Raw genomic sequence first — 56,493 nt, 5'->3', positions numbered from 1 at the left:
TCGTCGCGGTCCTGCTCAATCTGTTCTTCCATCATCTCGGCACCCACAGCCGTAACGCTGTGGCACTCAAATCCTCCTAGGGTCCTGCCGTGCCCACATCGCCAGAGACAGAAGAGGGAAGCACCATGGCAGCTTCGGCGGATCCAAGGACCACCCGGCGCATCGTCATCGAGAACTGCTCGATCGCGACCGTCGACGCCCACGACACCGAGTACGCCTCGGGGTACATCGTCGTGGCGGACAACCGCATCGAGTCCGTCGGTGCGGGCACGGCCCCGGAGGGCCTCACCGGTGTCGTACGCCGTGTCGACGGCACCGGGCACCTCGCCACCCCTGGTCTCGTCAACACCCACCACCACTTCTACCAGTGGATCACCCGGGGGCTCGCGACCGACCACAACCTCTTCGACTGGCTGGTCGCCCTGTACCCGACGTGGGCGCGCATCGACGAGCCGATGGCCCGCGCCGCGGCCCAGGGTTCGCTCGCGATGATGGCCCGCGGCGGGGTCACCACCGCCATGGACCACCACTACGTCTACCCCCGGGGCTCCGGCGACCTGTCCGGCGCGATCATCGGCGCGGCCCGTGAGACGGGCGTACGGTTCACCCTCGCCCGCGGTTCGATGGACCGCAGCGAGAAGGACGGCGGACTGCCGCCGGACTTCGCCGTGGAAACCCTCGACGGAGCGCTCGCCGCCACCGAGGCGACCATCGACGAACACCACGACGCCTCGTTCGACGCGATGACGCAGATCGCGGTCGCCCCCTGTTCACCCTTCTCCGTATCCACCGAACTGCTGCGTCAGGGGGCGGAGTTGGCCCGTCGACGTGGCGTACGGCTGCACACCCATGGTTCGGAGACGGTCGAGGAGGAACAGTTCTGCAAGGAGCTGTTCGGGATGGGTCCGACGGACTACTTCGAGTCGACCGGCTGGCTCGGTGACGACGTGTGGATGGCGCACTGCGTCCACATGAACGACTCCGACATCGCCGCCTTCGCCCGCACCGGCACCGGCGTCGCGCACTGCCCCTCCTCCAACGCCCGACTCGCCGCCGGCATCGCCCGCGTGCCCGACATGCTCGCGGCCGGAGTCCCCGTCGGGCTCGGGGTCGACGGCACCGCGTCCAACGAGTCGGGTGAACTCCACACCGAGCTGCGCAACGCGCTCCTCGTCAACCGCCTCGGCGCCCACCGTGAGAAGGCCCTGAACGCCCGTCAGGCCCTGCGCCTGGGCACGCACGGCGGCGCCAGGGTTCTCGGCCGGGCCGACGAGATCGGCTCCCTGGAACCGGGGAAGCTCGCCGACCTCGTGCTCTGGAAGCTGGACACCCTCGCCCACGCCTCCATCGCAGACCCGGTGACCGCCCTGGTGTTCGGCGCCGCGGCCCCCGTGACCCTCTCCCTCGTCAACGGCAGAACCGTCGTCGAGGACAACCACCTCACCACGGTGGACGAGGACGCCATCGCCCGCGCGACCCGCGACGAGGCCAGGCGACTGGCGCAGATCGCCGCCGGAGCCTGATGCTCCGCACCCCCTGACAGGCCGGCCGAGGGGGACGGCCCTCGGCCGGCCGCTGCGGACCCACCAGGGTCCACGGCAGCCTGTGCGGGAGCGCGCGACCTCTGTCGCGCGCCCCCGCACAGGTGAGCTCCAAGCTGCCCGCACCAGCTGCACGACCTGCACCAACGCACCACTCAGCAACACCTCCCTGATACCCACGTCGCCCGACGTGTACCCGACCGGAGGAAGCCGTGGCAGCTACGCCCAGGTTTCGCAAGAACGCAGTCGACGGAAGCACAGAAGAAGCAAGCACAGCAGAAGGGAACGCGGCGGAAGGACCGGTGGGCAAGCACCCGGTCGACGAGAAGCTCCCACCCCTCAGGATGTTCACCAGCGGCCTCCAGCACGTGGCCGCGATGTACGCGGGAGTGGTGGCCCCGCCCATGATCGTCGGGCCCGCGGTCGGCCTCAGCGCCAAGGAGACCGCCTTCCTCATGGGGGCGAGCCTCTTCACGGCGGGGATAGCCACCCTGCTCCAGACCCTCGGCTTCTGGCGAATAGGCGCCCGGCTGCCGTTCGTCAACGGAGTCTCGTTCGCCGGGGTGACCCCGATGATCGCGATAGGCAAGGACCGCGGTCACGACGGCATCGCCGTCATCTTCGGCGCGATAATCGTCGCCGGGCTTCTCGGCTTCGTCCTCGCACCGTACTTCTGCAAACTGGTGCGGTTCTTCCCGCCCGTCGTCACCGGCACCGTCATCACCCTGATCGGCGTCTCGCTCCTGCCGGTCGCGTTCAACTGGTCCCAGGGCGGCAACGCCACCGCCGACGACTACGGTTCGACGACGAACATCACGATGGCGGCCGTCACCCTCGTGATCGTGCTGGCCCTGCGCAAACTGCTGCGCGGATTCCTCCAGCAGATCGCCATCCTGCTCGGCCTGGTCGTCGGCACCCTGATCGCGGTCCCCGCCGGAATCACCGACTTCGGGGCACTGGGCGACGCCGACGTGGTCGGTTTCCCGACGCCGTTCCACTTCGGCGCACCGCAGTTCGAGATCGCCGCCATCATCTCCATGTGCATCGTGATGCTGGTCTGTATGACCGAGTCCACCGCCGACATGCTGGCCCTCGGTAAGATCGTCGGCCGTCCCGCGGACGAGCGGACCATCGAGGGCGGGCTGCGCGCCGACACGCTGGGCAGCGCCATCAGCCCGCTCTTCAACGGCTTCATGTGCAGCGCGTTCGCCCAGAACATCGGGCTGGTCGCCATGACCAAGGTCCGCAGCCGCTTCGTGGTCGCCGCGGGCGGCGTCATCCTCGTCCTGCTCGGTCTCGTCCCGGTGGCCGCGTCCGTGATCGCCCTCGTGCCGCTCCCGGTACTCGGCGGCGCCGGCATCGTCCTCTTCGGGTCGGTCGCCGCGAGCGGCATCCAGACCCTGGCCACGGCCGCCCTGGAGAAGGGCGAGAACGCCCTGATCGTCGCGGCGGCCGTCGGCGTCGGCCTCATCCCGATCGCCGCGCCCGGTTTCTACCACGCCTTCCCCGAGGACCTGCTCGTCGTCCTGGACTCGGGCATCTCCACCGGCTGCGTGGTGGCGATCGTGCTGAACCTGGCCTTCAACCACTGGGGCCGCACGCCGGACGTGCCGTCGGAGGCGGAGACCGAGGCCGCCGGAGGCGAGCAGCCCAAGGACCCGATGGCCCTGCCCGTCGCCCACTGAAACCGCCGGTGCGCGTACGGGCACCCCGGAAGGGGCCCGTACGCGCACCTCGGGGCGGCCGGCGTCAGCCGATGTGGAAGCTGTCGCCGTAGACCTTCCAGTCGAGCGGCGGATCGAGGTCCAGATTGCCGTTCCGCAGGAACACCCGCTGGGCCGTGTCGACCCGGCTGGTGTCCGAGTGGGCCTCCTCCTGCTTCATCGCCCAGACCCGCGCGTCCAGGAAGGCGTCGAGGTAGGCGGTCTCGTCCCCGCCCTGCGAGGGCGGTGACGCCACGGCCAGGGCACGCTGGCGGATCGAGCCGAAGCTCGTGGCGTCGGTGCCGCCGCCGTGCATCACGATGGCGTCGTAGTACGCGAACTGGCCGAGCGTGCCGAGGCCGTCGGTCCTGCCCTGACGCACGGCCGGGTCGAAGTACACCCGGTCGCGCTCGTCGTTCTGGGCCTGCTCGAACGCGGGGTCCGACGACGCCTGGGCCCAGGCGTCGGTGAATCCGGGGTCGAGTCCTTCGTGCGAGTCGGTCCCGTCGACCTCCCGCAGTGCGGGCAGGTACGACGCCAGGGGATTGCCCGGCTCGCGCTCGGTGTACAGCTCCACCAGGTCGAGCATGTCCCCGGTGCCGGAGCAGAATCCGATGATCCCGGCGGTGTAGCCGCGGCCGTCGCCGATGTCCTCGATGTAGCCGTACTGGGCCTTCCAGTCGAGTGTGGAGTTCTCCGCGCTCGACACCAGCTGCATCGCGATGTCCTTCTTCGCGGGGTCGTCGAGACCGGTCGCGGCTGCCTCCAGGTGTACGGCCGACGACGTGGGGACGCCGGGATGGGCGGTGGCCGGGATCGCCGTGAAGGCCAGCCCGAGGGCCAGTACGGCGAGTCCGGCGGTGCGGGTGAGTCGGGTGGTGCGACGCGAGGTGCTGGCGTGGGGGTGATGCACCGGTCCTCCAGAAGGAGTTCGTCGTTCCGATGTTCTGTTAGGAAACTTTCCTACCAGAGCTCGGGGCGCGCGGTAACCCCCCGTGCACGGACCGGCCCGGTTCCTCCCGGATCGTGGCGCGAAGGGTGTCAGCTCCCGTCGATGCGGTAGCTCTCGCCGTAGACCTTCCACACCAGCGGCGTTTCGAGCTGGAGCCTGCCCTCACGCACGAAGACGCGCTGGGCACTCTCCACGCGGCTGGTGTCGCTGTGCGCGGGCTCCTCGCGCATCGCGGCCACCCGGGCGTCCAGGAACGCGTCGAGGTACTCCTCCTCGTCACCACCGCCGGACGGCGGTTCGGCCTCCGCCACGGCCTGGGCGCGGATCGTCCGGAAGCCGACCGTGCCCACGGCGTCGGCGTACCCGTGCATCACGTAGGCGTCGTAGTAGATGAACTGCCCGAGCGCGCTGAGCCCGTCGGCCTCGGCACGCTCGACCGCCGGGTCGAAGTACGAGTCGTCGCGCTCCGCGTCCTGGGCCGACCTGAACGCGGGATCCGCCGCCGCCTTCGCCCAGGCGGCGGTGAAAGCGTCCTCCAGCCCCTCGTGCGAGTCGCTGCCGTCCACCGCGCGCAGGGCCGGAAGGAAACGTTCGAGCGCGTTCCCCGGACGCTCCGCCGTGTAGCGCTCGACGACCTTCAGCATGTCCCCGGTGCCGGAGCAGAATCCGATGATTCCGGCGGTCCAGCCGCGGCCGTCGCCGATGTCCTCGATGTAGCCGTACTGGGCCTTCCAGTCGAGTGTGGAGTTCTCCGCGCTCGACACCAGCTGCATCGCGATGTCCTTGTTCGCGGGGTCGTCGAGCCCTTTCTCGGGGGAACCCGAAGCGGCTCCGGAACAGCCGGTCAGTACGAGGGCCGCGGCCGCGGCGAGGGCGAGACGTCTGTGCTTCACGCGCCAAGCCTGCCAGGCCGGGGGCCGGGGGCCGGAGCCGGCCGGGGTGCGGCGCCTGTAGCGTTCGGTACATGGAAGATCAGTCTGTTGTGGATGTCGGCGACGTGCGGCTGGCGTACCGGACCTGGGGGGACCCCTTCGGCTCGCCCGTCGTCCTCCTGCACGGCCTCGGGGGCTCGTCCCTGAGCTGGGAGGCGGTGGCCACCCTGCTCGGTGAGGAGTGGCGGGTGTACGCCATCGACCTGCGCGGGCACGGCGAGAGCGACTGGCCCGACGAGTACGGCTTCGAGCAGATGCGGGACGACGTCCTGGAGTTCCTCGACGCCTGCGAGCTCGACAGGGTCGGTGTCGTCGGCCACTCGATGGGCGGAGTGGTCGCCTATCTGCTCGCCGAGGAGCACGCGGACCGTGTCGAGCGACTGGTGCTGATCGAGACCCCGCCGCCCTTCCCCGGACAACTCGTCGCCGGCAGCCGTCCCGCGGGCCCGGTCGACTACGACGAGAACGCCCTGGAGGAGATCCGGGCGCAGATCGCCGGGCCGGACCCCCGCTGGCGGGAGGAGCTGGGGCAGATCGTCGCCCCGACGATGATGATCGCAGGGGGCCCGGAGAGCGACATGCCGCAGGAAAGGCTGTCCGACATGGCCTCGCTCATCCCGGACTGCCGGCTGATCACCCTGGGCGGAGGCCACCAGGTCCACAAGAGGCACCCGGACCAGGTGGCCCAGCAGATCAGCGAGTTCTTCACCAGCTGACGAACCCGGGCCCGGCGAGGCACTGTCAGCGGCGGGTGCCATGATCCACGGCATGGATCCCATCCGCTTCTGTGCCGAAGTCGACGCCCATCCGTGGGCCGACCTCACGCACGCCTACGGCAGCGCCGCCGACGTCCCCGACTGCCTGCGGGCGCTGGCGGGGGACGACGACGAGAAGGCCGCCGAGGCTCTTTCCGAGCTCTACGGCAGCATCCTGCACCAGGGTTCGGTGTACGAGGCCACGGCCCACGCCGTGCCGTTCCTCGCGCGGACAGCCGCCGCCGGGATCCGGGCGGCGGACGTGCTGGCCCTCCTCGGCGGCATGGCGGAGAGCGGCGCCGACGACGGAGACGGCGACGAGGCCGCCGTCCGTCGCGCCGTGACCGCCGAACTGCCACTGCTGCTGGCGTCGGTGGAGGCCGAGGACAGCGGCGTACGCCAGGCGGCGGCCTGGGCCGCGGCCATGACCGGCGCGACGGACACGGCGTACGGCGTGCTCCGTGACCGCTTCGCGGTGGAGACCGATCCGCAGGTCCGGGCCGAACTGCTGGGCGGCCTTGTCCACCTGGACCCCGCGGGCACGGTCACCCTCGCGACCCGGGCCGCAGGGCCCGACGAGCCGGCCGAGGTCCGTATCGCAGCCCTGATGGGATGCGTGGACGCCGGGGCGGACTGGGGGCCCGGGCACCACGACGCCATGCTCGCGCTGCTGCCCGCCGACCACCTCGTCGCCGGCCGTATCGACCTCGACCGCAGCGAACCCCTCCAGTACGTCGTCTCGTCACTGCTGCTGCGGAACACCCCCTCGGACCGGGACGGCGCGTACGCGCTGCTGGCCGCCGCGCTGCGCACCGGGCGGCCGGAGGTGCTCGCCGAGGCCGCCTGGGCGTCCGAGTCCGCCGTGCAGATCTCGCGCAGTGCGCGGGAGCGGCTCGCGGGCCCACTGTGCGACGCGATTCTCCTGGACCCGGAGATCACGGAGGCGGTGCTGCCGCTGCTCCGGCTGCTCGGCGGACACGCGGCGCAGGCCGGCCCCGTGCTGGCGCGGTTGGCCGCGCGGGACGACGGCCGGGCGGACCAGGCGCTCGCGGCGCTGGTCGACGTCGATCCGGGGCGGGCGGTGCCGCTCCTGGCCCGGGACCTGGCCCGGCGGCCCCGGGCTCTCGACGCGGCCTGCGGAGGGCTGTTCGGCTCACCCCGCGTTCCCTGTGACGCCGCGTTGCTCGCGGCAGTGCGCGCCCGGCTGGCCGAGCCCGACGCGCTCGGCGGTCAGGAGCCCTACCGCTATGCGGCTCTGCTGGAGTCCTGGGGGAGCAGGGCGTCGTCGGCCCTGCCCGAAGTGCTGGCCGCACTCGGGAAGTTCCCCCAGCAGATGGCGAGGGCGCTCGCCGCGGTCTGTGCCCCCGAGGACCGGGCAGCGGCCGGCGGGGCCCTGCGCCGGGAAGCCCGCTCGGGGCAACGGGAGGGAGGACTCGGCGCGGCCAGGGCCCTGCACGAGCTCACCGGCGACACCGAGCCCCTGCTGACCGTGCTGGCCGGGCGACTGGAGGACGGTGACGCGCACGGGACGAGTGAGGCCGCGTCGCTCGCCGCCGGCCTGGGACCGCGCGCGGCTGTCCTGCTGCCCGCGCTGTCCGCCGCCGTGAGTGACCCCGCCGCGGACCGCACCACCCCGGAACTCGACGCCGACATCGCCGTCGCCGACGCGCTGTGGCGGATCGCGGGCCGCGCCGAGGAGGCCGTGCGGCTGCTGCGGGGCCCGCTGTCCGGGACCGGGCCGAGCTGGATGCGGTGGACGGTCTCCAGGGCGGCCCGAGTCGCCGCACTGCTGGGTGACGAGGGCCGGCCCCTCACCGAGGAGCTGCGGCGGTTGCTGCCCGATCCGCTTCAGACGCCGGTGACCGTGCTCGCCCTGTGCGCCGTGGCTCCGGAGACTCTGGACGTTCCTCGGACGGCGGGTCTGCTGCTGGACTCGATGGAACAGGACGCCGACCCGTTCACGGCACTGGACGCGCTGCTGGGACTCGGCCCGGAGGCGCTGGCCGGCGACAACCGCGGCCGTCTGACGGAACTGGCCGAGCGGGATCCGCGCGTGACGGCCTCGCGTGTGGAGGGGGCTACCGCATCCGCCGACGAGCGGTTCCAGGAGCGAGCGCGAGAGGTGCTCCGGGCGCTCCGGGAACCGGGCGAAGGGGCCTGAGCCGGGTAGGCCGAGCCGGGAGTCCTGAGCCCGGGGGACCGAGCCCCGGGCTCGGCCCCCGGGGGCTCGGCGGCCGAGCCCCGAGAAAGCTGAGCCGGGAGTCCTGAGCCCGCGGACCGCGCGAGGGCGGCCGGGGGCCGTCAGCCGCCCGGCAGCCAGTCCGGCCGGCGGCCGCTCAGCGCGATCACCCGGTCGACCAGCGGCGCGTCGGCCGCGACGGGGACCGGCGGACCGAAGATCGCGTCGGGGCCGGACCTGTCGTCGTCCCCGGGCGCCAGCAACGCCTCCGAGGAGCGCAGGCTCGCCTCGTCCGCCCGGAAGTCCTGCCCCGTGGATCTGGCCAGGTCCCAGCCGTGCACGACCAGCTCGTTGCGCGCCACCATGCCGGCGACCTGACCGGGCAGATCCACGCCGCCGGCCCGGGTCATGCCCTCCAGCGCGTCCGGGGAGCGCCAGGCCGTGACCAGCTCGTCCAGCAGGGGCGGCAGTGCCGTGCGCCAGTCGTCGGGCAGTACCGGCAGCGCCGCTGTCGGAGGGGTGCCGGTCGTCGGGCCGGACTTCTTGCGCGCCGCGTCGCGGAAGGCGACGGTCAGCCCCAGGAGGTGCCCGAGCAGCTCCCGTACCGAGTAGTCCGGGCAAGGGGTCGGGCCGGCCAGCTGCCGGTCGTCGACGGCGCCGATCAGTTCGCGGATCTGCCGCGCGGCCGGCTCCAGGTCGAGACCGGGCGCGGTTCCGTCAGGAGTGTCCATACCCTTCAGACCCTTCCCGGGCCCGGAACTCATCGCCGCCGGGCTCGGGAACACGCGCTTCCGTGCGCTTCTGTGCCACGGAACGCATCGCGGACATTGCGGAACGTTCCCGTCCACCCCTTGCCGGGGAGCCCGCCCGCGTGGCATATAGGTCTGGACCATTGCTGTCGGATGGAAGGCATCACCGTGCAACGCCCCCACGCACGCACCGCGTTGGCCTGCTCCGCCGCGCTGCTCCTCGCCACGCTGACCGCGTGCGGCGCATCAGCGAAAACGGACACCGAGAAACCGGCAGCCCCCGGGGGAGTGACGGCTCAGGCCGGCAGCGCCACCTCCGTACACGTCATGTGGGAGCGGTCCACGGACGACGAGGGCGTCACCGGTTACGACGTCTACCGCGAGGGCGAGAAGGCCGCCTCGGTGGACGCGCCGAAGCTGATGACCGACATCGGAGGGCTCACCGCCTCGACGGCGTACACCTTCACCGTCAGGGCCCGGGACGCCGCCGGGAACCGGTCCGCACCGAGCGCCGCCGTCCCCGTCACCACACCCGCTGCCGCGCCCGCCGACAAGGAACCGCCGACCGGGCCGACGGTGCTGCGGGGCAGGGCCGACAGCGGCCGGACGGTCTCACTGTCCTGGGGCGGCTCCACGGACGACGTGGGAGTCACCTCCTACGACATCTACCAGGAGGACTCCAGGATCCACAGCGTCTCCGGCACGCAGACCACGGCCCGCCTCACCGGGCTGCGGCCCGGCACCGTCTACACCTTCACCGTCCGCGCCCGCGACGCGGCCGACCGTTCCTCGCCGGACAGCAACGCCCTCGACCTCACCACCCCGTCCGCGCCGGGCGCCCCCGCGAGCACGGCGCCCACCGGGCTGCGGACGGCGACGACGGTGCAGGGCGAGGAGTCCCTGGTCGACCTCTCCTGGGACCAGCCGGACACCGGCGGCACGATTCCCGCGTACCAGCTGTTCCTGAACGGCAGGCTGACCACCACCATCGTCTGGGGCGGTACGCCGCCCGAGGGCCGGGCGACGTACCGGCTCACCCTGACCGACCCGCCCGGCACCCGCTACTCGCTCAAGATCCGGCCCAAGCTCCCCGACGGGAAGTGGGGCGACTTCTCGGCCCAGCGCACCGTGGTCCTGCCTGGCTGACCACCCCCTCGTCCCCGCGGTGCGCCCGCGCTAAGGTACCGGCCCCGGCGGCGTCGCCGGGGCCGTGGAGGAGGCGGTCGGCATGGGGGACGCGCGGGCTTCCCGACGTGTGGTCACCCGGGGCCACGCGGTGCACCGTGCCCGGCGGATGTTCCTGCGGCACGGCACGGTGGACATGGACGCGCTCGCCCGGGACCTGTCGGTCAGCCGGGCGACGCTCTACCGTGTGGTCGGCAGCCGCGACGCGCTCCTGACGGACGTGCTGTGGGAGCTGGCCGACCACCTGCTGGACCGGGCGCGGCAACTGCGTACCCGTGAGGGTGTGGACGGAGTCCTGGAGATCACCCGCTACTTCGTCGGCGCTCTGCGCGGCTCCGCCCCGTTCGCGGACTTCCTGCGCGCCGAACCCGAGACGGCACGACGCCTCCTGACCGGGGGACGCGTGCACCGTCGTGCCGTCCTGGCCCAGCGGGGCATTCTCCTGGAAGCGGGCGAGAGGGGGTGCCTCTGGCCCAGTTCCGGCATCGACGATCTGGCCTACCTCTATGTGAGGGTCGTCGAATCCGCCCTGTACGCCGAACTGCTGAGCAGCCGCCGGCCGGACCTCGCCCTGGCCGAACGCACTGCCCGCGCCGTGCTCCAGCAAACCCGCCGAGGGGCACCGGACCTGATCTGAGACCGCCGTCTCACCCTCGGGCCGGGCTCTGGTGGCCCTCCCGGAGGAGGCCGTACGTTCCCACTCCGACGACGGCGACTCGGAGGAAACGATGCCCAGTTCCCAGCCGGCCCGGACCGGGCGGACGACTCTGCTCGCGGTGTTCCTGGCGCTCGTCGGGACCTTCACCGTCCTGACGGCGCCGACCCGGGCCGCCGCCGCGCCCCGCGCCACGGTCAACCCCGTGATCTTCGTGCACGGCCAGGAGGGCTCCGCCCAGCAGTGGCAGTCCCAGGCCAAGCGGTTCTCCGGCAACGGCTACCGGGACGACCTGCTGTACGTCCACGAGTACGACACCTCCGTGGCCACCGACGACCACGCGATCGCCGGACTGGAGGAGCTGGTCGACGCGGTCCTGGCACGCACGGGTGCCCGGCAGGTCGACCTCCTCGCACACTCGCGCGGCACACGAGTGGCGCAGGCCTACCTCTCCGCGCCGGAGCGCGCGGCGGAGGTCGCCAAGTACGTGAACCTCGACGGCCGCACGGCGGCCTCGCCGCCCGGAGGCGTGCCCACCCTGGCCATCTGGAGCAGCCTCCAGCCCAACGGTTCGATCGGCGGGGCACTCAACGTCCACGAGCCTCAGGCCGGGCACACCGAGAGCGCCACATCCGCCGAGAGCTTCGCCCACGTCTACACCTTCCTCCGGGGCAGACCGCCGCTCACCACCCGGGTGCTGCCCGAGGCCGCCGCCTCGGTGGAGATCGCCGGCCGTGCCGTGCACTTCCCGCAGAACAAGGGGCTCGCCGGACGCCTGGAGGTGTGGCGGCTCGACCCCGCCACCGGCGCCCGCGCCGGGCTGCTCCCGGAGCGCGTCGTCCGGACCGGCGAGGACGGGGCCTTCGGCCCGCTCGGAGTCGGCCGACGCGGACACTACGAACTGGCGTTCGTCCGGCCCGGCGAGCGCACCGGCCACTTCTACTTCGAACCGTTCGAGCGCGGCGACCGCTTCGTACGTCTGCTCGTCTCGCCCCCGGGAGGTGTCGCGGACTCCATCGACGTCTGCCCCGGGCAGACCGCGCTCACCGTCGTCCGCGCACGCGAGTGGCGGGCCGGAACGGCGGACGACGACCGCCTCCGTATCGCCGGGGCCGACGTCCTCAACCCGGCCGTGTCACCGCAACTGAGGCAGATCCTGGGCCTGTTCGCGTTCGACAAGGGGTGTGACGGAGTCAGTCACCTCGATGCGGCGCTGCCGCCCTTCGACCGGGTCCCGTTCCTGACGGCCACGGACCTGTCCCTGCCGGCCGACGAGCGGGCCCGGGGGACGATCCCGGTCACGCAGACGATGCGCGGGGCGGGAAGGGTGGACGAGACCCTCGCGGTGCCGAACTGGCCCTCCGACCGCCACACCGTCTCCCTGCTCTTCAAGGACTACGTGGACATCCCGTCCGGCGGGTGAGCGGGCGGACCTGCGGCGACGCGCCGTCCCGGGCCCGGAACACCGGGCCCGGGACGGCGGTCGGGACCGTGCTCGGGCCGAACGCTCCTCATGCGGCGAGCGCGGCGGGCTCTCCGAGCCGCGTGGCGGCCGTCCGCCAGGCGGCCGTCACCGCTGTGCGGGCCCGCTCGGTCCGGTCGGCGCCGTCCGCCGAGAGATCGAGTGGTGCGCCGATGTGCACATGCATGCCGGGGCGGCGCAGTGGCGCCGTGAACAGGCCCGCGAGCTGCTTGGGCACGCTTCCCGAGGTCACCCGGCGTGCGCCGGCCTGACCGACCGGCACCACCGGGGCCCCGCTCCGCAGGGCGAGCCGGGACAGGCCGCTGCGGAAGGCCTCGGGCGCCGCTTCCGCGGCGTCCGTGCGGAGCGGGAGGCCGCCTTCGGCGTAGATGAGGACCATGCGTCCGCGGCCGAGCGCCTCCGCGGCTTCGTCCAGGGCGTTCGCCGCGCGCCGGTCGCCACGGTGGACGGGGATGTGTCCCTCCCGGGCGAGCGCACGGCCGAGTACCGGTACGCGCCACAGTCCGGCGGCCGCCATGACGACCGGACGGGCCCCGAGGCGGTGCAGCGCGGCGAGCACGACGGCGGGGTCGGCGAGCGAGGTGTGGTTCGCGGCGATGATGCTGCCGGGGGCCAGCACGGCGCCCGCGTCGGCCGTGATCGTGAGGCGGCCGACGGCGGGTACCAGGACGTCGGCGAGGCGGCTGAGCATGTCCGGACTCCTGAGCTCGATCTGATGGCGGTCTCCATCCTCGGCCGGGGAACCGCCCGGAGCCTGAGTAGCCGCACTCATCCTCTGCGGTCCGGTACCCGGGCCGGACGTGAGGTGAGGGACCGGTTCACGGGGGACCGTTCTACGTGACGCGTACCGTCTCGACCCACGCGGGAGGGGCCGGAGCGGACGGTCCGACGAGGGCGGCGACGAGCCGGCAGGAGGGGGTCTCGTCGGGCCACGGGGTGAGTCCGTCCGTCAGCACGATGACGATGCCCGGGCGTTCCGGCCCCGCCAGCGCCGCGGTGATCCCGACCCGCATGTCCGTGCCGCCGCCCCCGCCCAGCGTGATCTGCCCGGTGGACGTCACCCGGGAGACCGCCTGGACATCGGCGTCGCAGGCCAGGACCGTCACCCGGTTGCCCCGGACACCGACCTCGCGCAGCACGCCCGTCACCTCGCCCAGCGCGGAGGCGATCTCGGCCTCGCCCATCGAGCCCGAGGTGTCGATGACGACCGCCACCCTGGGAAGCGGGCGGCGCAGGCTCGGCAGCACGATCCCGCGCATCGCCGCGCTCCGGCGGGACGGCCGGCGGTAGGTGTAGTCGATCGCCCCCGAGGCCCAGGCGGCTGCCTCGCGTACGGCGCCCGCGAGCGCCTGCCGCCAGTCGACGGTGGGTTCGAGGACCTCGTCCGCCCAGCGCTTCCAGCCTCCGGGGAGGCTGCCCCGGGCGCGTGCGTGGGCGCGCATCGCCTCCGCGGTGTGGCGGCGCAGGGCCTCCGCCTCCACCGCGCCGACCCCCGCCGGCCCCGCGCGGTCGCCCGACTCCCACGGGGACGGCTGCCCGTGGGCGCCCGACCCGCAGTCGTGGGTGACGGGGGAGCGCGGCAGTTCGGGCAGGTACGCCTCGAAGAGACGGCCCTCCGGCAGGCCGAAGAGGCGCGGCTCCATCCGCCCCGCGGGCAGGGGGAGCCCGTCGGCGATCAGGTCGTCGTTGATCTCGCAGTCCTGTGCGACGTTCACCCGGTGCCGGTCGCGCTGGTCGGCCGCGGGCAGCCGTTCCGCCCGCCCGTGGTGGTCGCGCAGCAGATGTGCGACCTCGTGCACCCACACCGCCGCCAGTTCCGCCACCGGCGTGCCGTCGACGAAGCGGGGCGAGACGTAGCAGCGCCAGTACCGGTCCACGCCCATGGTCGGCACCTCGTCGCTCGGCACCACGGTCAGGGCGTACAGGGCCGAGGCCAGGTACGGGCGGTCGGCTGCCGCCCGGTACCGCGCCGCGAGCAGCTTCGTGGTGTCCAGTTCAGCCGCCCTGAGGAAGGGCGCCGGACTGCCGCAGCAGGTCCAGGAAGCCGTCGATGCCCGGCGGCACCGGCCAGTCGAGGTCCCGCATCCCGGCGAGGTCCACCGCGGCCCTGGCTGCCACGTCCGGCACACCGGCGTCGACGGCCTTGGCGAGCACGGCCCACCCCGCCTCCCAGCGCTCCCTGGTCAGGTCGCCCTGCACGGCGGCGACGACCGCGATCAGGAAGGCGAGCTGCCGGTCACCGCGTCCCGGCAGCGCGAACGCGTCGGGGTCCGCGAGCACCCGGTCGGGGTCGGGCAGATCGAGGTGTTCCAGGTAGGACAGCAGCTCGATGCCCGCCCCGTCCCCGACCGCCCCGGTGAGCACGGACGCGACGGCCTCCCGCCCGGCGCCGGCCGCGTAACCGGTGGCCAGCAGCCGCAGCGCCATGTCCCAGGTCCTCGGGGACGGCCATGCCCGGCCCCGGCTCTCCGCGTCGGCCGGCATGTGGTGGACCAGGCCGGGACGCGCCGTCAGGAACCCGGAGACCGACCCCCTGGCCCGCGCCGCCGCACCCGGAACCCTGGCCGGGTCGACGACCGGTACACCCAGCGCGGGCCAGGTCCCCGCCATACCGCGGGCGACGGTGCGCGGGTCGTGCGTCCATCGGAGGTGGACGAAGCGGTTGGCGAGCGGCGGGCTGAGGTGCCACCCGTCGGCCGCGCTCGACGGGGGGTTGGCGGCCGCCACGATGCGTACCGCCTCCGGCAACCGCAGGCTGCCCACCCGCCGTTCGAGGACGACCCGCAGGAGGGCCGCCTGCACGGCGGGCGGCGCCGAGGACAGCTCGTCGAAGAAGAGGAGCCCGCGGCCCGCACGGGCGAGCCGGACCGCCCAGTCCGGCGGGGCCATCGGCACACCGGTCACCGCCGGGTCGTCCCCCACGACCGGCAGCCCGGCGAAGTCCGACGGCTCGTGGACGCTCGCGATGACCGTCTCCAGTTCGAGGCCGAGCCCGGCGGCGAGCTGCTCCATGCCCGCGGACTTGCCGATCCCGGGCTCGCCCCACAGCAGAACTGGCTGATTGGCCGTCACCGCCAGTGCGAGGGCCTCAAGTTGAGGACTCCGGGCAGGCTCGGTACGGGTGGTGCGCAGCCGCCGGTTGAGCTCGTCGGCGGCTTCCAGCGGTCCCGGCGTGACGGAGGCGGGCCGGATGGTGGTGCTCACTGTTCCTCGTCCTCCGCGTCTTCCTGGAACCACTTGTCGTACCAGGCGGACCCGATACCCGGGTGCTCGGCCTCCACGCGCTCTCTGAGGAAGGCGAGGTCCGTGCGCTTGTACCGCCGGATCGTCTGGGACAGCGACAGCTCGGTCGCGTCGGTCACGTCCGTCCGGGCCCCGGCGTCGAGCAGGGCGCGCACCAGTGCGGCGGAGCCCCTCTCGCCGACCGCGACGCCCAGCGGGGTCCGCTCCATGTGGTCCCTGGCCTCCAGGTCGAGTCCCGCCTCCAGGAGCCGGGGCAGCAGGGCCTCGTGGTCGAGCAGCGGCAGGACGTGCAGCAGACCCCGCTGCCGTGCGTCCTTCACCCGGAGGTCCACACCGGCGTCCAGCATCGCCAGCACCGCGGTGGTGTCCCCGTGCTGGGCGTGCAGGAACAGCTCCCGCACCTGTGCCCGCAGTGCCTTCGGAAGCCGTCCGGTGCCCGACGTGCAGGAGTGCTCCACGGCGAAGCAGCCGGCGACGGCCCCGCCGAAGGCCCGCAGGGCACTCTCCCGCTGCCGTTCCTCATCGGTGTGCGGGGAGCGGAGCGCGCCGTCCCGGAACACGACCTCGTGCCACTCGCCCCTGCACCTCACCCGCACGGGGCGTGGCGCCGGAGGCCCAGGGGGGCCGAACGGCCCCTCGACGGCGGGGAACAGCGCCCGGGCGACCAGCGGGTGGAGCCACTGCGGCGGCATGGCACCGCTCCGCAGCAGGTCGAGGTCGGGAAGGCGGCGCCAGGCCGCCTCGGGAAGCCGGGCCGCCGATGCCGCGCCCGGGGTCTCCCTCTCGACGACACGGGCCCGGAGACGCCCGCCCGTACTGTGCTCCGTGATGTCCAGCAGGAGGTGGGCCCGCCAGCTCATGGCGACCAGGAAGCGCTCCCCGCCACCCGTGGCGGTCGCGCGCCGCACCGCCGGGCCCAGGCGGGGGATGTCGAGCGCCATCCGGCGGATGTTCTCCTCGACGTCCAGCCCGCGCCACGACCGCTGGGCCTCAGGCAGGGCCGGGTCCCAGTCGACGCCTGCGGCGGCGAAGGCCTCGGAGACCCGGCCCTCCTGGTGGAGCAGTGTCACCCGCTCCGCCCTGGCGCCCGCGTCGTCGGCCGCGGCGAGTTCCCGGGAGCTCAGCGGCGTGCCGTCGTGACGGAGGAAGGGAATCCGGCCTGCGGCGCCGACCGCCTCCCGGAGACGGGCCGTGTGCCGCGCGTCCCACAGCCACCGTTCGGCCCGCCAGTCCTCGGTACGGGCACCGAAGACGCCGGGAGTTCCCTCATCGGGCACGGCACCGAAGCGCAGGACGAGCCCCTGGGGTCCGTCGAACATCGGGGGAGTGCTCAGATGCAGATACGGCGTGAGGGGCAGCCCGGAACCGTTCCCGTAGCCGGCCAGCACCACGGTGCGGCCGGTGGCGACCGTCGAGCGCCCTCCCAGCGCCCGGGGCACGTGCCAGTGCACCAGGTCGGGCACGAGGTGGCGCAGGTCCGACGCGAGGGCTCCGGCCACGACCGGACCGTATGCGGTCGCCACCTCCGCGAGGTCGAAGGCGGGTTCGACGTGGGCCGCCGCGAGGGCGCCACGCCAGTCACCGGCCAGCCGCCGCTCCGTGGCCCGCTCGATCATCCGGCGGGGCACGGCGTACCGGCGGGCCTTGTGCAGGCTCGACGCCTCCTCCGTCGGGAGGAAACAGTTCTTGGGCCAGGGACTCACCGGTAGACGCTCCGTATCGCCCGGAGGTCCGCGTGGGCGCCGGTGTCCGGCCGCAGTCGCGAGGCGAAGGACCGCTTGACCCTGCGGGGCAGCCCGGGGCCGAGGCCGACGTACTCCAGCCGCGAATCCGCGCCGACGGCGCCCAGCAGCTCCTTCGCGCCCCGGCCGGTCAGGCCCGTGTGCGCCAGTTCGAGACGGCGCAGGGGGCTGCCGGGCAGGGCGGCGGCCAGCGCGCTCGCCCCGGCGTCGCCGGGCGCGTTCCCCGTCGCCCCGAGGCTGCGCTGCGACATCGGACGCCCGAGGTCGAGCGCCTCGATCCCGCCCAGCGCGTCGGCCAGCGCGCTCGCCCCGGCGGGCCCGATCCCGTTGCCGCCGAGGCCCAGGCGCACCGGACGCGCCGGGTCCGCCGCGGCGGCGAGCACGGCGGCACCCTCGTCGCCGAGGTGGTTGGCCGGCAGATACAGCTCCCGCACCCCTGCGTCACGCAGCAGTGCCGCGAGGAGCGGGGCGGCTTCCGGGCCGAGCCCGTTGCCGCCGAGGAACAGCCTCTCCACGGGCCGCTCCCGCAGCGAGAGCACGCCGAGCAGGGACTTCAGACCGTCGGTCGTGACACCGCTGTTGACGAGGTCGAGGGTGCGCAGGGCGGTGTTGCGGGCCAGCATCGGCACCAGCGCCCGGACACCCGCGTCGCCCAGCGGATTGCGCTTGAGCCACAGGGCCCGGACGGTGCCGTCCCCGCCGAGCGCCCCGGCGAGCGCGGCGGCGCCCTCGGCCCCGATGCGGTTGCAGCCGAGATAGAGCGTCCGCAGCCCGTGGTCGCCCTCCCGCAGGGCGTCAGCGACCGAGCGGGCCCCCTCGTCGCCCAGGGAGTTGGTGCCGAGCAGGACGTGTTCGGCATGCGGTGAGCGGGCGAGCGCCGGCATCACCCCGGCCGCGCCGGCGGGCCCGAGACCCTGCTTGCAGAGGTCGACACGTCCGTCGCCCCGCAGGGTCCCCAGCGGGAACACCTCGTCCGCACCGACCGGCCGCTCCACCGCGAGCCGCGTCAGCAGCGGCTCCAGCAGAGCGGGGTCGGCGAGCGGGAGGTCCGGGTGCTCGATCGCCGGGCAGCGCACGGGCATCGGCTGCGACATCACAACTCTCCAGTCCCTTGCCGGCACTCCGGACGCGGAGGACGACCGCGTCCACCGCCCGTTCGGCGTGCCGACGCCATCCCTCCGAGAACAGGTGGCAAGACCGGCCGGATTCGAACCGGCGTCCTCCAGCTTGATGCGTGGGCGCGACGACCTCTGCGCTACAGCCTTGCCGTGCGTGATCATAGCGGCGGCCGGCTCGAAATCGCACGCCAGTACGCTGGTTGTGCTCGTCTGCCGGGCGGCCCGGGAGGATCCGCCCGGGGCGGCCCTCCGCACACGCGGCCCCGGCCGGCCGCCCACCGGCAGTCCGCTCGACCGAGAGAGAAACCCCGTGAACGCCGGCAGCTACTACGAACCCATCGATGTCCACCGCTACAAGCCCACCGTGCACGCCGGCGGCGCCTGGGACCCGGACGAACAGCACTTCAGCCCGCTCGGCGGCCTGATCGTGCACGCCGTCGACCGCCACCTGGCCGACCGGCCCGACACCGGCCTGGTCATGTCCCGGATCAGCTTCGACATCCTCGGCCGCCTCGCCCTCGACGAATGCGAGATTCGCGTCGAGACCATCCGGCCCGGCCGCACCATCGAACTCCTCGAAGCCGTCGCGCTGATCGCCGGCCGCCCCGTCGTCAGGGCCCGCATCTGGCTTCTCGCCGCCACCGACACCACCGCCGTCGCCGACGGTGACACGGGCCCGCTCCCTCCGCCCGGGTCCGTCCCGTCCCGGCCGCTGGCCTCCGAGTGGCCGGGCGGCTACATCCGGTCCCTGGACGTCCGTCCGGTCTCACCCCGGCGGCCGGGGCGTGCCGCTGCCTGGATCTCCACCGGCCTGGACCTCGTGGCCGGTGAGCCGAGCAGCCCTCTCGCCTCGTACGTCGCGCTGGTCGACACCGCCAACGGCATCGCGGTGCGCCAACCGCCCACCGCCTGGATGTTCCCCAACGTCGACCTGACCATCCATCTCCACCGCCGCCCCGGAGGGCGGTGGACCGGACTCGACACGTCCGTCACCTTCGGCCCCGACGGAAGCGGTGTGACGAGCACCGTCCTGCACGACACGGCGGGCCCCGTCGGACATGCCCAGCAGATCCTCACCCTGCGCCCGATGCCCTCCTGAACCGTCGGACCCGGCGGGCCGCGCCCCGCGCACACCGAAGCGCCGTGCCTCCGACCCATGGGACGGAGGCACGGCGCTCACGGATGTGCGGTCAGCGCAGCTGCTCGTAAGCCGGCAGCGTCAGGAAGTCCGCGTAGTCCTGGTCCAGGGAGACCTGGAGCAGCAGGTCGTGGGCCTGCTGCCACTTGCCGGACTCGAACGCCTCGTCGCCGATCTCCGCGCGGATCGAGGTCAGTTCCTCGGCCGCGACCTTGCGGGCGAGGTCCGCGGTGGCGTGTTCGCCGTTCTCGAAGACCACGTCCGCGTTGATCCACTGCCAGATCTGCGAGCGCGAGATCTCGGCGGTGGCCGCGTCCTCCATCAGGTTGAAGATGGCGACCGCGCCCATGCCCCGCAGCCACGCCTCGATGTAGCGGATGCCGACCGCGACGGCGTTGCGCAGACCGTCGTACGAGGGCTTGGCGTCCAGGGTGTCGATGGCGATCAGGTCACCCGCCGCCACCGTGACGTCCTCGCGCAGGCGGTCCTTCTGGTTCGGCTTGTCCCCGAGGACCGCGTCGAACGAGGCCAGCGCGATCGGCACCAGGTCCGGGTGGGCCACCCAGGAGCCGTCGAAGCCGTCGCCGGCCTCGCGGTCCTTGTCGGCCTTGACCTTCTCGAAGGCGACCTTGTTGACCTCGGCGTCGCGCCGCGAGGGGATGAAGGCCGCCATGCCGCCGATGGCGTGCGCGCCGCGCTTGTGGCAGGTGCGGACCAGGAGTTCGGTGTACGCCCGCATGAACGGGGCGGTCATCGTGACCAGGTTGCGGTCCGGCAGGACGAACTTCGAGCCGCCGTCACGGAAGTTCTTCACGATGGAGAAGAGGTAGTCCCAGCGGCCCGCGTTCAGTCCGGAGGCGTGGTCGCGGAGCTCGTAGAGGATCTCCTCCATCTCGTACGCGGCGGTGATCGTCTCGATCAGGACGGTCGCGCGGACCGTGCCCTGCGGGATGCCGACGTAGTCCTGGGCGAAGACGAAGATGTCGTTCCAGAGGCGGGCCTCCAGGTACGACTCCGTCTTCGGGAGGTAGAAGTACGGGCCCTTGCCGAGGTCGATCAGCCGCTGGGCGTTGTGGAAGAAGTAGAGGCCGAAGTCGACCAGCGCGCCGGGGACCGGGCTGCCGTCGAGCTGGAGGTGGCGCTCGTCCAGGTGCCAGCCGCGCGGGCGCGTGACGACGGTCGCGAGCTCCTCGGCGGGCCTGAGGGCGTACGACTTGCCCGACCTCGGGTCGGTGAAGTCGATGTTCCGGGTGTACGCGTCGATCAGGTTGAGCTGGCCGGTGACGACGTTCTCCCACGTGGGGGCGGACGCGTCCTCGAAGTCGGCGAGCCAGACCTTGGCGCCCGAGTTCAGGGCGTTGACGGTCATCTTGCGGTCGGTCGGACCGGTGATCTCCACCCGGCGGTCGTCCAGCGCGGCCGGGGCCGGGGCGACCTTCCAGGTGTCGTCCACGCGGACCGCTTCCGTCTCCGGCAGGAAGTCCAGCGTGGAGGTACGGGCGATCTCGGCGCGGCGCTCACCACGGCGGGCGAGCAGCTCGTCGCGCCGGGGTGTGAACCGCCGGTGCAGCTCGGCCACGAACGCGAGGGCCGCATCGGTCAGGACCTCGTCCTGCCTCGGCAGGGGCTCGGCATCGACGATGGCCAGCGGGGACGGCGCTGGTGCGGACATGAGCTGTCACTCCTTCAGCGGGTGGTACGGAGGCATCCACGGCCGCCGGGTCGCCCGGGACGGCACGGGGTGCCAGGGCTCCGAGATACGGCCATGGGTGCCGCCGAGGACCGGAAGCGGAACCATGAGCTTCTGATCAGTGGATATTAGTTTCCTCATGGTGGAAGTTCAATGGTTTGTTGATGTCGAGATTCTCCGGGTCGAGGGACGTGCCGTCACGGTGGCGCGGCGTGCCAGGGCCGATACGTTCCGTTCACTCCAGGTGTCTCAGGTCCGCCGCCGTGTCGATGTCGTGTGCCCGCGCCACGTCGGAGCACTCGACGAGCGTGATCGCGTCGCGATGCGCCCTCAGGTAGGCCCGTGCCCCCTGGTCCCCGACCGCGCCCGCCGAGACCTCCTCCCAGTGGTCGGCCCCGAACAGCACGGGGTGCCCGCGCTCCCCGTCGTACGCGGCGGCGGCCAGATCCGCCCGGGAGCGATACGCAGAGCGGACCCGGGCCACCGCCTCCGCACCGATGCCCGGCTGGTCGACCAGGAGGACGAGTGCGGCGTCCGCGTCCGAACCGGAGAGGGAGGCCAGTCCCGCCCGGAGCGAGGAGCCCATGCCCTCCTCCCACGACGGATTCACCGTCACCATGCACGCGGAGAGGTCCGCCAGATCGCGCACCTCCTCGGCAGCCGCGCCCAGGACGACATGGACGGGGCCGCACCCGCCGTTGCGCAGCGCGCGCACCGCGTGCTCGACGAGGGGGCGGCCACGGTGTTCCAGCAGGGCCTTCGGCCGCCCGCCGAGGCGACGGCCGCCACCCGCGGCGAGCAGCACGCCGGCGACCACGGGGATCCGTTGTGTGTGAACCATGTGCCCTGGATACCACTGCGTCTTCCGTACCGGCGGATTGATCGTCACCCCTCAGGGGTACCCTCGTTCCTTGTCCGCACAGTGGCGCACGCCACCTCTGACGGCGCTGATTCGCGGACGTTCCCGAGCACTTGACCACTGCCCGGGGCCAGGTCGACACCGGCACGACGGCGTGCGTAGGGGGAGTGCTTTGTTGCGAAGTGTGGGGCAGGAGCGGTTGACCGGAAGCGGCGAGGACCCGAGGGTGACGGAGCTGCGTGCGGCCGTCTCACGGCTGCGCCGCGAACTCGCCGGACATCCCGCGGAGTTCCCGGACCGGGGGATCGCCGAGGACGAGCTGGCGGCCCTGGACGCCATGGCGGCCGGCGGGCGGCCCGAGAGCCCCCGGCTGCGCCGTTCGCTGCTGCTTGTCGCGGGGGCGATCGGCTCGGTCAGTGCACTGTCGTCCGGCCTGCGGGACGTGCGGAGCGCCGTGGACCTCTTCGGGGAGCCTCCGCGCCACCCGTGAGTTCAGCGGCGGATCAGCCTGCGCGCGGTGGCGGCGGCGACCGCCGAGGTGCGTGAGTCGACGCCCAGCTTGGCGTAGATGTGCACCAGATGGGATTTCACCGTCGCCTGGCTCAGGAACAGCCGCTTGCTGATCTGCTGGTTCGACAGGCCCTCGCCGACCAGTTGGAGGACCTCCAGCTCGCGTCCGGTCAGGGCCTGGGCGGGCGTGCGCATCCGGTCCATCAGGCGGTGGGCGACCGCCGGGGCGAGCGCGGAGCGGCCGGCTGCGGCCGTGCGTACGGCCGCTGCCAGCTCGTTCGGAGGGGCGTCCTTGAGCAGGTAGCCGCCGGCCCCCGCCTCGACGGCGGCCAGGATGTCCGCGTCCGACTCGTACGTGGTGAGGATCAGGACGCGGGGTGCGTCCGTCGCCGCAGTGATTGCCGCGGTGGCCTCCGATCCGTGCATCCCGTCGCCGAACTGCAGGTCCATCAGGACGACGTCGAAGGCGCCGGTGGCGGCGAGGGCGACGGCCCGCTCGGCGGTGGCCGCCTCGGCGACGATCTCGAAGTCCGGTTCGGCGTCGAGGACGGCCCGCAGGCCCGCCCGGACCACCGGGTGGTCGTCGGCCAGCAGCAGCCTGATCGGGCCGGTCATGCGGCGGCCTCCTTTCCCCCGAAGAACTTCCCGCCGGTCTCTCCCGCTACGGAAGGTTCTTCCCAGGCGGCGCGCCTGTCCGCAGCGGCTGGGAGCGGGAGGGTGGCCGCCAGTGCGGTGCCCTGCCCCGGCGCCGTCTCCACGCTCAGCGTGCCGCCCAGGGAACGTGCCCGCGAGCGCATGGCGGGCAGGCCGAAGCCCCCGCTCCCCGAGCTCCGCCGGCTCCCGCCCGAGGACTCCGGGTCGAAGCCGCGCCCGTCGTCCACGACGTCCAGGGACACCGACGTCCCCATGAAGCTGAGGGTGATCTCCGCCCGCCGCGCGCCCGAGTGCCGTACCGCGTTGGCCAGCGCGGACTGTGCGGTACGGAGCAACGCCACCTCGTACGGGGTGGGCAGCGCCACCGGCGTACCGCTGACCGCGAACCGCACGGTGAGTTCCTGCGTCGAGGTGCGGGAGGCCAGCCGGGACAGCGCCGCCGCCAGCGAGCCGTGCTCCAGGTCCGGCGGGCTCAGCGCCCTCACGAAGCGGCGGGCCTCGGCCAGGTTGTCCTGGGCGGTCCCACGGGCCCGGCGCACGTGTGCGGTGGCCGGCGCGTCCGCCGGGAGGGTGCGCTCGGCGGCCCGCAGCAGCAGCTGGATGCTGGACAGGCCCTGCGCGAGGGTGTCGTGGATCTCGCGGGCCAGCCGCTCCCGCTCGGCCAGGGTGCCCGCCGCGCGTTCCGCCTCGGCCAGCTCCGCCCGGGTGGAGACCAGCTCCTCGATGAGCTCACGACGCCGCTCGCTCTCGCGGTACAGCGCGTCGTAGCCGAGTACGGTCGCGACGGCGACCGCCGCCCCGAGCGGCGGACCGATGAAGGTGCCCGGGTTGACCGCCTGGTTGTGGAGGACGAAGCAGGCGATGGCGGCGGCGGCGGTGACCACCACTGCAGGCACTCCCCGTCGCACCGGGAGCAGGTGCAGTTGCAGGAAGTACAGCGGGAAGGCCACCCACAGGGCGTCCGGCGACAGGACGAGCAGGGCCAGCCACACCGCGCCCAGCGCGGCGAGCCAGACGGCGGCGGCCCGGGTGTGCGGCTGCACGTACGGGGCCAGGGCGCCCGCACCGTACAGCGCGGCCATCACCCCGGCCAGGACGACGACCGCGGTGCCGCTCGTGGAGCGGACCGCGGTCAGCGCCAGCAGCCCGACCAGCAGGGCGTGCAGACAGAGCCGCAGTGCGGTGGTGACAGTGGTGTGCGAACGCGAATCCATGGTCCGTCCAGCGTAGAGGCGCCGGGCGCGCCGCAGGTCAACCGAAGGATTGATGTCTCGCCCGTCCCGAGGGCGATGTCCGCCCGGGCCCGGGGGCCGAGCCTGGAGTCATGTTCGTCGCATGGAGAGATCTCCGGTTCGCAAAGGGCCGTTTCGCGCTCATGGGCACGGTCGTGGTGCTGATCACGCTGCTCGTGGGCCTGTTGTCCGGCCTGACGGCCGGCTTGGCCAGGGAGAACACCTCGGCCGTCACGGGGCTTGACGCCGAACGCCTCGCGTTCGCCGCCCCGCCGGACGGCCGGTCGGTGTCGTTCACGGAATCGGCCGTCGAGGAGAGCGCCTGGCGCACCTGGGCCGCGCCCGGTGTCACAGCCGCCGAGCCCCTCGGCATCCGGACGCTGGACGCCGCCACCGCCGACGGGCGCCGCACGGCCGCGGTCTCGGCGTTCGGTGTCCGCCCGGACGGCGGGCTGGCGCCCGGGACGGTGGCGGCGGGCCGCGTGGTGCTCTCCCGGCAGGCCGCCGACGGCCTCGGTGCCGGTCCCGGGGACACCCTGCGGCTGGGCGGCTCGGAGGTGACCGTCGGCGCGGTCTCGGGCGACGCCTCGTACAGCCACACCCCGGTGGTGTGGACCTCGCTCGACGACTGGCAGAACCTCGGCGGGAACGGGAACGGGGAAGAAGGCGATGGGCAGGGCAGTCCGGTCGGGCAGCGGGCCACGGTGATCGCGCTGACGGCCCACGGCGCCGACCTCGCGGCCGGTGACGAGGCGGCCGGTACCCGCACCCTGACCCTGGACGAATCGCTCACCGCGATCGGCTCCTACCAGGCGGAGAACGGCTCGCTCCAGCTGATGCGGGGCTTCCTCCTCGCCATCTCCGCCCTGGTCGTCGGGGCCTTCTTCACCGTCTGGACCATCCAGCGCAGCGCCGACGTCGCCGTGCTCAAGGCGCTGGGCGCCTCCACCCCGTACCTGCTGCGGGACGCGCTCGGGCAGGCCGTCGTGATGCTGGCGGCCGGCACCGGCATCGGCACCGCGCTCGCCGCGGGCATCGGTGCGCTCGTCGGCGGCGGGGACGGCGCCGTGCCGTTCGTCCTCGACGCGTCCACCGTCCTCGTGCCGGCCGCCGTCATGATCGTCCTCGGCGCGCTCGGAGCCGCCCTGTCCATCAGGCGGATCACCGCTGTCGACCCCCTCATCGCACTCGGGAGCGCCCGATGACACTCACCCTCACCGACGTCACCCTCACCTACCCCGACGGCGACACCCGGCTGACCGCTCTGGACCGGGTCTCCCTGCACGTGGCCGCGGGCACACTCACCGCGGTCGTCGGGCCCTCGGGTTCCGGCAAGTCCAGCCTGCTCGCCGTCGCGGCCACGCTGGTCACCCCGGACCGGGGGAAGGTCGTCGTCGCGGGGACGGACACCACCGGGCTCGGCCGGGCGGAGAAGGCGGCCCTGCGCCGGGATCGCGTCGGCATCGTCTTCCAGCAGCCGAACCTGCTGCCGTCGCTCACCGCCGCGGAGCAGGTACTGGTGATGAAGCACCTGTCCGGAGGGCCTGGCACGTGCCGCCCTGGCCAGGGCCCGGGAACTCCTGGACGCGGTCGGTCTGGCCGACGAGGCCGACCGCAGGCCGCACGAGCTCTCCGGTGGTCAGCGTCAGCGGGTCAACATCGCACGGGCTCTGATGAACGAGCCCGCGGTGCTGCTCGTCGACGAACCCACCAGCGCGCTCGACCATGAACGGGGCGCCGCGGTCCTGGACCTGCTGGCCGGACTGACCCGCGAACGGTCGACGGCCACGGTCCTGGTCACACACGACCGGGCGCACCTCGGCCTGGTGGACGGGACGGTGACGATGCGGGACGGCCGGCTGACGGCCCCCGCCCCGGCCTGAACACATCCTGCCGGGCCTCGTCCGGGCCCGGTGTGTCCGCCCTCGGCCTCAGGCAGCCGGCCCGCTGCTGGCCAGGGCCACGGAGAGCTCCTTCGCGACCTCCTGGAGGATCGGCACGATCCGCTCGGTCGCGGTCTCCGTGACCCGGCCCGCGGGCCCGGAGATGGAGATGGCGGCCGAGGTGGGGGAGTCGGGCACCGACACCGCGAGGCAGCGGACGCCGATCTCCTGCTCGTTGTCGTCGACCGCGTAGCCCGCCCTGCGCACCTGTTCCAGCGCGTCGAGGAAACCGTCCGGCGTGGTGATCGTCTTCTCGGTGGCGGCCGGCATGCCCGTGCGGGCCAGCAGCGCGCGTACCTCGTCCGCCGGGGTGTGCGCGAGGAGCGCCTTGCCGACACCGGTGGAGTGGGGGAGCACCCGTCGGCCGACCTCGGTGAACATCCGCATCGAGTGCTTCGACGGCACCTGGGCGACGTAGACGATCTCGTCCCCGTCGAGCAGTGCCATGTTCGCCGTCTCACCGGTCTCCTCGACCAGGCGCTGGAGGTACGGCCGTGCCCAGGTCCCCAGCAGCCGGGACGCGGACTCGCCGAGACGGATCAGCCGGGGACCCAGCGCATAACGCCGGTTGGGCTGCTGGCGCACGTAGCCGCACACGACCAGGGTGCGCATCAGACGGTGGATGGTGGGGAGCGGGAGTCCGCTGCTCGCGGAGAGTTCGCTGAGCCCGACCTCGCCCCCGGCGTCCGCCATGCGCTCCAACAGGTCGAAGGCGCGCTCCAGGGACTGCACGCCGCCGCTGGGACCGGCGGGCTTGGAGTCGGATGTGCTGGCGTGAGACGGCGGCACGTCAACGGTCCTTTCGAAGCGGAGGCAAGGCAGCAGCCTACCGGGCTGTTCCCGATCGGCCCACTGCTCCCGGTGCGGCGTCCTTGCCGGTCAGGACCTGTTTTGTCCTGGTGTCGGCGATCCGGCCCGTGTTCGGCCCGAAGCGCGGCGATGCCGCTCCTGGCCCATTCTACGTTCCGTCTGGCGAAAATGAACTTTTACTTTGTGGAAATCTCCAAGCGGCATGGTTCATGGTCCACTGGTCGTCACACGGTGGAGGCGAGGTCTTGACGGGCCGCTTTCCCGAGTGAAGACTCCTTCAACAAATCGTTGAATCCGAGTGAAGGAGCACAGGTGCCCGGTGTGGACGTGAAGCTGGTACTCCGCTCGACGCGCGTCGTCACCCCCGAGGGAACCCGCGCCGCGGCGGTCCTCGTCGCCGGCGGGAAGATCGAGGCGGTCCTGCCGTACGACGCCGAGGTGCCGGCCGGCGCCCGCGTCGAGGACTTCGGCGACGACGTCCTGATGCCGGGGCTCGTCGACACCCATGTCCATGTGAACGACCCCGGCCGCACCGATTGGGAGGGCTTCTGGACCGCCACCCGGGCGGCGGCCGCGGGCGGCATCACCACGCTCCTCGACATGCCGCTGAACTCCCTCCCGCCGACCACGACGGTCGAGAACCTGCGCGTCAAGCAGCAGGTGGCCGCGCCCAAGGCGCACATCGACACCGGCTTCTGGGGCGGTGCGATCCCGTCCAACACGAAGGATCTGCGCCCGCTGTACGAGTCCGGGGTGTTCGGCTTCAAATGCTTCCTCTCGCCCTCCGGCGTCGAGGAGTTCCCCGAGCTCGACCAGGAGCAACTGGCCCGGTCCATGGCGGAGATCGCCGGATTCGGCGGACTGCTGATCGTGCACGCCGAGGATCCGCACCACCTGGCCGAAGCGCCGCAGAGGAGCGGGGAGAAGTACGCCGACTTCCTGGCGTCCCGCCCGCGTGACGCCGAGAACGCCGCGATCGAGGGCCTCATCGCCCAGGCCCGGCGTCTGGACGCCCGCGTACACGTCCTTCACCTCTCCTCCAGCGACGCGCTGCCGCAGATCGCCGCCGCCAAGCGGGAGGGGGTGCGTGTGAGTGTCGAGTCGTGCCCGCACTTCCTCACCCTGACCGCCGAGGAGGTCCCGGACGGGGCGACGGAGTTCAAGTGCTGTCCGCCGATCCGTGAGGCCGTCAACCAGGACGCACTCTGGGCGGGGCTCGCCGACGGCACGATCGACTGCATCGTCTCCGACCACTCGCCCTGCACCACGGACCTCAAGACCCCCGACTTCGCCTCCGCGTGGGGCGGTATCTCCTCCCTCCAGCTCGGGCTGCCCGCGATCTGGACCGAGGCCCGCCGACGCGGTCACACCCTCGACGACGTGGCCCGCTGGATGTCGGCGGCCCCGGCAGCCCTCGCCGGACTGACCCGCAAGGGCGCCGTCGAGGCCGGACGGGACGCGGACTTCGCGGTCCTCGCCCCCGAGGAGACCTTCACCGTCGATCCGGCCGGACTCTTCCACCGCAACCAGGTCACCGCCTACGCGGGCAGGACGCTGCACGGCGTCGTCAGGTCCACCTGGCTGCGCGGCAAGCGGATCGCGGCCGACGGCGTACTCGCCGAACCCACCGGCCGTCTCCTCGAGAGGAACCACTGACCATGACGGCGACACCGCACTTCACCGGCGACGCGAGCCCGTACGGGGGAGGCGACCCGTACGCCGACTACCGCACCGCCGACTTCCCCTTCACCCACCTCGTCGACCTCGCCGACCGGCGTCTCGGTGCGGGGGTCATCGCCGCCAACGACGAGTTCTTCGCCGAGCGCGAGAACCTTCTGAAGCCGGAGCCCGCCGAGTTCGACCCCGAGCGCTTCGGGCACAAGGGCAAGATCATGGACGGCTGGGAGACCCGCCGCCGGCGCGGTACCGGCGCCGCCGACCCGCACCCCACCGACGAGGACCACGACTGGGCGCTCGTGCGCCTCGGTGCTCCCGGCGTGGTGCGCGGGCTGATAGTCGACACCGCGCACTTCCGCGGCAACTACCCGCAGTCGGTCTCCGTCGAGGCGACCTCGCTGCCCGGCTCCCCGTCCCCCGAGGACCTCCTCGCGCCCGACGTGAAGTGGACAACCCTCGTCCCGCGCACGGCAGTCGGCGGCCACGCGGCCAACGGCTTCGCCGTCGACGCGGGGCAGCGCTTCACCCACCTGCGGGTCAACCAGCACCCAGACGGGGGCATCGCCCGGCTGCGCGTCCACGGCGAGGTGGCACCCGACCCCGGGTGGCTGGCCGCCCTCGGTACGTTCGACCTGGCCGCCCTGGAGAACGGCGGCGAGGTCGAGGACGCGTCCGACCGCTTCTACTCGCCGGCCACCAACACCATCGCACCGGGCAGGTCCCGCAAGATGGACGACGGCTGGGAGACCCGCCGCCGGCGGGACAAGGGCAACGACTGGATCCGGTACCGGCTGGCGGACCGGTCGGAGATCCGGGCCGTCGAGATCGACACCGCCTACCTCAAGGGCAACGCGGCGGGCTGGGCGGCGATTTCGGTCCGTGACGGCGAAGGCGCCGAGTGGGCGGACCTCCTGCCCCGGACCCGTCTCCAGCCCGACACGAACCACCGCTTCGTCCTGCCGGCACCCGTGCGCGGCACGCACGTCAGGATCGACATCTTCCCGGACGGCGGGATCTCCCGGCTGCGGCTCTTCGGCTCGCTGACCGAGGAAGGGGCGGCGCGGCTGGCCGCACGTCACGAGGCGCTCGGCGGATAGCCCCGCACACCGCGCGCAGTCCGGGTGGGTGTGCCGGTTCCTGTCCGGCCTGGGGGGATATGGGACCCTGGTCGGGACGTCGTCGTCCCGACCAGGAGTCGCCATGATCTTCATCGCCGTCAGGTTCACCGTGCGCAGCGCCGAGCGTGACAACTGGCTCCCGGCCGTCGAGGAGTTCACCCTGGCCACCCGTCAGGAGCCGGGCAACCTCTTCTTCGACTGGTCCTACAGCGTCGAGAATCCCGACCAGTTCGTCCTGCTGGAGGCGTTCGCCTCGCAGGAGGCCGGCGTGGCGCATGTGAACTCCGAGCACTTCAAGGCCGCGATCGACACCATGTCGGAGCTCGTCAGCGAGGTCCCGGAGATCATCAACGTCGAGGTGCCCGGGGACGACTGGTCCCGGATGTCGGAGGTCACCCCGCGCAACCGGTGACCACCGTGGCTCCGCCGGGTGACGGCCACGGTCCGCACGGACCGGTGGCCGCAGCTGCCCCGCACGGACCCGTGACCGTGGCCGCCCCGCGTGACCGGTGACCGTACCGGCCGCCCCGCGTGACCGGTGCCCCTCCACCGTCAGAACTCCTCGTGCGTCTCGGGGTCCCCGCCGAAGCGGTGCGTCGGCCGGGCCCCGATCCGGTCCAGCTCCTGCTGCGTCAGCTCGAAGCCGAAGAGGTCCAGGTTCTCCCGCTGCCGCCCGGGATCGGCGGACTTCGGGATCGGCACAGCCCCCAGCTGCGTGTGCCAGCGCAGCACGACCTGGCCCGGCGTCACGCCGTGCGCCTCGGCCGCCGCGACCACCTCCGGTGCCTGGAGGACCTGACGTCCCCTGGCCAGCGGACTCCAGCTCTCCGTGACGATGCCCTTGGCGGTGTGCACCGCCCGCAGCTCCTCCTGAGGCAGCAGCGGATGCATCTCGATCTGGTTCACCACGGGCAGCACCCCCGTCTCCCGCTCCAGCCGGTCCAGGTGCCCGGCCGTGAAGTTGGAGACGCCGATGGCCCGTACGAGGCCGTCCTCACGGAGCTTGATCATCGCCCTCCAGGTGTCGACGTACTTGTCCACCCGGGGCAGCGGCCAGTGGATGAGGTAGAGGTCGACGTACTCCAGCCCCAGGTTCCCCCGCGACACCTCGAAGGACGCCAGAGTCTCCTCGTAGCCGTGGTGGCGGCCGGGCACCTTGGTCGTGACGAAGAGCTCCTGCCGCGGCACCCCGGAGCGGGCGATCCCGCGGCCGGTGCCGGTCTCGTTCCCGTAGTTCAGCGCGGTGTCCACGAGCCGGTAGCCGAGCTGCAGCGCTCCGGCGACGGCCTTCTCCGCCGCCTCGTCGTCGAGCGGCCAGGTGCCGAGGCCGACCGCGGGGATGGTGCTGCCGTCGTGGAGGTTGCGGACCGGGGGCGGTGTCTGGCTCATGGTCTCCCATTTCGTTCGCGTGCGGTCCCCGCCAGCGTAGGACGGGCCGACGGGTGGGGGCGGGGCGGCGCGGCGGCGGGTCCTGCCGGGCGGACCGATGGATTCCACCGGAAGGTGGGGTCGGAACAGGTGGAAGCACACGACTGCCGGGGCCCGCGCCCCCCACGGCGTCGAGGCGGAAGGAGCAGGACCATGGCGAAGCTGACCCTCACCACGTTCGTGTCGCTCGACGGAGTGATGCAGGGCCCCGGGGGCCCGGACGAGGACACCACCGGCGGGTTCGAGTACGGCGGCTGGACGGTGCCCTTCGCCGACGAAGGCATGGGGGCCTTCGTCAGCGAGGTCTTCGACCGCTCGGGTGCCTATCTCCTCGGACGGCGTACGTATGACATCTTCTCGTCCTACTGGCCCTTGGTCACCGACCCGCAGGACCCCATCGCCGCCCGTCTGAACACCCTGCCCAAGCACGTCGTCTCCCGCACACTGACCGACCCGGAGTGGGAGAACACCACGGTCGTCGCGGGTGACGTACCGGCCGAGGTCGCGCGGCTGAAGGAGCGGACGGCGGAAGGGGAGCTACAGATCCACGGCAGCGGCACGCTGGCGCAGTCCCTCCTGGCGCACGACCTGATCGACGAGGTCAACCTGATCGTCCACCCCGTCTACCTGGGCGGGGGCAGGCGCCTCTTCGCGGACGGCGGGCAGCCGACGGCCTTCGAGCTGACCGGTGCCCGGACCACCGGGAGCGGCATCGCGATCCACACCTACCGGCCTGCGGGGCGTGCGCGGTTCGGGACTTTCGAGCCCCAGGGATGACCGGAGCGGTCCGCCCCTGAGGTCACCGCACCCCCCGCGGTGTCCGGCAGGCGGGGCGCCCCATGGGCGTCAGTCGCCGTGACGGGCGCGGTCCACGACGCGGACGTCGCCGGGACGGGCGCGGTCCACGGCGCGGACGGACTCCAGGGCGGCGGCGCGGACGGACTCCAGGGCGGCGGCGCGGTCGAGCCGGACGATGTCCATGAATGCCTCTCAGTCCCAGGGTTCCGCGCCGGTCAGGATCCGCTCGGTGTACGCCCACACCGGGTCCAGCAGGTGGCCGGCCGCGGATTCGCTACGGGCGCCCGGCCCGGAGAGCGCGGCCGGCGTCGTCTCGCGCGGGAGCGACCGCATCACTCCCCGCCCCCGGAACGCTCTGACGACGCGTGTGTGGTCCGGCCGGGCGACGAACCGCATCAGGGATGCCTGATCGGTCCAGACGGTGACCGATCCCGACCGGTCGAGCCGGGGGCCGGTGTCCATCCAGAGCCGGACGGCGACCGCCCCGGGCGTCAGAGGCCAGCTGCGGCGCAGCCGGAAGCCCTCGGCTGCGACGGCGGGTGTGCCCCACGGACGGTGTGTGACGAATTGGGTGACGCTGACGACAACGGCCGAGCCGGGACCGGTGCCGTGCGCGTCCGGACCGAACTTCCAGGACGTCTTCCATATGGCGGGCGGCATGGCGGGGCCTTCCGTCCGGTCGGGCAGGCGAGGTGAACGGACCGGACTCGTGTCCCGGCCTCCCGCCGACCATATAACTAAACGAACGGCCGTGCAGTTATTTGCGATCGGGGATCGCGGGTAGCGAGGAAGGGGCGGTGGCGGCGGCGTGCAGCCGCCCCAGGATGGCCCGCGTGGCCTTGGTGTAGCCGGGGTTGTTGTTGTGCAGCACGGACTCCGCGTTGGCCAGCTCCATGAACGCGATGAGCTCGAAGGCGAGCTGCGAGACGTCCGTGTCCGCGGCGAGCTCGCCCCGTGCCCGGGCCTCCTCGACGGTCTCCTCCACGAAGGTGACCCAGCCCGTCTGTGTGGAGGCCAGCGCGTCGTGCACCTTGCCCTCCCTGGAGTCGAACTCGGCGATGGTCGCGTAGAAGAAGCAGCCGCCGCTGAACACCCGGCGCTGCGAGTAGGAGAGCCAGCTCTCGCACATCCGCCAGACGCGGCCCAGGCCGGGTGGGGCCGCCCTGGTCGGTGTCAGCACGTGTTCGACGAAGACGGCCACGGCGGCGCGCACGGTGGCGAGCTGCAGCTCCTCCTTGGAGCCGAAGAGGGCGAACACGCCGCTCTTGCTCAGCTTCAGCTCAGTGGCCAGCCGGCCGAGCGACAGCCCCTCCAGTCCTTCGGTCGAGGCGACGTGGACCGCGCGCCCCAGGACCAGTTGCCGGGTCTGGTTCCCCCGCTCGACCCGTCCGTCCAGCCGCGCTCCACCCATGTGCCAACTCCGTGTGTCCGAGCGTCCCAGGACCGACATTCTAGGAGGACCAGGCACGGTCGCAGGACCGCTTCGGCCCGGCACGAACCCTGCGAACACCTGGCCGAGTCGCGCTGTGGACGCAGGTTCCCGAAGGGGTTGTCCGTTCGATACGGTGAGCGCTCCCGTGTGAGCCGGCGAGGTCTCCACATCGTTCCCCGTGGAGAACCAGGAGCACCAGGTGTCCTCTGCCGTCCTGCCCGCCCTCGCCCGCCCCCGCCGGGCGTGGGTCACCGATCTGCCGCTCCTGCTCGTCGCCGCCGTGTGGGGCGCCAGCTATCTCGCGGCCAAGGGCATCACCACCACGCACACGGTGATCGCCGTCCTCGTGCTCCGTTTCGCCGTCGTGCTGCCGGCGCTGGCCGTCGCCGCACGGCGGGGACTGCGGGCACTGAGCCGCGCGCAGTGGCGGGGCGCCGGCCTCCTGGGGCTCGTACTCAGCGGGATCTTCCTGCTCGAGACGTACGGTGTCGTGCACACGTCGGCCACCAATGCCGGGCTGATCATCAGCCTCACGATGATCTTCACCCCGCTGGCCGAGGCCGCCGTGACCCGGGTCCGGCCGCCCGCCGCCTTCCTCGCGGCGGCGGGACTCTCGGTCGCCGGTGTGGTGCTGCTGACCCAGGGCGGCGGCTTCACCAGCCCGTCGGCGGGCGATCTGCTGATGCTGCTCGCCGCCCTCGCCCGCACGGTCCACGTCCTGCTGATGGCGCGCATCAAGGCGGTCCAGGACGCCGACTCGCTGTCCCTGACCACGGTGCAGCTCGGCAGCGCGGTCGCGGTCTTCGCCGTACTGGCGGCGGTTCCCGGTACCGGGGCGGCGCCCTGGACGGTGGCGGCGGACTTCGGCGCTTCCGAATGGGCGGGGCTGCTCTTCCTCGCCGTCTTCTGCACCCTGTTCGCGTTCTTCGTGCAGATGTGGTCGGTACGCCGCACCTCGCCGTCCCGGGTCAGCCTGCTGCTCGGTACGGAACCCCTCTGGGCCGCCGCCACCGGCATCGCGATCGGCGGCGAACGGCTCGGCGCCCTGGGGGTGCTCGGCGCCGTACTCGTGCTGGCGGGCACCGCGTGGGGGCGCCGACGGGCCGACGTCACCCCTTGACGGAGTCCGAGGCGATCAGCACCGCACCGCCCGTCACGACCAGCACGATGCTGACGTAGAGCCCGTAGCCGTCGAGGACGTCGAGCCTCGCCACCACGGCCCACGGGCGGAACCAGCCCGTCCATTCGTACAGGAGCCCGGCGAGGCCCTGGACGAACACCAGGAAGCCGGCCGTCTCCAGGAATTTCTTCATGGCCCGAGCCTGGACGGGGCCGCCGTGCGCCCGCGTCGGCCGCCGGTCCCGGAGCGGCCGACGAAAGTCTCCGATCGTGCGACTTAGGTGTCTCCCCGGCCCGCAAAGGGCTGCCCGGGCCTCTCGTCTGCATAGATTCGTCCGTATGACACGTACGGAGTACCGCTGGCTGCTGCCCTCGTCCCTGGCCGACGACGAGCTGCCCGGCGACCGGGGCAGGTCGCGCCGGACCGTGCGGGACTGGGCCGTCGACATCACCCTCTTCCTGTGCGCCGCAGGTTTCGGGATGAGCGTCCTCGCGGCGATCGAGGCGGACGCCACCACACCGGGCGGGGTCCTCCTCGCCGACTCGCTCGTCGGGGCGGCGGCCTGCTGCGGGCTCTGGGCCAGGCGGCGATGGCCGGTCGGGGTCGCCGTGACCCTCACGGCCGTCAGCCTCGTCGAACCCGTCGCGGCCGGGGCCATGCTGATCAGCCTGTTCGGCCTCGCCGTGCACCGGCCGTTCAGGCCCGTGGCGTTCATCGGCGCGGTAGCCCTGGCAGTCGCCCCGGTACAGCCGATGCTGCGCCCCGACCCCGGCACCTCGTTCGTCGCCTCCAGCGTCATCGGCGTCCTGCTGGTCCTCCTCGTGCTCAGCTGGGGCATGGTCGTACGGTCACGGCGCCAGCTGGTCGTCACGCTGCGCGAACGCGCACGGCGGGCCGAGACCGAGGCGGCGCTCCGCGCCGAGCAGGCCCAGCGCCTCGCGCGGGAGGCCATCGCCCGCGAGATGCACGACGTCCTCGCCCACCGGCTGACCCTGCTCAGCGTCCACGCGGGCGCACTCGAGTTCCGGCCCGACGCGCCCACCGCCGAGGTCGCGAGGGCCGCCGGTGTCATCCGGGACAGTGCCCACGAGGCCCTCCAGGACCTTCGCGAGATCATCGGTGTGCTGCGCGCACCGGGTGAGAGCGAGGACGGCAACCGGCCGCAGCCCACCCTCGTCACCCTGGACGCCCTGGTCGACGAGTCGCGCTCGGCCGGCATGGAGGTCACCCTCGACAACCGCGTCGCGGACCCGGAGCGGGCGCCCGCGGCGACCGGACGCACCGTCTACCGCATCGCCCGGGAAGCGCTGACCAACGCCCGGAAGCACGCTCCCGGAGCCCCCGTCGGGGTGACCGTCGCCGGCGGCCCCGGCGACGGACTGAGCATCGAGGTCGACAACCCCGCTCCCGACGTGCCCTTCGACCCCGTCCCCGGGTCCGGCCAGGGGCTCATCGGGCTCACCGAACGGGCGAACCTGGCCGGCGGCAGCCTGGACCACGGGCCCCGGCCCGGCGGAGGGTTCACGGTCCGGGCCCGGCTACCGTGGCCGGCATGAGCACTCCCACGTCTTCGGAGGCAACACCCGTCCGGCTGGCCGTCGTCGACGACGACCCGCTCGTGCGCGCCGGACTCGCCCTGATGCTCGGCGGCGCCACGGGCATCGACATCGTCGGTGAGGGCGCCGACGGCACCCAGGTCGCCGCCCTCGTCGACCGTACGCACCCCGACGTCGTGCTCATGGACATCCGGATGCCGGGCATGGACGGGCTGGCCGCGACCGAGGAACTCCGGCGCCGGCCCGGCGCCCCCGAGGTCATCGTCCTGACCACCTTCCACGCCGACGAGCAGGTCCTGAGGGCCATCCGCGCGGGCGCGGCGGGATTCGTCCTCAAGGACACCCCGCCCGCGCAGATCGTCGAGGCGGTTCTGCGGGTCGCCGCCGGTGAGCCCGTCCTCTCGCCCGCCGTCACCCGCAGGCTGATGGTCCGGGCCGCGGGCGAAGGGGCGGACGACGGTACGGCCCGAAGGAGACGTGCCCGGCAGCGGTTCGCCGGGCTCGGGGAACGCGAGCAGGACGTCGCCTCCGCCGTGGGGAGGGGCAGCTCCAACGCGGAGATCGCCGCCGAACTCCATCTGAGCGTGGCCACCGTGAAGACGCACGTGTCCCGGATCCTCGCCAGGCTCGGGCTCAACAACCGTGTGCAGATCGCCCTGTTGGTACACGACGCGGGACTCCTCCATGAGGACGAGGACGGGGCGGGAGGCACCGGCATAGGCTGAGCCGGTCAGACCGGATGAGGGGACGGGACGATGCCAGTGGTCGATCTGCGTGACGCGCGGGACTTCAGCGCGAATCCTTATCCGTACTACGCGAAGATGCGCGCCGAGGGGCCGGTGCACGAGGTGCGCACCGACGACCTGGAGCGGATCTGGATGATCGTCGGTTACGAGGAGGCCCGCGCGGCCCTGGCCGACCAAAGGTTCAGCAAGGACTGGCGGACGACGGAGCACTGGTCCGTGTCGGGCAACCCGATCAACGCCAACATGCTGGAGACGGACCCCCCGCACCACACGCGGCTGCGCAAGCTCGTGGCCCGCGAGTTCACCCCCCGGCGGATCGAGGCACTCCGCCCGCGGGTGGAGGAGATCACCGCCGGTCTGCTGGACGCGATGGTCCCGGCCGGCCGTGCCGATCTCATCGACGCGTTCGCCTTCCCACTGCCCATGACCGTTATCTGCGAACTTCTCGGCGTGCCCGACATCGACCGGGACTCCTTCCGCCTGCTCTCCAACGCGATCGTCACCCCCGAGTCCCGGGAGAAGGAGAGCGAGGCGGTGCACGCGATGGGCGCCTACCTCGTGGAGCTGATCGAGGACAAGCGCCGCGCACCGGGCGACGACCTGATGAGCGCCCTGATCCAGGCGCACCACGACGACGGCGACCGTCTGTCGCCGGACGAACTGATCGGCATGGCCTTCCTGCTCCTGGTCGCCGGCCACGAGACGACCGTGAACCTGATCTCCAACGGTGTGCGCGCGCTGCTCGACCACCCCGGGCAACTGGCCCTGCTCCGCGACCGGCCGGAGCTGATCGACGGAGCGGTCGAGGAGATGCTCCGCTACGACGGTCCCGTCGGGACGGCGACCTTCCGCTTCACCCGCGAAGCCGTCCGCATCGGTCAGGTCGTCATCCCGAGGGGAGAGGCGGTGCTGGTCGCGCTCGGTTCCGCAGACCGGGACCCCGGCCGCTACCCGGATCCGGACACCTTCGACATCCGGCGTGAGGCCCAGGGGCATCTGGCCTTCGGCCACGGCATCCACTTCTGCCTGGGCGCCCCGCTGGCCCGGATGGAGGGCAGGATCGCGATCGCCGCACTCCTGGAGCGCTGCCCCGGACTCGCACGGGACCCGGAGGGCGGGGAGCCGGACTGGCTGCCAGGACTGCTCCTGCGGGGAGTCCGCCGTCTCCCCGTGCGCTGGTGAGGTGGGATGGCCACCATGACCGAACTCGATCTCGTCACGGCGCAGCGGGTCCTCGACAGCCAGCCCTTCAGCGCGCTCGTCCGCCTGAAGGGGCCTGCGGTGACCACGGGAGAACCGCTCATCCGGGGCCGGTGAGCCTGCCGGTGGCCTGGCAGCGGGCTCAGTCCTCGGCGATCTCCGTCATCCGTACGGGACGGCGCTGCTCGCGCGACAGTTCGCACGCCTCGGCGATGCGCAGCGCGTGCAGCGCCTCCCTGCCGTCGCACGGGTTCGCCGTCCCGCCGCGCACGACGCCGAGGAACGCGTCCAGTTCGGCCTCGTAAGCCGGGGCGAACCGCTCCAGGAAGCCCGGCCACGGCTTGGCCGGCGCGGGTGGACCCTGCGGCTCGGCCGACGTCAGCGGCGTACGGTCGTCGAGGCCGACCGCGATCTGGTCACGCTCGCCCGCCAGTTCCATGCGTACGTCGTATCCGGCCCCGTTGCAGCGGGTGGCGGTGGCCGTGGCGAGCGTGCCGTCGTCCAGGGTCAGCAGCGCCGCCGCGGTGTCCACGTCGCCGGCCTCCCGGAAGATCGCGGGGCCCGCGTCCGACCCGGTGGCGTACACCTCCGTCACCTCACGGCCCGTCACCCACCGCAGGATGTCGAAGTCGTGCACCAGGCAGTCCCTGAACAGGCCGCCGGAGAGCGGCAGATACGCGGCGGGCGGGGGAGCGGGATCGGACGTCGCCGCCCGCACGGTGTGCAGGCGGCCGAGGTGACCGCCGCGCACGGCGGTGCGCGCCGCGGCGTACCCCGCGTCGAAGCGGCGCATGAAACCGATCTGGAGCACACTGCCCGCCCGCTCGACCTCGCGCAGCGCGCCCAGTGTCCCCGCCAGGTCCAGCGCGACCGGCTTCTCGCAGAAGGCCGGCAGACCGGCCCGAGCCGCACGGCCGATGAGGTCCGCGTGCGCCGAGGTGGCCGAGGCGATCACCACCGCGTCCACCCCCGCGCCGAGCAGTTCCCCGGCGGACGCGACGGGGGTGGCTCCGGTCCGCGCCGCGACCCGCGCCGCGCGGGCGGCGTCCGGGTCCGTCACCACGAGGGAGGCGACGGCGGGATGGCGTGCGAGGACGTCCGCGTGGAAGGAACCGATCCGGCCCGTGCCGATGAGTCCGATGCGCATGGACCCAACGTGCCGCCCACCGGGCGCACTGTCAACTATATGTCCTGACAAATAGAAGGGTGCGGCGCGACCTCACGGGGTACGCTCCGTGCCGTGCCCAAACCCGCCGCCGACTCCGCCGCCCTCGGGCTGGGCGTGGACCGCACCAGTCCCGTCCCGCTCTACCACCAGCTGGCCCAGCAGCTGGAGGCGGCGATCGAGCAGGGGCGCCTGGCGCCGGGCAGTCTCCTCGGCAACGAACTGGAGCTCGCCGCACGGCTCGGGCTGTCCCGGCCGACCGTCCGCCAGGCCATCCAGTCGCTCGTCGACAAGGGCCTGATGGTGCGCCGGCGGGGCATCGGCACCCAGGTCGTGCACAGCCGCATCAGGCGCCCGCTCGAACTGAGCAGCCTCTACGACGACCTGGAGACCGCCGGCCGGAGCCCGGCGACCCGGGTCCTGCGCAACACGGTCGAGCCGGCGACCCCCGAGGTCGCCGCCGCGCTCGGGATCGAGGAGGGCGGCGACGTCCACCTCGTCGAGCGGGTGCGTTACGCGCACGACGAGCCGATAGCACTCCTGCGCAACCACCTGCCGCCGCGGCTGCTCGACCTCGGTACCGAGCGGCTGGAGTCGACCGGCCTGTACCGGATGATGCGCGCCTCGGGGATAACGCTGCACAGCGCCCGGCAGTCCGTGGGGGCCCGCGCCGCCACCGCCGAGGAGGGCGAACTGCTCGCGGAGCCCGCCGGGGCGCCCCTGCTCACGATGGAGCGCATCACCTTCGACGACGGCGGCCGGGCGGTCGAATTCGGCTCGCACGTCTACCGGGCCTCGCGGTACGCCTTCGAGTTCCAGCTGCTGGTCCGGCCCTGAACCAAAGGCCCGTCCGGCCTCCGGTCCGTACGTTCGGACAAGAGCATTGACGCGGTCATGCTAGGTCGCTAGAACGGCGGGAGGGCGCCGCCCGCGCCCCTGCCGGGCCGTGCCGGTCCGGGCTCGGGGATACTTGGCCCGCCGGGCGGAGAGTCCTCTCCCACCGGCACCACCAGGCAGCACAGCGAGCAGCACTAGAAGGGCACGGCGTCGTGGCAAGGGTTCGGACAGGGGTACGCGCGATGGGCGCCGTGCTGGCAACGGTACTGGCGGCCTCCCTCGCGGGATGCAGCAGCACCGGCGGCAAGCGGGCGGAGGAACGCGCCGCCCAGCAGGCCGCCGAGGGCCGGTCCGCGGTGAACACGCCCCGCTGGACGTTCGCCATGGTCACCCACTCGGGTGATGGCGACACCTTCTGGGACATCGTCCAGAAGGGTGCCCAGCAGGCGGCCCGGAAGGACAACATCAACTTCCTGTACTCGCACAACGACGAGGGCCAGCAGCAGGCCGAGCTCGTCCAGACCGCGATCGACAAGAAGGTCGACGGCCTGATCGTCTCCCTGGCCAAGCCCGACTCGATGAAGACCGTCGTGGCCAAGGCCGTCAAGGCGGGCATCCCCGTCATCACCGTGAACTCGGGATCCGCCGAGTCCAAGGCATTCGGCGCCCTCACCCACATCGGCCAGGACGAGTCCATCGCGGGCGAGGCCGTCGGCGACGAGCTGAACACGCGGAAGCGCAAGAAGGTGCTCTGCGTCCTGCACGAGCAGGGCAACGTCGGCCACGAGCAGCGCTGCGCGGGAGCGAAGAAGACGTTCGGCGGCACGATGCAGAACCTCTACGTCGACGGCACCAACATGCCCGACGTCCAGGCGTCCATCGAGGCCAAGCTCGACTCGGACAGGAGCATCGACGCGGTCGTCACCCTCGGCGCGCCCTTCGCCGCCGCCGCCGTCAAGGCGAAGAAGACCGCGGGAAGCAAGGCCGAGATCGACACCTTCGACCTCAACGCGAGCGTCGCCACCGGACTGCAGGACAAGACCCTCGGCTTCGCCGTCGACCAGCAGCCCTACCTCCAGGGGTACGAGGCCGTGGACCTGCTCTGGCTCTACCGCTACAACCAGAACGTGCTCGGCGGCGGCCTGCCCGTCCTGACCGGCCCCCAGGTCATCACCCGCGACGACGCCGACGCGCTGGCGGAGTACACGAACCGGGGGACCCGATGACCGCGACCGGGCAACCGGCGGCGCACACCGACGAACGTCTGCTGCGCACCTCCCCGCTGCGCAAACTGCTCGGCCGGCCCGAGCTCGGCTCGGTCGTCGGTGCCGTGGCCGTCTTCCTCTTCTTCGCGATCGTCGCCGACAGCTTCCTCCAGGCCTCCAGCCTCGGAACGGTGCTCTACGCCGCCTCCACCATCGGGATCATGGCGGCCCCGGTGGCGCTCCTGATGATCGGCGGTGAGTTCGACCTCTCCGCCGGTGTGATGGTGACCAGCTCCGCGCTGATCTCCTCGATGTTCAGCTACCAGATGACCGCCAACGTCTGGGTGGGCGTCTTCGTCTCGCTGCTGGTGACCCTCGGTTTCGGCGCGTTCAACGGCTTCATGCTGACCCGCACCAAACTCCCGAGCTTCATCATCACGCTCGGCACGTTCCTGATGCTGACCGGCCTGAACCTCGGCTTCACCAAGCTGATCAGCGGCACGGTGTCGACCAGGACCATCGGGAACATGGAGGGCTTCGAGTCCGCCCGCAAGGTCTTCGCCTCCTACCTCACCATCGGTGACGTCGAGCTGAAGGTCACCATCCTGTGGTGGGCCGCGCTCGTCGCGCTCGCCACCTGGATCCTGATCCGCACCCGCTTCGGCAACTGGATCTTCGCCGTCGGCGGGGAGGCGGACGCGGCGCGCGCGGTCGGCGTCCCGGTGATCCGCACGCGGATCGGGCTCTACCTAGGGGTGGCCTTCGCCGCCTGGGTCTCCGGCCAGCACCTGCTGTTCTCCTACGACGTGGTGCAGTCCGGCGAGGGCGTCGGCAACGAGCTGATCTACATCATCGCGGCCGTCATCGGAGGCTGTCTGATCACCGGTGGCTACGGCTCCGCGATCGGGTCCGCCGTCGGCGCGATCATCTTCGGAATGACCAGCAAGGGCATCGTGTACGCGGAGTGGAACCCCGACTGGTTCAAGTTCTTCCTGGGGGCGATGCTGCTCCTGGCCACCCTGCTCAACGCATGGGTACGCAAGCGCGCGGAGGCGACGAAATGACGGCCACCCAGGCCCCGGCCCCCCGGGACACGGCCGGCCCGGCGCTGGTCGAGCTCGACGACGTCAGCAAGTACTACGGCAACATCAAGGCCCTGGAAAACGTCTCGCTGGAGGTCCACGCGGGGGAGATCTCCTGCGTCCTCGGCGACAACGGTGCCGGCAAGTCCACCCTCATCAAGATCATCGCGGGGCTGCACCGGCACGACGCCGGCACCTTCCGGATCGAGGGCGAGGAGACCACGCTCGCCAACCCGCGAGACGCCCTGGACCGGGGCATCGCGACCGTCTACCAGGACCTCGCGGTCGTCCCGCTCATGCCGGTCTGGCGCAACTTCTTCCTCGGCTCCGAGCCGACGAAGGGCGTCGGCCCGTTCAAGCGCCTGGACGTGCGGCAGATGCGCGAGACGACCCGCACGGAGCTGCTCCGGATGGGCATCGACCTGCGCGACGTCGACCAGCCCATCGGTACCCTGTCCGGCGGTGAGCGTCAGTGCGTGGCGATCGCCCGGGCGGTGTACTTCGGCGCGAAGGTCCTCGTCCTCGACGAGCCGACCGCGGCGCTCGGCGTCAAGCAGTCCGGCGTCGTACTGAAGTACGTCGCGGCGGCCAGGGACGCGGGACTCGGCGTGGTTCTCATCACGCACAACCCCCACCACGCCTATCTCGTCGGTGACCGTTTCGTGCTGCTCAAGCGCGGTGCGATGTCCGGGAGCCACACCAAGGACGACGTCACACTGGACGAACTGACCCGGCAGATGGCGGGTGGGAGCGAGCTCGAGGAGCTGAGCCACGAGCTCGAACGGGCCCCCTCACCCGACCGGCTCGGCGGCCGTCCGGTGGGTGACGACACCCCGTAGGCACCGCCCCGCGCCCCCTCGCCCCCACCCGGAGACCGGTTCCGGGGGCGCGGGAATGGCAGAATCGTGCACGGCGGGCACCGTCCGCCGCCGGACTGATCACCGACCGGCCCCCCGACCTGCGCAGGGACGATGAGCACGTACCGCGACTTCACACACCGCGGCTCCGCCCGCGCCACCGTCCTGCGGACCGTAGGCACCAGGGAGCGGCGCTCGCACCTCACGGCGCCCAGGGTTCCCACCGTCGGCATCGACATCGGCGGTACCAAGGTGATGGCCGGTGTCGTGGACGCCGACGGCAACATCCTGGAGACCCTGCGTACCGAGACGCCGGACAAGTCGAAGAGCCCGAAGGTCGTCGAGGACACCATCGTCGAGCTGGTCCTGGACCTCTCCGACCGCCACGACGTGCACGCCGTCGGGATCGGCGCGGCGGGCTGGGTGGACGCGGACCGCTCCAAGGTGCTGTTCGCCCCGCACCTGGCCTGGCGGGACGAGCCCCTCCGCGACGCCATCGCCTCCCGGCTGGTGGTCCCCGTGATGGTCGACAACGACGCCAACACGGCCGCCTGGGCGGAATGGCGCTTCGGCGCCGGCCGCGGCGAGGACCACCTGGTCATGATCACGCTGGGCACGGGCATCGGCGGCGCGATCCTCGAGGACGGGCACGTCAAACGCGGCAAGTACGGCGTCGCGGGTGAGTTCGGGCACATGCAGGTGGTGCCCGGCGGGCACCGCTGCCCGTGCGGCAACCGCGGCTGCTGGGAGCAGTACAGCTCGGGCAACGCCCTCGTGCGCGAGGCCAGGGAGCTGGCCGCGGCGGACTCCCCGGTGGCCCACGGCATCATCGAGCGGGTCAAGGGCAACATCCCCGAGATCACCGGGCCGCTCATCACCGAGCTGGCCCGCGAGGGCGACGCCATGTGCGTCGAGCTCCTCCAGGACATCGGACAGTGGCTCGGGGTCGGCATCGCCAATCTCGCGGCGGCGCTGGACCCCTCCTGCTTCGTCATCGGCGGCGGTGTCAGCGCGGCCGACGACCTGCTGATCGGTCCCGCCAGGGACGCCTTCAAGCGCCACCTCACAGGCCGCGGCTACCGGCCCGAGGCCCGGATCGCGAAGGCACAGCTCGGCCCCGAGGCGGGTATGGTCGGCGCCGCCGACCTCGCCCGTCTGGTCGCCCGGAGGTTCCGGCGGACCAACCGGCGCAGGGTCGAGCGCTACGAGCGGTACGCGCAGTTCTACGACCAGGCCGCCACCACCATCCGGAACACGCGCGGAACGCGTAACACCGACTGACCCGGGGGCCGCGCCCCGCGGGCCCCGGCCACCCGCACCCCGCTCCGTACCGCAGCTCTCGAGGGATCACCGACCATGACCGCAGCCGAACACCACATCGTGCCGCGCCAGCCTCCTTCGTCCGGCTCTCCGGGATCCTCCGGGTCCTCCGGGTCCGGGTCCTCGGGCTCTGCGGGCTCCCCGGGGTCCGGGGACGGTGACGGGACACCCCCGCAGGACCGTCGCAGGGTGGTCCGGCGCCGTCTGATCACGCTGACCATCATCGTCCTGCTCATCGGCATCCCGGCCGGATACCTGGTGATCTCGGCCGGGCAGAGCCGCCGCTCGGGCAAGGACAAGGAGGCCGAGGCCTCCGCCCAGGGGCTGCGCGAGGACTGGCCTTCCGGTATGCAGCGCCGGATCTTCGAACTGCCCATTCCGGGCAATGCGGTCGGGGTTCAGTACTACGAGACGAACAACTGGAAAGCCAGCCGGATGTACGTGAAGTTCCGTACGACCTCCGCCGGGCTGGACCGTTTCCTGAGCGGTGTCGGTACCGGCCGGGCCGCGCTGGAGACGGGCAAGGTCACCATCGGCCAACGTGACATCAAGATCACCGGATGGCTCTTCGGGCCGGGCGTCGACTGGTCGGGAACCGTCCACAAGAACAAGGACCCGCGCCCCACCCAGAGCATCACCGTCAACATGACGGATCCGGCCGCCCCTGTCGTCTACGTGGTCTCGGCCGCTACTCCCTGACGGGGAGCGGGCGGGCGGCCGGTCACCCCGGATCGCGACACGTCCACGCAGTCCGTCCGGCCCCGCGCCACGGAGTGCCCCGAGCCCGTGCGGGGCGAGGTCGTACGGCGGCTGCCCCCGGAGCCCCGGCCGGTGCCGGGGCGGCTGTACGCGTCAGAAGAGGTCGAGCTCGGCCGACTTGACAGCACCCAGAAGACGGCACTCTCCGGTGTCTCCGTCAACGCGCACGTAACCCGTACCGACGGCCATGTCCCGCGGATCTCCGGTGAGGAGATGGGCAGCTGACTGGCAGTCGAAATAGAAGTCGGTTCCCACCTGGACGCGCTCCCCTTCGACGAGCGCGAGGGGCATGCCCTGGCTGAAGTGCTGGTCCAGGAAATTCTGGGCCAGCACGGTGGCGCCTTCGGCGTCCAGCATCGGTCCGTCCTCATGGGAGAGAAGTTTCGCCACGCCCTCCGGCGGCGGTGGGAGAACTCATCGTGTCAGGGTTCCGGCGCCGGAACCGGCATCGTGGTCGAGTCGGGACCGGCCAGGACCCACCCCGGCGATGTGACATCTCGTGACAGATGAGAGGGTTTTCCGGGTGACCGAGACACCACCGAACACCATGCAATACCGCTTTGACGTGCCGGAAGACGCTCCGGTCCTGGTGATCGGGCCGTCCCGGGGTACCACCACCTGGCACAGGTAGGCAGAGTCGTCTTCTGACGTCCACCTGGTGCAATTCGATGCTGTTCACGCGGGTTTGGACTTGGTGGTCCAGGTGCGTCGACGGTGTTGGTGACAGGCGCGTGACAGGACGTGTGTGACGGCATCGGTGACAGGGCGCGGGACTCGCCGATGGGCCGGGCGGGGCTCTCCTGAAGCCATGAGGCGAGGCCACACTGGAGCGCTCTGGTCGGGCTTCGCCGTGAGTTCGACCGTGCTTGAACGCCTGACGCGTTCGGCTTTTCACACAGTCCGTGAAGGTCCGCGCTGAGCAGGCGGGCGAGGCGGAGTTGGGTGTGCGCGACGATCGGGATCCAGGTCCGGTGGTCCGCAGCCTCGGGAGTACGGAGTTTCGGAGTGGTCCACCCCAAGCTCCCCTTCGCGAAGCGGAAGGTGTGCCCCGGATCGCGGCGGAGAAACTCCTGCCGGAAGCGGTCCACGTCGTCCGGGGTGGCGCCGGTCTTGAAGGACCCTAACCAGTCGATGCATGGACCCTGCTCCTCCTGCGCGACGAGCTCGAACTCGCCGCCGCAGAACCGGAAACGATCCGCAGGAAGCTCTACCACCCGCCTGCCCGCCTCACCCACACGCCCGTAGGCGCGTCCTCCACCTGGACCGGTCCTGGCCTTGGGCCAAGGCCTTCACCGAGGTCTGCCAGCACCTCACAGACCTCCCGGCCATCACCTGACGGCCGGCCCCGACCCCGACGAGGACCAGGGCGGAGGGCACCCCGCACCACCCCCGGGCCCGTGGAACCCGGCGCAGCTCACCAGACAGTGATCACCGCTGAAGGATCGAGGCCGATGATCTGTGCACCATGGCCCGCGAGCCCCGGCGCGTGCGCGCCCTCCCGCTCGTCCGGCCGACGGCGACGGACCGATACCGGCCCGCCATTCCTTTTCGGCCAAATCTCGTCAAGAACTCCGAGCCGGCGGTCCCCCTTCCTGGGGTTTTCACACCTGAGGGAGTGGCGAAAGGTGTACCTCGCAAGTGGTGCGTGTACACATCAATCACTCTTTCGGGGAGACGTCGATTACCCGCACCTATCGTCACGTAAACGCCCTCCGGCGCACCTTTCGCCTGACCTCTCGCCACCTTTGAGACGCACTGCGGCAACATGTCCAACTTCGACATCTGCGCAGGTGGGGGCGCAATAACTCCACATAGTCCCGGGCGTGTTCACATAGGCTGCGCCTGCCTCTCCGGCACCCGGAGCGGCATGGACTGTCTGAGGTGATGTGTGTGCACGGGATAGGTAGATGGGGGCCGACGGGAGTAGCGCTGGCGCTGCTGGCCGGAGTCTTCCAAGGAATCACGGCCTCCCCGGCCGCGGCGGAATCCGACTGCTTTCGGGACACGTGCTCGGGAAAGGACCCCATTGCGATGGGGTGCGACAAGGACGCCGAAATCCTTCAACAGGCGACTATGCCGGACGAGTCGGTCTCGATACGGCTGCTCTGGTCGCCGATGTGTCAGGGCGTATGGGCAAAGGTCTCACGCGATCTCGATACGTCGCCCGACTCCGTGTATCTGACACTGTGGACGACACGCGATCCCGACGGCGGTGTTCAGGCCGGTGACAGTCCGGGCGCTCTCGGCAGCGGCGTGGCAGGCGCCTACACCAAGATGCAGAACTGGAAGAAGACGACGGCGAAGGCGTGCTGGAACGACGTCGATACCGCGTTCGACCCCGCACCGACGAAATACACCATCCAAAGTCCCGCCAAGCAGAACGACTGGCCGGTCGACGCGAGCCTCGTGGTCCAGCACGGCAGCTGCACGGACTGGATGTGAGGAGCAACATGCGGAAAAGACGTCTCATACGCCACTTGTCCATGAATCCGATGGTCATCATGAGCGTGGTGGCGGCATCCGCCGCGCTGGTCCCGATGGCTTCCGCGGATCCCGCTCCGGCCCCCACCGCCGCGGAGAACACGACGCGCATGTTCTCCGCGCCCGGCAAGGACCTGGGGGCGGACTACACCTCCTCGGCCGATGAGATCGTGCAGGCCACCGGCGACGCCGAGGGGCTGCACATCCTTTCGGCGCGGGAGGACGACGGGTTCTCCTTCTACGAGATCGCCCGGCTCAAGCGCAAGGAACTGTCCGACGTCGGCCCGTGGACGGGCTACGTCTGCACCACCGGCTCGGGGAACTACGCGGCGGCGGTCTACGCCCCGTCGGTCTGGTCCAACAAGCCCGGTGCCTACGCGAGCGGCGCGTTCGCCGCGGTGATCCGCCTGTCGGACGGCAAGGTCACCGAGATTCCCGACGGAGTGCAGCTCGCCTACTTCTCGCCGGGCTGCGGTGCGGGCGACGACGTGGCGTTCACCTCCAGTTCCGCCACGGACACGTCGGACGGCCGGACCACGGTGATCTCGGTCGACGCGACCACCGGTTCGGTCTCCTCCCGCCGCACCGTCGACGGCTTCCTGACACATGTCACCCCCACCGGGAAGGGCACCGTCGGCGTCCTCTCCGGCAACCTGGTCGACCTCAAGGACGACGGGAGGACGAAGCTGTCCGCCCGTACGCTCTCCAAGGTGCCCGGCCCCATGTTCGCGCTGGCCGCCTCGGCGAACGGTGCCGTGGACATCGGCACGGTCGACGGCGGGAAGAGCGTCATCTCCCGCTTCGACGGCAAGAAGTTCACCGAGTTGGGCCGCGCGCCGAAGGGCAAGGTGAAGCTGCTGCGCGTGGCCAAGGGCGACGCGGTCGTCGGTGACGTGAAGGCCATCGACACCGGCAAGGCCCCAGGGCTCGCCAAGCACGCCGTGGACGGCCGGGTGGCCGGAATCTCGCGCCTCGGTCATCTGGTGACCCACTCGGTGTTCTCCGAACAGATGAAGGGTGTCACCGAGGGCGTCGGCTCGTCCCTGGCCAAGGGCGCCGGATCGCTCACCGTCAAGGCGACCGCGTTGAGGACGGGCACGAAGGCCACCACGTTCGTGGATGCCGACCGCAAGCGGCCGAAGTCGGACACGACGCTGACGATGGGGCCGACCGCGTTCGCCATGTCCGATGACGACGATCCGCTCACCTGCGGTGAGGGTGCCCCCGAGACCCAGTGCCTGTCCGGGGACGGCGCGGCCGTCATCGGCAAGATCCCGCGCATGGAGACCCCCTGCATCGTCAAGCGCAACGACCCCAAGCGCCAGGCCCTCCAGGCCAGCGCCAACCAGGTCGAGTGGGCGGTCGACCAGGCGGTCCACGGCCGGCTGACCCCTTCGCGTCCGGCGGACTGGCACGACACCGGCCTCGGCGCCTACACCCCGCAGGGTCTGTTCCCCAAGCCGGCCCTGACCGGCGGAGGGGAGATTCCCGCGCAGGTCATGCTGGCCATCCTCGCCCAGGAGTCCAACTTCAAGCAGGCGTCCTGGCACTCCATGAACGGTGACTCGGGCAACGTCACCCGGTCCGACTGGCTCGGGAACGGGAACGGCATCCACGGCTACCCTGACGTCACAGCGGCCGACTGCGGCTACGGCATCGCCCAGGTCACGACCGGCATGGACTCGGCGTACCCGGACCAGCTGGACACTCTGCACGCGGGCGCCGTCACCACGGACTACGCTGCGAACATCGCCGCCGGTCTGGGTATCCTGGGCGAGAAGTGGAACCAGCTCAAGAGTCTGGGCATGAACGCCAACAGCGGCAGTTCGGCCTACATCGAGAACTGGTACATGGCGCTCTGGGGCTACAACTCCGGCGTCTACACCGTCGGGTCCAACGCCGGCCTGGGCTTCTTCAACAACCCGATCAACCCGAGCTATCCGGCGGACCGTGACCCGTTCCTGCGGTACAGCTACGACGACGCGTCCCGCCCCGGCGAGTGGAACTATCCCGAGAAGATCCTCGGCTGGGCGGAGAACCCCCAGCGGACCTGGGACAACGAAGAGTCCTACGTCCGGCCCGACATGCCGCTGTCCGTCCTGAAGACGCCCCCGTACGGCGCCTTCTGCGACGCGTCCAACGCGTGCGACCCGGCCGCGGCCGACCCGTGCCCGAGCTGGAACAACCTGTGCTACTGGGGCAAGAGCGCGGAGTGGATCGGCTCGCAGAGCGGCAGCAACTCCAGCACCGAGAATCTCCGCTACTCGCTCGGCTCGTCGGAACCCGAGTTGCAGAGCAAGTACGACCACGGCAACTGTTTGGACTGGCCGAACGGCAATTCCAACGCCATCGTCATCGATGACCTCGGAGAGCACGAGGACACCTACGACTGCGGGGACTTCGAGGGGGCCTGGGACGGCAAGTTCACCCTCCAGTCCGGTGACAACTTCACCATGCAGAGGGACGACAGCACCTACCGCGCGACCCCCTACATCGCCAACATCGACCTGCACCAGCTCGGCGCCGGGTACGACCACCACGTGTACTTCACACACAGCTACCCCTACGGGGAGATCTTCCACAAGGTCACCGGCCGGTGGCAGATCAACCCGAAGCTGCTTCCCTCCGGCGATCAGCCCGGTAATCGCTACCGGGTCTTCGTCCACCTGCCGAGCCACGGCGCCGAAGCGGCCATCGGGTACGACTTCATCCCGGGCGAGAACACGGCCGGCGCCGAGCCCGACCACTGCAGCATCAACCAGAAAACTCGCAGTGGGGGCCAGGAGACCTGGGTCGAGATGGGCACCTTCACCTTCTGGAAGGGCGGCCGGATCGAACTGGACAACATCCAGAAGGGTGCCACCGGAGACGACAACGTGGTGTTCGACGCGGTCGGCTTCATTCCGGCCTCCTCCGCCGACCCCGGCATCTGCAGCCTCAACGACGGAGGTCTGTGATGCGCACCGCCCTCCGCGGCCCCGTCGTACTGATGGCGGTCGCCATCGGTGCGGCGGGGGCTGTTTCCTGCAGCCGGAGCACCCCCGAGAAGACGGCGGCATCCGAGCGTCCGACGGCCGCGGCGACCGAGGCCCCAGCCACACCGTCCGGCACGTCGGCCGAGACGCCGACCGTGACGCCTGCCACCGACTTGCCGAAGCACGCGGTGGCCGGAAAGGACCGGCCCAGCATCGGCGCGGGGGTCACCATGGCCGGCGGGTACACCGGGAAGGACTTTCTCTCCCGGCTCGCGAAGGACTGGACGCTGAACCTGGACAAACCCGTCAAGCAGGAAATGCCCAACGGGAAGATGAGAACGTACATACACGGACGCGGCGGAACCGGAAGCGGCACCGGAACGACGGTGTCAGCCGGATTCGCCGACCACACGAACCTGTCGTCCCTGCTGTGCGGGACCGGCACGGACAAGTCCGGCGCTCTCGACTTCCTCGCGGCCTGCACCGAGCTGGACGTGGCGGGAATCGATCACGCCAAGGCGTCCTCCTGGCTCAAACAGGCCGAGAGGGAAACCGACTCCCTGTACAAGGAGCGGGCTGCCGAGACCAAGAATAAGAAGGAGTACGTCGTCAGCGGAGTATTCACGTCGGGCCCCGTAGTGATGGTCCTGCACCGGACGTACGACACGTATTCGCTGCGCATCCTCGGACACGCGGCGGCCTAGCAGGCCCATGACCGGAAGCGAGAGGTCCTGCCGGCTGCGGCAGGGCCTCTCGCCCCGCGCAGGCACGCCATCTGGAATCCGGATGCTGGTGACCCGGCCGAATCTCCCCTCTCGACAGAATGAGGAATCATGCGCACCGCACAACGCGCTCATGATGACGCTTCACGATCCCTGCGGTATGCCGGTAAGGCGCAGGTTCTCGTACTTCGGGTTGGGTTCCCCGCGCACCGCGTTCGCGACCTCGCCCGGGCACCCCTGCGGCGGGTAGCCTGGGATGTCGCGGACCTTGTAGTAGACGCAGACCAGCCGGGGCTCCTCCGTACCGCCGCCGTAGGGCAGCATCCGGGTTTCGCCGCAGGCCGGGCAGTGCGCCTCCGCGTGGAGGAGCGTCCTCGGCTCCGTGAACACGTGAGGCAGTCGGTTCTCCGTCACGGCGGTCCGGGGCAGGGAAAGGCCATAGTGGTCGCCCAGGATCCGGTAGACGTGCGGTATCCCGGTGTCCTCGGATGCATCGTCATGGAAGATGCCGTGGGGGTAGCTGAGGAACCCGGCCTCCGCGACCAGACGCCGGCTCACCGGGTGCTCGACGTGGCCGGTGCCGTTCTCCCGTAGCGTCCACTCTGTCTCGCCGCCCACGGTCACCGTGACGTTCGGAGGGTCCATGGTGGTGTCGAGGATGTCCACGACCGTGTGGCGCGCCCTGAGGTCCCTTCCGGAGGCCAGGCGGTCGTCCCGGTGCCCGGCCTCGGGCGTCTCCAGGGCGAACGCCCAGCCGTCGGCGGCCTGGCCCACCATCGCCCAGTCCGGCAGCTTCGACGATCCCGGTCCGTGGAAGAACTCCAGGGCTCCCGGGGTGGTGTCCGGATCGATGAGCGTGCCCGGTCGCGCGCCCAGATACACGGCGAGGGCCTCGGGGGTGATGCCCTTCACCATGGTGAGGGCGTAGCCACTCCGGCCCAGTTCGTCGTCCAGCCAGGCGAGTCCGTCGTTCATGGCGGGAACTCTAGCCTGGTGTCTGCACGCCGCAGGGGCCCGGCCATGGCGGCCGGGCCCCTGCTGTCCGTTACGGTCAAGCGGTCACGAAGGACGCTTGGCCTCGAGCCAGTAGTTGTCTCCTTCGAGGACGCGGTTCTGCTTGCGCCAGCCTGGCATGTAGCTCATGGACTGGGTGTTCTGGTTGTTCGACATGCTGGAACGTCCACACGGCTCGGTCCAGGTCGGCACGTGGGAGCGCGGGTCGGGCTTGAGGCTCCACCGGCCGTCCGTACCGCGGATGGCGATCGTGTTCAGGCATTCCTCGCCCGAGGACACCTCCTTCAGGTTCTGCCCACCCCAGTCCTTCTTTGTCGCGGCGCTCTGCCAGCTGGCCGCGAAGGGGAACTCGTCGCAACTGGGCACGTCACCGGTACCGAGTTCGGGCGACATCGTCGCCAGCTTGCTGCGCTCCCATGCCTTCGGGCAGATCACGTCGCGGTTGTGGCTGACGATGCTCTTCGTGCTCGTGGGAGGATCGGGCACGAGGACGTCCTCGGTCAGGAAGGTCAGCGGGTTGTTGCCCCGCAGCCCGTAGTGTCCGGGCAGCTTGTTCTGGATCAGCCAGGCGTGCGCGGCCGCCGCCGGGAACTTCTTCTCGTTCATGACATACGTCGGCCTGTACGAGCTGAAGACGCAGCCCGGAGTGGCCTTCACGTCTCGGTCGCACCGGACGTCCAGCTCCGACTTCTCAGCCGTCATCGGGTTGCTGGTATCGCTGCCCGCGGTTCCCTTGACCGTCAGGTACGGACTGATGCGGCCGTCGGAAGCGGTGGCGTTGTTCCACTTGATCTTCTGAGTGACCGTGGCCGTGTGGAGGTCGCCCGCGACGAAGGTCTTTGAACCGCTCCAAACCGGAGTCTGTTCTTCGCAGTAGCCACGGCAGCCGAAGTCGATGTCCAGGGTCAGCGAGGGAATGGAGATCGACGTCAGCTTGACCGACACGGTCTGGGTGAAGGTGTCACTGTCCGGGTCGAGCTGGAACTCGTGCCGGAGGTCGAAGCTCGCCTTCGGCTTGCCGGTCGTGGTCCCCGTGAACTGCAGGTCGTCCCCGAGACACGCCTCGGTCCGGGTGTAGTTCAGGGACCTTGTACCGATGGAGCAGCTCAGAGCCGATGTGGTGGACACCGAACCGACTGATTCCCTGGCGAACTTGAGGTCCTTCGCCGGCGCGGACGACAGGCGCATCCCCTCCGGCCCGGTCGCGGAGCGCGCGGCGCCGGAGAGACCGGAGACGGTGGGGAGCACACTGAAGTAGTCGCCCGAAATGCTCTGGGGTGGCTCCACCGCGGCCGGGTCCGGAGCGGTGATGTCCGGGTCGCCGAAGGTCAGGTCCGAGGGAATGCCGGAGTAGTCGCCGGGTACGAACGCGATGGCGTCGAAGGCGATGTCCGCGGAGCCGTCACCGCCGTTGAAGTTGTGCAGGCTGACCTCGGGGGTCATGCCGTCGAAGAAGTACGCGCCGAGATCGACCCACTTGTTGGACTGATTGGAGCTCTGGTCGATCGCGTTCACCGTCTCACCGGCGGAGTGCTTGATGCGGTACTCGGCCTTGGAGGTCTGCGCCCCGTGGTCGGGGATGAAGGCATAGACCTTGGCCTGCCCGCTGTAGTCGGTGATTTCCTTGCCCAGCTTCCAGGTACCGGTCACCTTCATTCGGTCACCCGGCGGCGGGTAGGACTCGGCGCTGCGGGTGTGGGTGAACCAGAAGTGGTTGCCGTAGCCCGCGCCGATCTGGTGGGTGTCGATCTTTCCGGGGTATGTGGTGATGGTCTGCCCGGTGTCGGCGTCGATGATGTCGGACGGCTGATACGTGAGGGCGAACGTGCCGTCCGACTTGGCCGCCCCGCAGCCGCGTGAGGCCGACCCCGCCGGAGTCGTACCGTTGCTGACATCGTCCACCACCAGGGCGTTCGACGGCAGGCCGGTGCTGCACTGCGGCGGGTACGAGGCCGCGTCCGGCTGTTCCGGATAGCTGGTGTCGAACCGGTGGACCTGGTGGCCGCATTCAGCCTGGGTGTCGCAGTTCTTCCACTCGGCGGACTTGCTCCACCAGCAGTGCAGCCAGTGTGGATTGGTGTCGCTGTCACCGGAGTCCAGTGCGCAGGCGCCCATGCCGGGGTCGTTGGAGTCGTTGTCCGTGATCTTCGACGGGTCGCAGGAGTTCGAGGCGTCGCAGAAGGTGTCCAGCGGCGGCTTCACCCTGGAGCGCTGTGCGTCGCTGTTCCACCAGGCGGCCAGGTAGCCGGCCCGGAAGTCTCCGGGCCCGAACATGGCGGAGATCGGACGTGCGGCCCAGCCCAGGACCTTCTCCTCGTAGGGCCAGTCCTGCGGGTGCGCCGCGTGGGAGTAGTCGTCCAGGTGCGGATCGACGGCGTGCTGGAGGAAGGGGACCCGGTTGGCCTTCCACAGCGGGTTGGCCGGGTTGTTGGTCCAGCCGAGGCCCTTGTGGCCGGAGGAGTCAGCGGCCGGGTAGAAGCCCGAGTTGTACGCCCACAGGGCGAAGAACCAGTTCTCGATCCACTGCGGGTGACCGTTGTTGACCTTCATCTCCTGGCCGTGGAGGTCGTTCCACTTGCGGGACAGGATCGTCGCGCCGTAGGCGATGTTCGCAGCGTAGTCCAGAGCGACGGCTTCCTGCGTGGCCGGCGGTAGTGCCGTCTCGCCCTCTTTGGTCTTGCCGGCAAGCCGCATGCCGTCGGTGGCCTGGGTGATGCCGTAGCCGCAGTCCGCCTCGGAGAAGTTTATTCGCCAGGGGTCGGCCTGGTCGCCGTCGGCGGTGTACTGGGTGCCGTAGTAGTTGCCGATGAGGCTGTTGGCCGTGACACCGGGAACGGCGAAGCGGGTCGCCTGCCACATGTTGGATTCCTGCGCCGTGACGCCGAGCAACACCTGTGAGGGTATGTGCCAGCGGTCGGTGACGTCCGGGTCCTCGTTGTCGAGGGTGCCGTTGGGGTCACCAGCCAGAGTGATCGGCGGGAACAGCCCCTGGGGGTTGTAGGAGTCCATCCCGGTGTTCTTCCAGTTCACCGGCCGGGGAACATGCAGCTCACCGACGACAGCCTGGTCCACAGCCCATTCCACCTGCCGCGGGGTCGGCTGGAACGCCTGCTTCTTCACATCGTTTCGGGCCACCGCACAGTAGCGCTCATCGGTGCCCTCGCCGGGTCCGGTCGGTGACGCCGCCAGCTGCTGAACCCCCAGCGTCTGCGTGGACATACCCCCGCTGTTGCCGCTGTCCGCCGGCTTCGCGGACGACTTCTTCCCTGCCGGGATGGCCAGAGCAGGGGAGGGTCGGCTCCCGGCCGCGGCGCGCTCCGCGGACAGCTGAGGTGTGGCGTCCAACTCGGTGTGCTTGCCGGTGGCGACCACATCCAGCCTGATTCGCGCGTCACGGGCCTGTGTGGCCTCCTCGGGCGTAATCAGGCTGGTCTTGCCATCCGCCCAGGACGTGGACACGCCCGCGTGGCCGAGACTCGACATGCGGGAACCCTTGGCGAGATGGCCCGGGTTCTTCACCGGGCCCGGCAGAGTCCCCTTGTTCTTGGCCTTACCCGTGAGGAACACCGTGCCGCCAGGGGTGGCGGACAGGTCCCAGTCGGTGAGCTTTCCTTCCGCCACCGTCTTCGGGGTGGTGTTCCTGCCCTTGACCTGTGTGGCGTCGAGGTGCTTGGCCCAGGACTTCGCTCCGGTCTTCCTGGTGTCGGCTTCCCGGTCGATGAAGGTCACCCCGTCGCCGCTGTCAGCCGCTATCTGGAACGGCACGTGCTCTGTGGTGGCGAGAACAGTTTCCTTCTGCCCGTTGATGCGGACGAGCCTGTTGCCGTGACCGGCCACGATGCCGTGCCGGGTCGGAACAGCCGAGGTGACCTGACCGGGGATGGCGACTGGCTGAGACTGTTTGCCGGTGGCCGCATCCACGGCAATC

51 protein-coding genes and 2 pseudogenes (2 of these 53 only partly in view) are annotated in these 56,493 nt (G+C 71.3%); 30 read left to right on the top strand and 23 right to left on the bottom strand.

Annotation, left to right across the window (positions count from 1 at the left end; translation table 11 throughout):
- The 3 genes from P8A20_RS05895 to P8A20_RS05885 all read left to right on the top strand — a co-directional run.
- Positions 1-80 carry the 3' end of a nucleobase:cation symporter-2 family protein gene (locus tag P8A20_RS05895; protein WP_306103012.1) on the top strand. The gene continues 1,321 nt to the left of window position 1, outside the view, so the window shows 80 of its 1,401 coding nt (coding positions 1,322-1,401); its start codon lies off the left edge, out of view; the stop codon is at positions 78-80.
- Positions 81-125: 45 nt separating this feature from the next.
- A complete protein-coding gene (locus P8A20_RS05890; protein WP_147960093.1) occupies positions 126-1,523 on the top strand; it encodes an 8-oxoguanine deaminase in 1,398 nt (465 codons plus the stop codon).
- Between the two features lie 230 nt (positions 1,524-1,753).
- Positions 1,754-3,226 carry a nucleobase:cation symporter-2 family protein gene (locus tag P8A20_RS05885; protein ID WP_147960094.1) on the top strand — a complete coding sequence of 491 codons (1,473 nt, stop codon included), beginning with the start codon at positions 1,754-1,756 and terminating at the stop codon, positions 3,224-3,226.
- A 64-nt stretch (positions 3,227-3,290) separates the two neighbouring features.
- Here the strand turns inward: P8A20_RS05885 and P8A20_RS05880 are convergent, their stop codons facing one another.
- Positions 3,291-4,157 (bottom strand): chitosanase, encoded by an 867-nt coding sequence (locus tag P8A20_RS05880; RefSeq protein WP_306103011.1) that lies wholly within the window; start codon positions 4,155-4,157, stop codon positions 3,291-3,293.
- Between the two features lie 128 nt (positions 4,158-4,285).
- A complete protein-coding gene (locus tag P8A20_RS05875; protein ID WP_147960096.1) occupies positions 4,286-5,089 on the bottom strand; it encodes a chitosanase in 804 nt (267 codons plus the stop codon).
- 71 nt (positions 5,090-5,160) lie between these two features.
- On the opposite strand from P8A20_RS05875, the gene P8A20_RS05870 reads away from it, so the two are divergent.
- Together P8A20_RS05870 and P8A20_RS05865 are read left to right on the top strand one after the other, a co-directional pair.
- Entirely contained in the window at positions 5,161-5,844 is a 684-nt protein-coding gene (locus P8A20_RS05870) for an alpha/beta fold hydrolase (protein ID WP_147960097.1), read from the top strand.
- Positions 5,845-5,896: 52 nt separating this feature from the next.
- Positions 5,897-8,044: a hypothetical protein gene (locus P8A20_RS05865; RefSeq protein WP_306103010.1), complete on the top strand. Its 2,148-nt coding sequence runs from the start codon at positions 5,897-5,899 to the stop codon at positions 8,042-8,044.
- A 140-nt stretch (positions 8,045-8,184) separates the two neighbouring features.
- Here the strand turns inward: P8A20_RS05865 and P8A20_RS05860 are convergent, their stop codons facing one another.
- Positions 8,185-8,793, bottom strand: a complete 609-nt coding sequence (locus P8A20_RS05860; RefSeq protein WP_306103009.1) for a TIGR03086 family metal-binding protein — start codon at positions 8,791-8,793, stop codon at positions 8,185-8,187.
- A gap of 171 nt (positions 8,794-8,964) precedes the next feature.
- Between P8A20_RS05860 and P8A20_RS05855 the strand changes: the two genes are divergently transcribed.
- The 3 genes from P8A20_RS05855 to P8A20_RS05845 all read left to right on the top strand — a co-directional run bounded on the left by P8A20_RS05855 (position 8,965) and on the right by P8A20_RS05845 (position 12,074).
- Positions 8,965-9,957: a fibronectin type III domain-containing protein gene (locus P8A20_RS05855; protein WP_306103008.1), complete on the top strand. Its 993-nt coding sequence runs from the start codon at positions 8,965-8,967 to the stop codon at positions 9,955-9,957.
- Positions 9,958-10,039: 82 nt separating this feature from the next.
- Complete coding sequence (locus P8A20_RS05850; RefSeq protein WP_306103007.1) at positions 10,040-10,633, top strand: TetR/AcrR family transcriptional regulator; 594 nt, start codon at positions 10,040-10,042, stop codon at positions 10,631-10,633.
- A 91-nt stretch (positions 10,634-10,724) separates the two neighbouring features.
- Entirely contained in the window at positions 10,725-12,074 is a 1,350-nt protein-coding gene (locus P8A20_RS05845) for a hypothetical protein (protein WP_306103006.1), read from the top strand.
- 88 nt (positions 12,075-12,162) lie between these two features.
- Here the strand turns inward: P8A20_RS05845 and P8A20_RS05840 are convergent, their stop codons facing one another.
- From P8A20_RS05840 to P8A20_RS05815, 6 genes and pseudogenes are all read right to left on the bottom strand, one after another.
- Positions 12,163-12,825 (bottom strand): lysophospholipid acyltransferase family protein, encoded by a 663-nt coding sequence (locus tag P8A20_RS05840; RefSeq protein WP_147960103.1) that lies wholly within the window; start codon positions 12,823-12,825, stop codon positions 12,163-12,165.
- A gap of 142 nt (positions 12,826-12,967) precedes the next feature.
- Positions 12,968-14,128 (bottom strand): vWA domain-containing protein, encoded by a 1,161-nt coding sequence (locus P8A20_RS05835; protein WP_147960505.1) that lies wholly within the window; start codon positions 14,126-14,128, stop codon positions 12,968-12,970.
- Position 14,129: 1 nt separating this feature from the next.
- Positions 14,130-15,338, bottom strand: coding sequence for an AAA family ATPase (locus P8A20_RS05830; RefSeq protein WP_147960104.1), 1,209 nt, complete (start codon positions 15,336-15,338; stop codon positions 14,130-14,132).
- Positions 15,335-17,080 (bottom strand): ankyrin repeat domain-containing protein, encoded by a 1,746-nt coding sequence (locus P8A20_RS05825; protein WP_306103005.1) that lies wholly within the window; start codon positions 17,078-17,080, stop codon positions 15,335-15,337. Before P8A20_RS05825 ends, P8A20_RS05830 begins: the two co-directional genes overlap by 4 nt.
- Complete coding sequence (locus tag P8A20_RS05820) at positions 17,077-18,213, bottom strand: leucine-rich repeat domain-containing protein (RefSeq protein WP_306103004.1); 1,137 nt, start codon at positions 18,211-18,213, stop codon at positions 17,077-17,079. Before P8A20_RS05820 ends, P8A20_RS05825 begins: the two co-directional genes overlap by 4 nt.
- Positions 18,214-18,308: 95 nt before the next feature.
- A pseudogene (locus P8A20_RS05815) lies at positions 18,309-18,384 on the bottom strand.
- Positions 18,385-18,547: 163 nt separating this feature from the next.
- Between P8A20_RS05815 and P8A20_RS05810 the strand changes: the two are divergent.
- A complete protein-coding gene (locus P8A20_RS05810) occupies positions 18,548-19,336 on the top strand; it encodes a thioesterase family protein (RefSeq protein WP_147960107.1) in 789 nt (262 codons plus the stop codon).
- Between the two features lie 91 nt (positions 19,337-19,427).
- On the opposite strand, the gene aceB is transcribed toward P8A20_RS05810, so the two are convergent.
- Together aceB and P8A20_RS05800 are read right to left on the bottom strand one after the other, a co-directional pair.
- Positions 19,428-21,047, bottom strand: a complete 1,620-nt coding sequence (gene aceB, locus P8A20_RS05805) for a malate synthase A (RefSeq protein WP_306103003.1) — start codon at positions 21,045-21,047, stop codon at positions 19,428-19,430.
- 253 nt (positions 21,048-21,300) lie between these two features.
- The gene (locus tag P8A20_RS05800) at positions 21,301-21,906 is read right to left on the bottom strand and encodes a nucleotidyltransferase family protein (RefSeq protein WP_147960109.1); all 606 of its coding nucleotides are present in this window, start codon (positions 21,904-21,906) and stop codon (positions 21,301-21,303) included.
- 190 nt (positions 21,907-22,096) lie between these two features.
- On the opposite strand from P8A20_RS05800, the gene P8A20_RS05795 reads away from it, so the two are divergent.
- Positions 22,097-22,414: a DUF5955 family protein gene (locus P8A20_RS05795; protein ID WP_187282160.1), complete on the top strand. Its 318-nt coding sequence runs from the start codon at positions 22,097-22,099 to the stop codon at positions 22,412-22,414.
- 2 nt (positions 22,415-22,416) lie between these two features.
- Here the strand turns inward: P8A20_RS05795 and P8A20_RS05790 are convergent, their stop codons facing one another.
- Positions 22,417-23,049 carry a response regulator gene (locus tag P8A20_RS05790; protein ID WP_147960111.1) on the bottom strand — a complete coding sequence of 211 codons (633 nt, stop codon included), beginning with the start codon at positions 23,047-23,049 and terminating at the stop codon, positions 22,417-22,419.
- Entirely contained in the window at positions 23,046-24,302 is a 1,257-nt protein-coding gene (locus tag P8A20_RS05785) for a sensor histidine kinase (protein ID WP_147960112.1), read from the bottom strand. The genes P8A20_RS05790 and P8A20_RS05785 overlap by 4 nt, the downstream gene beginning before the upstream one ends.
- Positions 24,303-24,412: 110 nt before the next feature.
- Between P8A20_RS05785 and P8A20_RS05780 the strand changes: the two genes are divergently transcribed.
- The 3 genes and pseudogenes from P8A20_RS05780 (at position 24,413) to P8A20_RS38630 (ending at position 26,203) form a co-directional block, all read left to right on the top strand.
- Positions 24,413-25,525 carry an ABC transporter permease gene (locus tag P8A20_RS05780; protein WP_306103002.1) on the top strand — a complete coding sequence of 371 codons (1,113 nt, stop codon included), beginning with the start codon at positions 24,413-24,415 and terminating at the stop codon, positions 25,523-25,525.
- Positions 25,522-25,975 (top strand): annotated as a pseudogene (locus P8A20_RS05775) (ATP-binding cassette domain-containing protein); the annotation flags it as partial. The gene P8A20_RS05780 and the pseudogene P8A20_RS05775, both read left to right, overlap by 4 nt.
- A gap of 18 nt (positions 25,976-25,993) precedes the next feature.
- Entirely contained in the window at positions 25,994-26,203 is a 210-nt protein-coding gene (locus P8A20_RS38630) for an ATP-binding cassette domain-containing protein (RefSeq protein ID WP_371934446.1), read from the top strand.
- A 48-nt stretch (positions 26,204-26,251) separates the two neighbouring features.
- Here the strand turns inward: P8A20_RS38630 and P8A20_RS05770 are convergent, their stop codons facing one another.
- Complete coding sequence (locus P8A20_RS05770) at positions 26,252-27,052, bottom strand: IclR family transcriptional regulator (protein WP_147960115.1); 801 nt, start codon at positions 27,050-27,052, stop codon at positions 26,252-26,254.
- A gap of 333 nt (positions 27,053-27,385) precedes the next feature.
- Here P8A20_RS05770 and allB point away from each other — a divergent pair, with 333 nt between their 5' ends.
- The 3 genes from allB to P8A20_RS05755 all read left to right on the top strand — a co-directional run bounded on the left by allB (position 27,386) and on the right by P8A20_RS05755 (position 30,280).
- Entirely contained in the window at positions 27,386-28,729 is a 1,344-nt protein-coding gene (allB, locus tag P8A20_RS05765) for an allantoinase AllB (RefSeq protein WP_306103001.1), read from the top strand.
- 2 nt (positions 28,730-28,731) lie between these two features.
- The gene (gene alc, locus P8A20_RS05760) at positions 28,732-29,847 is read left to right on the top strand and encodes an allantoicase (RefSeq protein ID WP_147960116.1); all 1,116 of its coding nucleotides are present in this window, start codon (positions 28,732-28,734) and stop codon (positions 29,845-29,847) included.
- 103 nt (positions 29,848-29,950) lie between these two features.
- On the top strand, positions 29,951-30,280 hold the full coding sequence (locus tag P8A20_RS05755) for a putative quinol monooxygenase (RefSeq protein ID WP_147960117.1): 330 nt from the start codon (positions 29,951-29,953) through the stop codon (positions 30,278-30,280).
- A 140-nt stretch (positions 30,281-30,420) separates the two neighbouring features.
- On the opposite strand, the gene P8A20_RS05750 is transcribed toward P8A20_RS05755, so the two are convergent.
- Positions 30,421-31,257: an aldo/keto reductase gene (locus tag P8A20_RS05750; RefSeq protein ID WP_306103000.1), complete on the bottom strand. Its 837-nt coding sequence runs from the start codon at positions 31,255-31,257 to the stop codon at positions 30,421-30,423.
- Between the two features lie 192 nt (positions 31,258-31,449).
- On the opposite strand from P8A20_RS05750, the gene P8A20_RS05745 reads away from it, so the two are divergent.
- Entirely contained in the window at positions 31,450-32,073 is a 624-nt protein-coding gene (locus tag P8A20_RS05745) for a dihydrofolate reductase family protein (protein ID WP_147960119.1), read from the top strand.
- A 69-nt stretch (positions 32,074-32,142) separates the two neighbouring features.
- Here the strand turns inward: P8A20_RS05745 and P8A20_RS05740 are convergent, their stop codons facing one another.
- The 3 genes from P8A20_RS05740 to P8A20_RS05730 all read right to left on the bottom strand — a co-directional run bounded on the left by P8A20_RS05740 (position 32,143) and on the right by P8A20_RS05730 (position 33,505).
- On the bottom strand, positions 32,143-32,277 hold the full coding sequence (locus tag P8A20_RS05740) for a hypothetical protein (protein ID WP_261988689.1): 135 nt from the start codon (positions 32,275-32,277) through the stop codon (positions 32,143-32,145).
- Positions 32,278-32,286: 9 nt separating this feature from the next.
- Positions 32,287-32,754 (bottom strand): hypothetical protein, encoded by a 468-nt coding sequence (locus tag P8A20_RS05735; RefSeq protein WP_147960120.1) that lies wholly within the window; start codon positions 32,752-32,754, stop codon positions 32,287-32,289.
- Between the two features lie 97 nt (positions 32,755-32,851).
- The gene (locus tag P8A20_RS05730; protein ID WP_147960121.1) at positions 32,852-33,505 is read right to left on the bottom strand and encodes a TetR/AcrR family transcriptional regulator; all 654 of its coding nucleotides are present in this window, start codon (positions 33,503-33,505) and stop codon (positions 32,852-32,854) included.
- A gap of 220 nt (positions 33,506-33,725) precedes the next feature.
- Here P8A20_RS05730 and P8A20_RS05725 point away from each other — a divergent pair, with 220 nt between their 5' ends.
- Positions 33,726-34,646 carry a DMT family transporter gene (locus P8A20_RS05725; RefSeq protein ID WP_147960122.1) on the top strand — a complete coding sequence of 307 codons (921 nt, stop codon included), beginning with the start codon at positions 33,726-33,728 and terminating at the stop codon, positions 34,644-34,646.
- Here the strand turns inward: P8A20_RS05725 and P8A20_RS05720 are convergent.
- Positions 34,636-34,839 (bottom strand): hypothetical protein, encoded by a 204-nt coding sequence (locus P8A20_RS05720; RefSeq protein ID WP_147960123.1) that lies wholly within the window; start codon positions 34,837-34,839, stop codon positions 34,636-34,638. The genes P8A20_RS05725 and P8A20_RS05720 overlap by 11 nt on opposite strands.
- 145 nt (positions 34,840-34,984) lie before the next feature.
- Between P8A20_RS05720 and P8A20_RS05715 the strand changes: the two genes are divergently transcribed.
- The 3 genes from P8A20_RS05715 to P8A20_RS05705 are packed head-to-tail and all read left to right on the top strand — an operon-like array spanning position 34,985 to position 38,130.
- Positions 34,985-36,202, top strand: coding sequence for a sensor histidine kinase (locus P8A20_RS05715; protein WP_147960124.1), 1,218 nt, complete (start codon positions 34,985-34,987; stop codon positions 36,200-36,202).
- The gene (locus P8A20_RS05710; protein ID WP_147960125.1) at positions 36,199-36,927 is read left to right on the top strand and encodes a response regulator transcription factor; all 729 of its coding nucleotides are present in this window, start codon (positions 36,199-36,201) and stop codon (positions 36,925-36,927) included. Before P8A20_RS05715 ends, P8A20_RS05710 begins: the two co-directional genes overlap by 4 nt.
- A 30-nt stretch (positions 36,928-36,957) precedes the next feature.
- Positions 36,958-38,130 (top strand): cytochrome P450 family protein, encoded by a 1,173-nt coding sequence (locus tag P8A20_RS05705; RefSeq protein ID WP_147960126.1) that lies wholly within the window; start codon positions 36,958-36,960, stop codon positions 38,128-38,130.
- Between the two features lie 160 nt (positions 38,131-38,290).
- Here P8A20_RS05705 and P8A20_RS05700 read toward each other — a convergent pair whose 3' ends face one another.
- Positions 38,291-39,295 (bottom strand): Gfo/Idh/MocA family protein, encoded by a 1,005-nt coding sequence (locus tag P8A20_RS05700; protein ID WP_147960127.1) that lies wholly within the window; start codon positions 39,293-39,295, stop codon positions 38,291-38,293.
- Positions 39,296-39,388: 93 nt separating this feature from the next.
- Here P8A20_RS05700 and P8A20_RS05695 point away from each other — a divergent pair, with 93 nt between their 5' ends.
- The 6 genes from P8A20_RS05695 (at position 39,389) to P8A20_RS05670 (ending at position 45,313) form a co-directional block, all read left to right on the top strand.
- Positions 39,389-40,150 (top strand): GntR family transcriptional regulator, encoded by a 762-nt coding sequence (locus P8A20_RS05695; protein ID WP_147960128.1) that lies wholly within the window; start codon positions 39,389-39,391, stop codon positions 40,148-40,150.
- Positions 40,151-40,362: 212 nt separating this feature from the next.
- Entirely contained in the window at positions 40,363-41,376 is a 1,014-nt protein-coding gene (locus P8A20_RS05690; protein ID WP_442811935.1) for a sugar ABC transporter substrate-binding protein, read from the top strand.
- Positions 41,373-42,419, top strand: coding sequence for an ABC transporter permease (locus tag P8A20_RS05685; RefSeq protein ID WP_147960130.1), 1,047 nt, complete (start codon positions 41,373-41,375; stop codon positions 42,417-42,419). The genes P8A20_RS05690 and P8A20_RS05685 overlap by 4 nt, the downstream gene beginning before the upstream one ends.
- Positions 42,416-43,276: an ATP-binding cassette domain-containing protein gene (locus P8A20_RS05680; RefSeq protein ID WP_147960131.1), complete on the top strand. Its 861-nt coding sequence runs from the start codon at positions 42,416-42,418 to the stop codon at positions 43,274-43,276. The genes P8A20_RS05685 and P8A20_RS05680 overlap by 4 nt, the downstream gene beginning before the upstream one ends.
- A gap of 132 nt (positions 43,277-43,408) precedes the next feature.
- Positions 43,409-44,575: an ROK family glucokinase gene (locus P8A20_RS05675; protein ID WP_147960132.1), complete on the top strand. Its 1,167-nt coding sequence runs from the start codon at positions 43,409-43,411 to the stop codon at positions 44,573-44,575.
- 75 nt (positions 44,576-44,650) lie between these two features.
- Positions 44,651-45,313, top strand: a complete 663-nt coding sequence (locus P8A20_RS05670) for a hypothetical protein (RefSeq protein ID WP_261988690.1) — start codon at positions 44,651-44,653, stop codon at positions 45,311-45,313.
- A gap of 153 nt (positions 45,314-45,466) precedes the next feature.
- Here P8A20_RS05670 and P8A20_RS05665 read toward each other — a convergent pair whose 3' ends face one another.
- A complete protein-coding gene (locus P8A20_RS05665; RefSeq protein WP_306102999.1) occupies positions 45,467-45,730 on the bottom strand; it encodes a hypothetical protein in 264 nt (87 codons plus the stop codon).
- 1,527 nt (positions 45,731-47,257) lie between these two features.
- Between P8A20_RS05665 and P8A20_RS05655 the strand changes: the two genes are divergently transcribed.
- The 3 genes from P8A20_RS05655 to P8A20_RS05645 are packed head-to-tail and all read left to right on the top strand — an operon-like array spanning position 47,258 to position 51,533.
- Positions 47,258-47,815, top strand: a complete 558-nt coding sequence (locus P8A20_RS05655) for a DUF2690 domain-containing protein (protein WP_261989053.1) — start codon at positions 47,258-47,260, stop codon at positions 47,813-47,815.
- Between the two features lie 41 nt (positions 47,816-47,856).
- Positions 47,857-50,811 (top strand): hypothetical protein, encoded by a 2,955-nt coding sequence (locus tag P8A20_RS05650; protein WP_147964284.1) that lies wholly within the window; start codon positions 47,857-47,859, stop codon positions 50,809-50,811.
- Positions 50,811-51,533: a hypothetical protein gene (locus P8A20_RS05645; RefSeq protein ID WP_147964285.1), complete on the top strand. Its 723-nt coding sequence runs from the start codon at positions 50,811-50,813 to the stop codon at positions 51,531-51,533. Before P8A20_RS05650 ends, P8A20_RS05645 begins: the two co-directional genes overlap by 1 nt.
- Positions 51,534-51,695: 162 nt before the next feature.
- Here P8A20_RS05645 and P8A20_RS05640 read toward each other — a convergent pair whose 3' ends face one another.
- Both P8A20_RS05640 and P8A20_RS05635 read right to left on the bottom strand, forming a co-directional pair.
- Positions 51,696-52,526: a hypothetical protein gene (locus P8A20_RS05640; protein ID WP_147964286.1), complete on the bottom strand. Its 831-nt coding sequence runs from the start codon at positions 52,524-52,526 to the stop codon at positions 51,696-51,698.
- 84 nt (positions 52,527-52,610) lie between these two features.
- On the bottom strand, positions 52,611-56,493 hold the 3' portion of the coding sequence (locus tag P8A20_RS05635; protein ID WP_306102998.1) for a golvesin C-terminal-like domain-containing protein. Its footprint extends 566 nt past the window's final position; the window shows 3,883 of its 4,449 coding nt (coding positions 567-4,449); its start codon lies beyond the right edge, outside the window; its stop codon occupies positions 52,611-52,613.

Origin of the sequence: Streptomyces sp. Alt3, from assembly GCF_030719215.1 — a bacterium.
Taxonomy (GTDB): Bacteria; Actinomycetota; Actinomycetes; order Streptomycetales; family Streptomycetaceae; genus Streptomyces; species Streptomyces glycanivorans.
The sequence above is the reverse complement of the archived record's forward strand: the minus strand, read 5'-3'. Positions and strand labels throughout refer to the sequence as shown.

Excerpts from the sequence above, each read along its gene's own strand:
- P8A20_RS05785 (WP_147960112.1), bottom strand. The coding sequence starts at position 24,302 with ATGGATTCGCGTTCGCACACCACTGTCACCACCGCACTGCGGCTCTGT.
- P8A20_RS05745 (WP_147960119.1), top strand. The coding sequence starts at position 31,450 with ATGGCGAAGCTGACCCTCACCACGTTCGTGTCGCTCGACGGAGTGATG.
- aceB (WP_306103003.1), bottom strand. The coding sequence starts at position 21,047 with ATGTCCGCACCAGCGCCGTCCCCGCTGGCCATCGTCGATGCCGAGCCC.
- P8A20_RS05780 (WP_306103002.1), top strand. The coding sequence starts at position 24,413 with ATGTTCGTCGCATGGAGAGATCTCCGGTTCGCAAAGGGCCGTTTCGCG.
- P8A20_RS05755 (WP_147960117.1), top strand. The coding sequence starts at position 29,951 with ATGATCTTCATCGCCGTCAGGTTCACCGTGCGCAGCGCCGAGCGTGAC.
- P8A20_RS05715 (WP_147960124.1), top strand. The coding sequence starts at position 34,985 with ATGACACGTACGGAGTACCGCTGGCTGCTGCCCTCGTCCCTGGCCGAC.
- P8A20_RS05665 (WP_306102999.1), bottom strand. The coding sequence starts at position 45,730 with ATGCTGGACGCCGAAGGCGCCACCGTGCTGGCCCAGAATTTCCTGGAC.
- P8A20_RS05720 (WP_147960123.1), bottom strand. The coding sequence starts at position 34,839 with ATGAAGAAATTCCTGGAGACGGCCGGCTTCCTGGTGTTCGTCCAGGGC.
- P8A20_RS05845 (WP_306103006.1), top strand. The coding sequence starts at position 10,725 with ATGCCCAGTTCCCAGCCGGCCCGGACCGGGCGGACGACTCTGCTCGCG.
- P8A20_RS05705 (WP_147960126.1), top strand. The coding sequence starts at position 36,958 with ATGCCAGTGGTCGATCTGCGTGACGCGCGGGACTTCAGCGCGAATCCT.
- P8A20_RS05655 (WP_261989053.1), top strand. The coding sequence starts at position 47,258 with ATGTGTGTGCACGGGATAGGTAGATGGGGGCCGACGGGAGTAGCGCTG.
- P8A20_RS05645 (WP_147964285.1), top strand. The coding sequence starts at position 50,811 with ATGCGCACCGCCCTCCGCGGCCCCGTCGTACTGATGGCGGTCGCCATC.
- P8A20_RS05650 (WP_147964284.1), top strand. The coding sequence starts at position 47,857 with ATGAATCCGATGGTCATCATGAGCGTGGTGGCGGCATCCGCCGCGCTG.
- P8A20_RS05640 (WP_147964286.1), bottom strand. The coding sequence starts at position 52,526 with ATGAACGACGGACTCGCCTGGCTGGACGACGAACTGGGCCGGAGTGGC.
- P8A20_RS05890 (WP_147960093.1), top strand. The coding sequence starts at position 126 with ATGGCAGCTTCGGCGGATCCAAGGACCACCCGGCGCATCGTCATCGAG.
- P8A20_RS05675 (WP_147960132.1), top strand. The coding sequence starts at position 43,409 with ATGAGCACGTACCGCGACTTCACACACCGCGGCTCCGCCCGCGCCACC.
- P8A20_RS05730 (WP_147960121.1), bottom strand. The coding sequence starts at position 33,505 with ATGGGTGGAGCGCGGCTGGACGGACGGGTCGAGCGGGGGAACCAGACC.
- P8A20_RS05860 (WP_306103009.1), bottom strand. The coding sequence starts at position 8,793 with ATGGACACTCCTGACGGAACCGCGCCCGGTCTCGACCTGGAGCCGGCC.
- P8A20_RS05800 (WP_147960109.1), bottom strand. The coding sequence starts at position 21,906 with ATGGTTCACACACAACGGATCCCCGTGGTCGCCGGCGTGCTGCTCGCC.
- P8A20_RS05700 (WP_147960127.1), bottom strand. The coding sequence starts at position 39,295 with ATGCGCATCGGACTCATCGGCACGGGCCGGATCGGTTCCTTCCACGCG.
- P8A20_RS05680 (WP_147960131.1), top strand. The coding sequence starts at position 42,416 with ATGACGGCCACCCAGGCCCCGGCCCCCCGGGACACGGCCGGCCCGGCG.
- P8A20_RS05840 (WP_147960103.1), bottom strand. The coding sequence starts at position 12,825 with ATGCTCAGCCGCCTCGCCGACGTCCTGGTACCCGCCGTCGGCCGCCTC.
- P8A20_RS05735 (WP_147960120.1), bottom strand. The coding sequence starts at position 32,754 with ATGCCGCCCGCCATATGGAAGACGTCCTGGAAGTTCGGTCCGGACGCG.
- P8A20_RS05820 (WP_306103004.1), bottom strand. The coding sequence starts at position 18,213 with ATGTCGCAGCCGATGCCCGTGCGCTGCCCGGCGATCGAGCACCCGGAC.
- P8A20_RS05790 (WP_147960111.1), bottom strand. The coding sequence starts at position 23,049 with ATGACCGGCCCGATCAGGCTGCTGCTGGCCGACGACCACCCGGTGGTC.
- P8A20_RS05855 (WP_306103008.1), top strand. The coding sequence starts at position 8,965 with ATGGAAGGCATCACCGTGCAACGCCCCCACGCACGCACCGCGTTGGCC.
- P8A20_RS05870 (WP_147960097.1), top strand. The coding sequence starts at position 5,161 with ATGGAAGATCAGTCTGTTGTGGATGTCGGCGACGTGCGGCTGGCGTAC.
- alc (WP_147960116.1), top strand. The coding sequence starts at position 28,732 with ATGACGGCGACACCGCACTTCACCGGCGACGCGAGCCCGTACGGGGGA.
- P8A20_RS05710 (WP_147960125.1), top strand. The coding sequence starts at position 36,199 with ATGAGCACTCCCACGTCTTCGGAGGCAACACCCGTCCGGCTGGCCGTC.
- P8A20_RS05670 (WP_261988690.1), top strand. The coding sequence starts at position 44,651 with ATGACCGCAGCCGAACACCACATCGTGCCGCGCCAGCCTCCTTCGTCC.
- P8A20_RS38630 (WP_371934446.1), top strand. The coding sequence starts at position 25,994 with ATGAACGAGCCCGCGGTGCTGCTCGTCGACGAACCCACCAGCGCGCTC.
- P8A20_RS05750 (WP_306103000.1), bottom strand. The coding sequence starts at position 31,257 with ATGAGCCAGACACCGCCCCCGGTCCGCAACCTCCACGACGGCAGCACC.
- P8A20_RS05850 (WP_306103007.1), top strand. The coding sequence starts at position 10,040 with ATGGGGGACGCGCGGGCTTCCCGACGTGTGGTCACCCGGGGCCACGCG.
- P8A20_RS05865 (WP_306103010.1), top strand. The coding sequence starts at position 5,897 with ATGGATCCCATCCGCTTCTGTGCCGAAGTCGACGCCCATCCGTGGGCC.
- P8A20_RS05685 (WP_147960130.1), top strand. The coding sequence starts at position 41,373 with ATGACCGCGACCGGGCAACCGGCGGCGCACACCGACGAACGTCTGCTG.
- P8A20_RS05740 (WP_261988689.1), bottom strand. The coding sequence starts at position 32,277 with ATGGACATCGTCCGGCTCGACCGCGCCGCCGCCCTGGAGTCCGTCCGC.